Source organism: Dyella sp. 01N448, assembly GCF_056399225.1.
The window spans coordinates 1-57,506 of record NZ_JBFTQX010000010.1 but is presented as its reverse complement, the minus strand read 5'-3'; the positions used below and the strand labels follow the sequence as shown (position 1 = coordinate 57,506).

General features: G+C 64.6%; 48 protein-coding genes and 1 riboswitch. Of the genes, 31 read left to right on the top strand and 17 right to left on the bottom strand.

The features are described from left to right. Nucleotide 1: 1 nt before the first annotated feature. The 5 genes from groL to AC1DKY_RS16340 all read left to right on the top strand — a co-directional run bounded on the left by groL (nt 2) and on the right by AC1DKY_RS16340 (nt 6,992). Nucleotides 2–1,645, top strand: coding sequence for a chaperonin GroEL (groL, locus tag AC1DKY_RS16360; protein WP_441604811.1), 1,644 nt, complete (start codon nt 2–4; stop codon nt 1,643–1,645). A gap of 161 nt (nt 1,646–1,806) precedes the next feature. Continuing rightward, nucleotides 1,807–2,943, top strand: a complete 1,137-nt coding sequence (locus AC1DKY_RS16355) for a VirK/YbjX family protein (protein ID WP_441604810.1) — start codon at nt 1,807–1,809, stop codon at nt 2,941–2,943. Then, a complete protein-coding gene (locus AC1DKY_RS16350) occupies nt 2,943–3,497 on the top strand; it encodes an RNA polymerase sigma factor (RefSeq protein ID WP_441604809.1) in 555 nt (184 codons plus the stop codon). Before AC1DKY_RS16355 ends, AC1DKY_RS16350 begins: the two co-directional genes overlap by 1 nt. Then, the gene (locus tag AC1DKY_RS16345; protein ID WP_441604808.1) at nt 3,494–4,486 is read left to right on the top strand and encodes a FecR family protein; all 993 of its coding nucleotides are present in this window, start codon (nt 3,494–3,496) and stop codon (nt 4,484–4,486) included. The genes AC1DKY_RS16350 and AC1DKY_RS16345 overlap by 4 nt, the downstream gene beginning before the upstream one ends. 118 nt (nt 4,487–4,604) lie before the next feature. Next, a complete protein-coding gene (locus AC1DKY_RS16340) occupies nt 4,605–6,992 on the top strand; it encodes a TonB-dependent siderophore receptor (protein WP_441604807.1) in 2,388 nt (795 codons plus the stop codon). 65 nt (nt 6,993–7,057) lie between these two features. Here the strand turns inward: AC1DKY_RS16340 and AC1DKY_RS16335 are convergent, their stop codons facing one another. Beyond that, nucleotides 7,058–7,351: a hypothetical protein gene (locus AC1DKY_RS16335; RefSeq protein ID WP_441604806.1), complete on the bottom strand. Its 294-nt coding sequence runs from the start codon at nt 7,349–7,351 to the stop codon at nt 7,058–7,060. Between the two features lie 243 nt (nt 7,352–7,594). Then, complete coding sequence (locus AC1DKY_RS16330) at nt 7,595–9,496, bottom strand: LTA synthase family protein (RefSeq protein WP_441604805.1); 1,902 nt, start codon at nt 9,494–9,496, stop codon at nt 7,595–7,597. Between the two features lie 239 nt (nt 9,497–9,735). Here AC1DKY_RS16330 and glnE point away from each other — a divergent pair, with 239 nt between their 5' ends. Further along, nucleotides 9,736–12,588: a bifunctional [glutamate--ammonia ligase]-adenylyl-L-tyrosine phosphorylase/[glutamate--ammonia-ligase] adenylyltransferase gene (gene glnE / locus AC1DKY_RS16325; protein ID WP_441604804.1), complete on the top strand. Its 2,853-nt coding sequence runs from the start codon at nt 9,736–9,738 to the stop codon at nt 12,586–12,588. A 6-nt stretch (nt 12,589–12,594) separates the two neighbouring features. Here the strand turns inward: glnE and AC1DKY_RS16320 are convergent, their stop codons facing one another. Then, nucleotides 12,595–13,575, bottom strand: a complete 981-nt coding sequence (locus AC1DKY_RS16320) for a mitochondrial fission ELM1 family protein (protein WP_441604803.1) — start codon at nt 13,573–13,575, stop codon at nt 12,595–12,597. A gap of 131 nt (nt 13,576–13,706) precedes the next feature. Between AC1DKY_RS16320 and AC1DKY_RS16315 the strand changes: the two genes are divergently transcribed. Further along, the gene (locus tag AC1DKY_RS16315; RefSeq protein ID WP_441604802.1) at nt 13,707–14,300 is read left to right on the top strand and encodes a malonic semialdehyde reductase; all 594 of its coding nucleotides are present in this window, start codon (nt 13,707–13,709) and stop codon (nt 14,298–14,300) included. Nucleotides 14,301–14,352: 52 nt separating this feature from the next. Then, nucleotides 14,353–14,946 carry a YceI family protein gene (locus tag AC1DKY_RS16310; protein WP_441604801.1) on the top strand — a complete coding sequence of 198 codons (594 nt, stop codon included), beginning with the start codon at nt 14,353–14,355 and terminating at the stop codon, nt 14,944–14,946. A gap of 58 nt (nt 14,947–15,004) precedes the next feature. Here AC1DKY_RS16310 and AC1DKY_RS16305 read toward each other — a convergent pair whose 3' ends face one another. Further along, nucleotides 15,005–16,144 carry a Yip1 family protein gene (locus AC1DKY_RS16305; RefSeq protein WP_441604800.1) on the bottom strand — a complete coding sequence of 380 codons (1,140 nt, stop codon included), beginning with the start codon at nt 16,142–16,144 and terminating at the stop codon, nt 15,005–15,007. Between the two features lie 221 nt (nt 16,145–16,365). Between AC1DKY_RS16305 and AC1DKY_RS16300 the strand changes: the two genes are divergently transcribed. From AC1DKY_RS16300 to AC1DKY_RS16280, 5 genes are all read left to right on the top strand, one after another. Next, complete coding sequence (locus AC1DKY_RS16300; protein WP_046970205.1) at nt 16,366–16,572, top strand: zinc-finger domain-containing protein; 207 nt, start codon at nt 16,366–16,368, stop codon at nt 16,570–16,572. A gap of 97 nt (nt 16,573–16,669) precedes the next feature. Beyond that, nucleotides 16,670–17,797, top strand: a complete 1,128-nt coding sequence (locus tag AC1DKY_RS16295) for a glycosyltransferase (protein ID WP_441604799.1) — start codon at nt 16,670–16,672, stop codon at nt 17,795–17,797. Between the two features lie 68 nt (nt 17,798–17,865). Further along, nucleotides 17,866–19,137: an O-antigen ligase family protein gene (locus AC1DKY_RS16290; RefSeq protein ID WP_441604798.1), complete on the top strand. Its 1,272-nt coding sequence runs from the start codon at nt 17,866–17,868 to the stop codon at nt 19,135–19,137. Continuing rightward, entirely contained in the window at nt 19,134–19,913 is a 780-nt protein-coding gene (locus AC1DKY_RS16285) for a glycosyltransferase family 2 protein (protein WP_441604797.1), read from the top strand. The genes AC1DKY_RS16290 and AC1DKY_RS16285 overlap by 4 nt, the downstream gene beginning before the upstream one ends. Before the next feature lie 560 nt (nt 19,914–20,473). Then, nucleotides 20,474–22,762: a S53 family peptidase gene (locus AC1DKY_RS16280; protein ID WP_441604796.1), complete on the top strand. Its 2,289-nt coding sequence runs from the start codon at nt 20,474–20,476 to the stop codon at nt 22,760–22,762. 45 nt (nt 22,763–22,807) lie between these two features. Here the strand turns inward: AC1DKY_RS16280 and AC1DKY_RS16275 are convergent, their stop codons facing one another. Continuing rightward, entirely contained in the window at nt 22,808–23,722 is a 915-nt protein-coding gene (locus AC1DKY_RS16275; RefSeq protein ID WP_441604795.1) for a VirK/YbjX family protein, read from the bottom strand. Nucleotides 23,723–23,816: 94 nt separating this feature from the next. Next, nucleotides 23,817–24,734 carry an LpxL/LpxP family Kdo(2)-lipid IV(A) lauroyl/palmitoleoyl acyltransferase gene (lpxL, locus tag AC1DKY_RS16270; protein WP_441604794.1) on the bottom strand — a complete coding sequence of 306 codons (918 nt, stop codon included), beginning with the start codon at nt 24,732–24,734 and terminating at the stop codon, nt 23,817–23,819. A 115-nt stretch (nt 24,735–24,849) separates the two neighbouring features. Here lpxL and waaA point away from each other — a divergent pair, with 115 nt between their 5' ends. Further along, the gene (gene waaA / locus AC1DKY_RS16265) at nt 24,850–26,115 is read left to right on the top strand and encodes a lipid IV(A) 3-deoxy-D-manno-octulosonic acid transferase (RefSeq protein WP_441604793.1); all 1,266 of its coding nucleotides are present in this window, start codon (nt 24,850–24,852) and stop codon (nt 26,113–26,115) included. Between the two features lie 81 nt (nt 26,116–26,196). Here waaA and AC1DKY_RS16260 read toward each other — a convergent pair whose 3' ends face one another. Both AC1DKY_RS16260 and AC1DKY_RS16255 read right to left on the bottom strand, forming a co-directional pair. Continuing rightward, nucleotides 26,197–27,531, bottom strand: coding sequence for a TolC family outer membrane protein (locus AC1DKY_RS16260; protein ID WP_441604792.1), 1,335 nt, complete (start codon nt 27,529–27,531; stop codon nt 26,197–26,199). A 27-nt stretch (nt 27,532–27,558) separates the two neighbouring features. After that, nucleotides 27,559–28,218, bottom strand: coding sequence for a protein-L-isoaspartate O-methyltransferase family protein (locus AC1DKY_RS16255; RefSeq protein WP_441604791.1), 660 nt, complete (start codon nt 28,216–28,218; stop codon nt 27,559–27,561). A 615-nt stretch (nt 28,219–28,833) separates the two neighbouring features. Here AC1DKY_RS16255 and AC1DKY_RS16250 point away from each other — a divergent pair. The 4 genes from AC1DKY_RS16250 to AC1DKY_RS16235 all read left to right on the top strand — a co-directional run bounded on the left by AC1DKY_RS16250 (nt 28,834) and on the right by AC1DKY_RS16235 (nt 32,743). After that, a complete protein-coding gene (locus tag AC1DKY_RS16250; RefSeq protein WP_441604789.1) occupies nt 28,834–29,484 on the top strand; it encodes a TetR/AcrR family transcriptional regulator in 651 nt (216 codons plus the stop codon). A 67-nt stretch (nt 29,485–29,551) separates the two neighbouring features. Next, nucleotides 29,552–29,647, top strand: a riboswitch (TPP riboswitch). 143 nt (nt 29,648–29,790) lie between these two features. Then, entirely contained in the window at nt 29,791–31,668 is a 1,878-nt protein-coding gene (thiC, locus tag AC1DKY_RS16245) for a phosphomethylpyrimidine synthase ThiC (RefSeq protein WP_441604788.1), read from the top strand. A 229-nt stretch (nt 31,669–31,897) separates the two neighbouring features. After that, nucleotides 31,898–32,494 (top strand): ferritin-like domain-containing protein, encoded by a 597-nt coding sequence (locus AC1DKY_RS16240; protein ID WP_441604787.1) that lies wholly within the window; start codon nt 31,898–31,900, stop codon nt 32,492–32,494. Between the two features lie 63 nt (nt 32,495–32,557). Next, nucleotides 32,558–32,743 carry a hypothetical protein gene (locus AC1DKY_RS16235; RefSeq protein ID WP_441604786.1) on the top strand — a complete coding sequence of 62 codons (186 nt, stop codon included), beginning with the start codon at nt 32,558–32,560 and terminating at the stop codon, nt 32,741–32,743. Nucleotides 32,744–32,788: 45 nt separating this feature from the next. On the opposite strand, the gene ppa is transcribed toward AC1DKY_RS16235, so the two are convergent. The 4 genes from ppa to AC1DKY_RS16215 all read right to left on the bottom strand — a co-directional run bounded on the left by ppa (nt 32,789) and on the right by AC1DKY_RS16215 (nt 39,114). Beyond that, nucleotides 32,789–33,328, bottom strand: a complete 540-nt coding sequence (gene ppa / locus AC1DKY_RS16230; RefSeq protein ID WP_441604785.1) for an inorganic diphosphatase — start codon at nt 33,326–33,328, stop codon at nt 32,789–32,791. 124 nt (nt 33,329–33,452) lie between these two features. After that, nucleotides 33,453–34,289, bottom strand: a complete 837-nt coding sequence (locus AC1DKY_RS16225) for a 2OG-Fe(II) oxygenase (RefSeq protein ID WP_441604784.1) — start codon at nt 34,287–34,289, stop codon at nt 33,453–33,455. A gap of 58 nt (nt 34,290–34,347) precedes the next feature. After that, nucleotides 34,348–36,456, bottom strand: a complete 2,109-nt coding sequence (locus AC1DKY_RS16220; RefSeq protein WP_441604783.1) for a prolyl oligopeptidase family serine peptidase — start codon at nt 36,454–36,456, stop codon at nt 34,348–34,350. Nucleotides 36,457–37,065: 609 nt separating this feature from the next. Further along, on the bottom strand, nt 37,066–39,114 hold the full coding sequence (locus tag AC1DKY_RS16215) for a sodium-translocating pyrophosphatase (RefSeq protein ID WP_441604782.1): 2,049 nt from the start codon (nt 39,112–39,114) through the stop codon (nt 37,066–37,068). Nucleotides 39,115–39,575: 461 nt separating this feature from the next. Between AC1DKY_RS16215 and AC1DKY_RS16210 the strand changes: the two genes are divergently transcribed. Next, nucleotides 39,576–40,388 carry a class I SAM-dependent methyltransferase gene (locus AC1DKY_RS16210; RefSeq protein ID WP_441604781.1) on the top strand — a complete coding sequence of 271 codons (813 nt, stop codon included), beginning with the start codon at nt 39,576–39,578 and terminating at the stop codon, nt 40,386–40,388. Nucleotides 40,389–40,894: 506 nt separating this feature from the next. Further along, complete coding sequence (locus tag AC1DKY_RS16205; RefSeq protein ID WP_441604780.1) at nt 40,895–42,820, top strand: hypothetical protein; 1,926 nt, start codon at nt 40,895–40,897, stop codon at nt 42,818–42,820. Nucleotides 42,821–42,856: 36 nt separating this feature from the next. Here the strand turns inward: AC1DKY_RS16205 and AC1DKY_RS16200 are convergent, their stop codons facing one another. Continuing rightward, entirely contained in the window at nt 42,857–43,264 is a 408-nt protein-coding gene (locus AC1DKY_RS16200; protein ID WP_441604779.1) for an RcnB family protein, read from the bottom strand. 172 nt (nt 43,265–43,436) lie between these two features. On the opposite strand from AC1DKY_RS16200, the gene AC1DKY_RS16195 reads away from it, so the two are divergent. After that, nucleotides 43,437–44,204 carry an alpha/beta hydrolase gene (locus AC1DKY_RS16195; protein ID WP_441604778.1) on the top strand — a complete coding sequence of 256 codons (768 nt, stop codon included), beginning with the start codon at nt 43,437–43,439 and terminating at the stop codon, nt 44,202–44,204. 3 nt (nt 44,205–44,207) lie between these two features. Here the strand turns inward: AC1DKY_RS16195 and AC1DKY_RS16190 are convergent, their stop codons facing one another. Continuing rightward, nucleotides 44,208–45,476: a 6-phosphofructokinase gene (locus tag AC1DKY_RS16190; protein WP_441604777.1), complete on the bottom strand. Its 1,269-nt coding sequence runs from the start codon at nt 45,474–45,476 to the stop codon at nt 44,208–44,210. Nucleotides 45,477–45,482: 6 nt separating this feature from the next. Further along, nucleotides 45,483–45,911: a VOC family protein gene (locus AC1DKY_RS16185; RefSeq protein WP_441604776.1), complete on the bottom strand. Its 429-nt coding sequence runs from the start codon at nt 45,909–45,911 to the stop codon at nt 45,483–45,485. Nucleotides 45,912–46,132: 221 nt separating this feature from the next. On the opposite strand from AC1DKY_RS16185, the gene AC1DKY_RS16180 reads away from it, so the two are divergent. From AC1DKY_RS16180 to AC1DKY_RS16145, 8 genes are all read left to right on the top strand, one after another. Beyond that, on the top strand, nt 46,133–46,717 hold the full coding sequence (locus AC1DKY_RS16180; protein ID WP_046973153.1) for an adenylate kinase: 585 nt from the start codon (nt 46,133–46,135) through the stop codon (nt 46,715–46,717). 79 nt (nt 46,718–46,796) lie between these two features. Then, the gene (gene mpl / locus AC1DKY_RS16175) at nt 46,797–48,152 is read left to right on the top strand and encodes a UDP-N-acetylmuramate:L-alanyl-gamma-D-glutamyl-meso-diaminopimelate ligase (protein ID WP_441604775.1); all 1,356 of its coding nucleotides are present in this window, start codon (nt 46,797–46,799) and stop codon (nt 48,150–48,152) included. A gap of 134 nt (nt 48,153–48,286) precedes the next feature. Next, nucleotides 48,287–48,889 (top strand): LON peptidase substrate-binding domain-containing protein, encoded by a 603-nt coding sequence (locus AC1DKY_RS16170; protein ID WP_441604774.1) that lies wholly within the window; start codon nt 48,287–48,289, stop codon nt 48,887–48,889. Nucleotides 48,890–48,957: 68 nt separating this feature from the next. Further along, a complete protein-coding gene (locus AC1DKY_RS16165) occupies nt 48,958–49,776 on the top strand; it encodes an SDR family oxidoreductase (RefSeq protein ID WP_441604773.1) in 819 nt (272 codons plus the stop codon). A gap of 5 nt (nt 49,777–49,781) precedes the next feature. Continuing rightward, a complete protein-coding gene (locus tag AC1DKY_RS16160; protein ID WP_441604772.1) occupies nt 49,782–50,237 on the top strand; it encodes an HIT family protein in 456 nt (151 codons plus the stop codon). Next, complete coding sequence (locus AC1DKY_RS16155; protein WP_441604771.1) at nt 50,234–50,653, top strand: VOC family protein; 420 nt, start codon at nt 50,234–50,236, stop codon at nt 50,651–50,653. Before AC1DKY_RS16160 ends, AC1DKY_RS16155 begins: the two co-directional genes overlap by 4 nt. Nucleotides 50,654–50,949: 296 nt before the next feature. Next, the gene (locus AC1DKY_RS16150; protein WP_441604770.1) at nt 50,950–52,290 is read left to right on the top strand and encodes a sigma-54 dependent transcriptional regulator; all 1,341 of its coding nucleotides are present in this window, start codon (nt 50,950–50,952) and stop codon (nt 52,288–52,290) included. A gap of 851 nt (nt 52,291–53,141) precedes the next feature. After that, nucleotides 53,142–54,377 carry an acetylornithine transaminase gene (locus AC1DKY_RS16145; protein WP_441604769.1) on the top strand — a complete coding sequence of 412 codons (1,236 nt, stop codon included), beginning with the start codon at nt 53,142–53,144 and terminating at the stop codon, nt 54,375–54,377. Between the two features lie 51 nt (nt 54,378–54,428). Here AC1DKY_RS16145 and hemL read toward each other — a convergent pair whose 3' ends face one another. After that, nucleotides 54,429–55,715: a glutamate-1-semialdehyde 2,1-aminomutase gene (gene hemL / locus AC1DKY_RS16140; RefSeq protein ID WP_441604768.1), complete on the bottom strand. Its 1,287-nt coding sequence runs from the start codon at nt 55,713–55,715 to the stop codon at nt 54,429–54,431. Nucleotides 55,716–55,725: 10 nt separating this feature from the next. Continuing rightward, the gene (gene thiE / locus AC1DKY_RS16135) at nt 55,726–56,349 is read right to left on the bottom strand and encodes a thiamine phosphate synthase (RefSeq protein ID WP_441604767.1); all 624 of its coding nucleotides are present in this window, start codon (nt 56,347–56,349) and stop codon (nt 55,726–55,728) included. A gap of 94 nt (nt 56,350–56,443) precedes the next feature. Between thiE and AC1DKY_RS16130 the strand changes: the two genes are divergently transcribed. Together AC1DKY_RS16130 and AC1DKY_RS16125 are read left to right on the top strand one after the other, a co-directional pair. Further along, nucleotides 56,444–56,641 carry a rubredoxin gene (locus tag AC1DKY_RS16130; RefSeq protein ID WP_046973142.1) on the top strand — a complete coding sequence of 66 codons (198 nt, stop codon included), beginning with the start codon at nt 56,444–56,446 and terminating at the stop codon, nt 56,639–56,641. Between the two features lie 113 nt (nt 56,642–56,754). Next, a complete protein-coding gene (locus AC1DKY_RS16125) occupies nt 56,755–56,952 on the top strand; it encodes a hypothetical protein (RefSeq protein WP_441611473.1) in 198 nt (65 codons plus the stop codon). Nucleotides 56,953–57,506 lie beyond the last annotated feature (554 nt).

Below are 57,506 nucleotides of genomic sequence, written 5' to 3'. Positions count from 1 at the left end.
AATGGCAGCTAAAGAAGTCCGCTTCGGCGAAGACGTCCGCGCACGCATGCTCAAGGGTGTGAATACCCTGGCCAACGCTGTGAAGGTCACCCTGGGTCCGAAGGGCCGCAACGTGGTGATCGAGAAGAGCTTCGGCGCACCGACCGTGACCAAGGACGGCGTCTCCGTCGCCAAGGAAATCGAACTGGCCGACAAGTACGAGAACATCGGCGCGCAGATCGTCAAGGAAGCCGCTTCCAAGACCTCCGACGTCGCCGGCGACGGCACCACCACCGCCACCGTGCTGGCCCAGGCGTTCATCCAGGAAGGCCTCAAGGCCGTCGCTGCCGGCATGAACCCGATGGATCTCAAGCGCGGTATCGACCAGGCCGTCAACGCCGCGGTTGCCGAGCTGAAGAAGCTCTCCAACCCGACCGCTGACGACAAGGCGATTGCCCAGGTCGGCACGATTTCCGCCAACTCCGACGCCAACATCGGCGACATCATCGCCACCGCGATGAAGAAGGTCGGCAAGGAAGGCGTGATCACGGTCGAGGAAGGCTCGGGTCTCGAGAACGAACTCGACGTCGTCGAAGGCATGCAGTTCGACCGCGGCTACCTGTCGCCGTACTTCATCAACAACCAGCAGTCGCAGCAGGTTGAACTGGACGACCCGTTCATCCTGATCCACGACAAGAAGGTCTCCAACGTCCGTGAGCTGCTCCCGGTGCTGGAAGCCGTCGCCAAGGCCGGCAAGCCGCTGCTGATCGTGGCCGAGGAAGTGGAAGGCGAAGCCCTCGCAACCCTCGTGGTCAACACCATCCGTGGCATCGTCAAGGTTGCCGCCGTGAAGGCGCCGGGCTTCGGCGACCGTCGCAAGGCCATCCTGGAAGACATCGCCATCCTCACCAATGGCGTGGTGATCTCCGAGGAAGTGGGTCTGGCCCTCGAAAAGGCCACGATCACCGACCTGGGCCGCGCCAAGCGCGTGGTGATCACCAAGGAAAACACCACCATCATCGACGGCGCCGGCGAAGCTGAGCGCATCCAGTCGCGCATCGGCCAGATCAAGGCGCAGATCGAAGAGACCTCTTCGGACTACGACCGCGAGAAGCTGCAGGAGCGTGTGGCCAAGCTGGCTGGCGGCGTGGCCGTCATCAAGGTTGGCGCTGCGACCGAAGTCGAGATGAAGGAAAAGAAGGCCCGCGTCGAAGACGCCCTGCACGCCACGCGCGCAGCCGTTGAAGAAGGCGTGGTCCCGGGCGGCGGCGTCGCGCTGATCCGTTCGCTGAAGGCGCTGGAAGGCCTGAAGGGTCAGAACACCGACCAGGACCTGGGCATCGCCATCACCCGTCGTGCGCTGGAAGCGCCGCTGCGCGCCATCGTCTCCAACGCCGGTGACGAGCCGTCCGTCGTCCTGAACAAGGTGAAGGAAGGCAACGGCAACTTCGGTTACAACGCTGCCAACGGCGAGTTCGGCGACATGATCGCGTTCGGCATCCTGGACCCGACCAAGGTCACCCGTTCGGCCCTGCAGTTCGCCGCCTCGGTGGCCGGCTCGATCATCACGACCGAAGCGGCCGTGACCGAAGTGCCGAAGAAGGACGAAGGCCATTCGCACGGCTCGCCGGGCGGTATGGGCGGCATGGGCGGCATGGACTTCTAAGTCCTCGCCTCCAGGCATCGCAACAGAAGGAAAACCCCGCCTCGTGCGGGGTTTTTCTTTTTGGCGGAAAGAAAATTCAAAAAAGTGGCGCCGGCCATTTCCGTTTTGACTCGCCTGGCCGTCTTAGTCCTTGTCACAGTCACCATGCGGGTCGGCGAGCCTTGAACGAACGGAATCTTCAGCCAGGAGAGGAACCCCTGGACGCCGATCTGGTGTTCGCCGCTAGCGGCTGCGCTTACGCGGCGCAACGCTCCCTGGAGCGCGAACTCTGGTGGGCGGGCTTGCCCGACCCGCAGGTGACTGGACCCAAGGAGAGTGCGGCCAAGGAAGGCCACCCTGGGCTGTCCGTATGGTGGCGTTCGTTGTGGGGACGCACCGACTGGCGTGGGCATCTGGGGCAACGCGTGCTGGCAGCGGCGAAATACGTGGCACGCGCGCTATCGATGCCGGTGTTGCACCAGTGGTACCTCGCGTTCCTGCAGTCGGACCCGCTGTTGCAGGCCTGCGTGGACCGCGATCCGCGGCTGCAGGAGCGACACCTGCATCGTTTCGTCAATCGTCAGTGGCATCGCGTGGATCGCGTGCTGGCCGTGCAGGCGCACTACCGGCTGTTGCTGCAGCGCTGGTCGGCGGAGCTGTTCGAGGCGGTGTACGTGGGCGGCCGCGCCACGCTTGGTTCCCTGCGACTCAAGGACGGCAGCGAACTGCGCCTGCATCTGTGCCCGAGTGTGCTCAAGTCATGCGAGGGCGAGCTCACCGTCGAGTTGACCGATGCGTACGACCGAACGCTCTATTGCCTGGTGATGACGCTGATCGATGACGACACGCTGGCCCTCGGCTGCATCCAGGGGCCCGCCGGCGTGGATGCGCGCGAGGTCGTGCGCGAGCTCACGCGCCAGATGCACGGCATGCGCCCCAAGCAGCTCTTGCTGGTACTGGCGTATGCATTCGCGGGCCAGTGCGGCCTGCGCCGGATCCTGGCGGTCGGCAACGTGGCGCACCCGCTGCAGGGACGCACGCGGATGTTTTCCGATTACGATGCCTATTGGCTGGAGCAGGGTGGTGTCGCCGTGCAGGGCGGTTGGTTCCTGCTGCCGGCCAGGTTGCACCACCGCACGGAAGTGGAGACGGAAAGCAAGCGCCGCGCCATGTTCAGGCGCCGCGCGGAGCTGCGCTGGGAAGCGGTCAAACTATTGAATGACGCATTGCGCCCGGTACCGTGGTGGCGCGATGCAACGGAGGCAGCGGCCGATCCGGCATCGTTGCCGCCGCTCCCCGACGTAACCAGGGCAGCCTAGTGGATAGACCCTCCAACACGCCTGCCAACGCGGGCGTGAACCTTGATCCGGCGTTCGCGATGCGCATCGCGGACCTGTTTCGCGATCACAACCGCGCGCTCGTGGCGTTCCTGCAGTGCCGCCTCAACTCGATGTCGGATGCCCAGGAAGTCGCGCAGGAGGCCTACGTGCGCCTGGTGACCATGGACCGGCCGGAGCAAGTGGATTCGCTGCGCGCCTACCTGTTTCGCATCGCCTCCAACCTGGCGGTGGATCGCCTGCGCGCGCGCCAGGTGCGCACCGATCATCCGCTGCTTGCACCGGACGAGGACCTGCACCTCGCACCGATTCCCGAGCGCCACGTGCACGCCGCGGGGCAATTGCAGCAGCTGTACAAGGCGTTGCGCGAGCTGCCGATCAAGACCGCGCGCGCCTTCGTCATGCACGTCATCGATGGCCGCGAGATCAGTGCGATCGCGCGGGCCATGAAAATCAGCGAGCGCATGGTGCGCTATCACGTCGCCAACGCCCTGGCTCATTGCCGGGCACGGGTGGACGAACCGGAGATGCCATGATGGCCAATACTTCCAAAGAACAAACCTTGCGCGTCGCCGCCGACTGGTGGGTACGACTGCGCGATCCCGCTGCCACGGACCGGACGACCGAGCAGTGGCTGGCCTGGGCCGAAGAAGACCTCGAGCACCTGGCGGCCTTCGAACGCGTGACCGAGCTGGCGGCACGGCTGCATGCGCTGGGCGAGGTCTCGCGCGAGCAACTGATCGCCGAATTTTCGCAAGCGCGTGTAGCTACGCGTCGCTGGTGGTTGCCGGCCGCCGCCGCGGCTGCGCTGGTGCTGGCGGTTGGCGGCTACGTCGGCTGGGGCGCCTGGCAGGGCGGCGCCACGCCCCAAACGTATGTCAGCGCCCTTGCCGCGCAACGCAAGGTCACGCTTGAAGACGGTACCCTCGTGACGCTGGGCGGCGCCACTCAGCTGAGCACGCGCTTCAGTCGCGGGCGCCGCCTGGTGGAGCTGGCCGAGGGCGAGGCCTATTTCGAGGTGGTGCACGACGCCGCGCGGCCCTTTGAGGTGCGCGCCGGCGATGTGACCATCGAGGACATCGGCACGGCGTTCAATGTTCGCCGCACGGGCAAGTACGTCACCGTCGCCATGGCAGAAGGGCGCGTACGTGTAGCTGACGCCACCGGTGGCGCCCACAACAGCCTGGAGGCCGTGGCCGGACAGTCGGTGATCTACGATCCCTCGCGTGCGGCCATGAACCTGATTGCCAGCGACCCGGCCAATGCCGCGGCCTGGCGCCAGGAGCGACTGGAATTCGACAACGAACCGCTGGCGGTCGTCGTGGCCAATATCAATCGCTATCGCGCGCAGCCGCTGCAGATCGCCGATGCCGATCTGAAAGCGCTGACGTTTACCGGCACGGTCAAGACCGACGCCATCGACGACTGGTTGAACGCGCTGCCCCAGGTGTTGCCGCTGCAGGTGAATGACAGCGGCGGCCAAACGGTGCTGTCCGATGCACGACGAAAACCGGCCCAACGATGACGCCGGCGTGCTGATCGGACAGCCTCTCGAAAGTCTGCGTTCACGCCGGTGACGTGAGCGCACAAGGGCCGCTGCGCGTGTCAAACTCGCGGTTTTCGCTTGCCATGAAGCGGGGACTATGAGGAAGCGTGCGAAGCTGCTGCTGTCGGGCGGCCTGTGGATGTTTGCGTGCCTGGCCGTGCCGGGCGCTTGCATCGCGCGCGCGTCAGTCATGTCTGATGCTGCGCCCATCGATTTCTCGATACCCGCGCAACCACTCGCCACCGCGCTGATCGCCTTTGGCAAGCAGGCCAATGTGCAGGTGCTCACGGCAGGTTGCACCATTGCGCGTTTTCGTTCGCTCGGCGCCACCGGCAACCTCAGCGCACCGGCGGCGCTTTCGAAGCTCCTTGAAGGCACGGGGCTTGTCTACGAGTTCACTGATCAGGGCACCGTGGTGGTGACCTTGCCCACGCCTGCGGGCAACACGGCATCGTCGAAACCGCGACAGGACGCCAAGCAGCTGACGCCGGTCGAGGCCAATGCCTTGCTCGGCCGCGACGTGGGCTTCAAGGCCTCGCTCACCAGCGTGGGTTCGCGCAACGACGCGGACTTGATCGACGTGCCGCAATCGGTGAGCGTGGTGACGCGCGAGCTGATGGATTCGCAGCAGTCGCTCACCGTGGAAGATGCCGTGCGCAACGTAGCGGGCGTGGCCTTCGTCGAAGGCTCCGACGGCCTGCCGTTGTTTCAGATCCGCGGCTTCTATACCGGCAACGGCCTCATCGACGGCATGCCCAACAGCAATGCCGGTTCCGGCGACTTTCCGCCCTTGATCGGCCTGGAACGCGTGGAAGTGATCAAGGGGCCGCAGTCCATCCTGGGCGATTCCACCGGCAACAGCTTTGGCGGCCTGGTCAACGTCACCACCAAGCAGCCGCAAAGCGAACCGGTGCACGAGGTCAGCTACACGCTGGGCCAGCAGGGCATGGTGCAGGCCGGCCTGGACATGACTGGGCCGCTCGGCCACGTGTCGGGGCTTACCTATCGGCTGGTCATGTCGGGCGATTACGCCGACCGCACGCCGCAGGGCTATCGCAATCGTCGCAGCGGCTATCTCGCGCCGTCGATCGGATGGACCAGCGGTGGCACGCAGCTGGTGGTGGGCGCGCAGCGCATCGTCAACCGGCTGCCGATACCCGACCATGTGGTGATGCTTGGCGACACACTGTCCAGCGCCACGCCGTTCGGCTTGCTCACTGGCAATGAGTACGACTACGCCAACTACCAGACCAACCGCCTCTACTACCTGCTCGACCAGCAACTGGGCAACGCCTGGACGTGGCGCAGCCGCGGGCAGTACGTCCAACAGCAGAACGACCTGCAGAGCTGGACGCTCTACAACCCCACGCCGATCGGCAACGTCTCACCGTATGCCGAAGCCTATCGCTACAACGACACCTACTACTCGCTGCAGAACGATTTCATTCGAGTGTTCGGCATGGGTCCGGTGACGCATACGGTGACACTCGGCATGGACTATTCGCGTTCGCGCGTCGGCCACACCGACGACTTCTGGCATTCGTACAACGACGGTGCCTACAACCTGTTCACTGACGCCGCGCTGCCACGTGTCTCCGCGGTCGTGCAGCCGGAAGACAATGTCCCGCTCTCGGGCACGCCGTGGTCGGTGGACAACGGGCTGTTCCTGCAGGATCAGCTGGCGCTGGGCGAACGCTGGGACATGCTGGTGGGGTTGCGCCGGTCCGCCTACGAAGTGTCGACCACCGATGCGCAAGGCAATCCGTGGACGCCCAAGCGGATCAAGTGGGTACCCAATGCCGGGATTGTCTACAAGCTGACCCCCGATGTCGCCGTCTATGGTTTCACCAGCAATGGCTTCCAGCCGTTGTCCTATCTCGGGGAAAACGGTCGCCCGCTGGTGCCGGCACTGTCACGCCAGCTGGAGACGGGCGCCAAGTTCAACCTGTTCCACGAGCAGGCATGGCTGACGGTGTCGCTGTACCGCATCATGCTCGACCACAGCTATCTGTTTCTCGAAGCCATGCCGAACGTCGCCAGCTTCGGGCCGGGACAGACCAATCGCGGCGTGGAAATCGAATTCTCCGGCCGCCTGGCGCCCGGTCTGGATATCAGCAGCAGCTACACCAACGCCCAGATCACCAACCACGACGGCACGCGGCCGACCGGTGCGCCACGCCAGCGCTTCAACCTGTGGGCCAGCTACTGGTTCCAGGGGGGCGGGCTGCAGGGTTGGGGCATCGCCGGTGGCGTACAGGCGCGTGGCCGATCGTTGGGGCAGAGCGTCGACTACACCACTTACTACGATTCGCCGGGTCAGGCGGAAGTCGACGCCAATGTGTCCTATCGCACCGATCGCTGGCGCATGACGCTGGGCGTCAAGAACCTGTTCGCACGCGACTTGTATTCGGCCGACTTCAACGAAACCTATGTGCCGCTGCGCACGCATCGCAGCGTGATGCTGTCGGGCACGTACGACTTCTGATCGTTGCCCACGAAAAACCCCGGGAGTCGCCTCCCGGGGTTTGGGGTTACATCGTGCGTAGCGACTTACTGCTGGGCGGCGGCCGGCGCGGCTGCCTCGGTCTTGCCGGCGTCGGTCTTGGTGGCGTCCGTCGCCGCAGCCTTGGCCTTGTGGCCGCTGTGCTTGGCAGCCTTGTGCGCAGTGTCGGTGGTCTTGCTGGCGGCCTGATCGGTAGCCTTGGCCGTGTCCTTCGCTGCCGCGCCGGCGGTGGTCGCGCTGGCTTCGGTCTTCGTCGCTGCAGCGGCGTCCTGGGCAAACGCGGGAACGGTCAGGACGGAGGCGGCGGTGACGAGGAGAGCGGCGAGCATGGTCTTGCGCATGAGGTAAACCTCCAGTGTGGGAATGCCAGCGAAGGCGTTGCTTCGTGGCTGGAATCGAAGCTAGACGCACATCGCCATACCGAAGCTGAACCGAACAGGCTCCCTTTAGCGCGCAGACAGATCGCTGAATCGCGGTTATGAAGCAGCGGAGAAAGCGTTTTCGTACCGCTTGAAAAGCGTGGAAAACAGCCGCCACGCTCATTTCGTTTGGACGTCCATTCAATCGGCGACGTTAGATTGCCGTTATTGATGGGCGCCCGCCGACTCGACCTCGCCCGCCCGATTGAGTGGCGTCTCTTCGATCAAACCTGCCGTCTGCGCTTCCGCCTTGGGCCAGAGCGCGTCGAGCTTGCCCTTCATGCGCAGCAGGGCGACGTTGGCCATATCGTCGTCTTCCTGGTGCTCGGCGTTGTCTTCGGCTTCCGGCGGTGCGCCAGGTGCGTGCGTCAAGGCGGCCAGTTGCGGTGCGATCACCTGGGTCAGGGCAAAGTACGCATCGTCACGCACACCGGCCTGTTCAAGCAGACGGCCGGGCAGCATCCATGAGGCCAGCGCCTCGTGCTTTGGCGCCGCGGGATTGCGTGGATTGACCAGCAGCCAGGTGCCGGCCTGGCTGAGCATGTCCTTGCCGTCGACAAACCCGGTGGTGTTGTAGGTATCGGTCAGCGCGGGCAGATGGTCGCCATAGAACAGCAGCAGGGTGGGACGCTCGCGCTGCGCGAGCAGGTCCGCCAGTCGGCCCAGCTCCTGATCGGCATGTCGCATGTGGTAGAGGTAAGTCTGCAGCTCGAGCTTGTTCTGGCCGGTGACGCCTTCGGGCACGGCGATCGCGTCGCGCTCGGCGGCGTGCGCCGGGGGCACGTCATAGGGGCCGTGCGCTTCGATGCTGATGGCAAACAGGAACTGGGGCGGCCCCGCATTCTTGAGCTGCGCCATGATTTCATCAGTCATCGCGCTGTCGGCCATGTACTGCCCGTCCATCGCGGCATGGGTGGGGAAGGACGAGCGTGACACGAAGCGGTCGAAACCGAGCGCCTGGAACGCGGTGTTGCGATTCCAGAAGCGCGGGTCGTTGCCATGCACCGCGATGGTCTCGTAGCCGTGCGAACGCAGCACGCGCACCATGCTCGGCACCACCTTGTGATTCATCTGCAGATACGGGAACTGCATGTCGTCGAAGTAGCGCAACGACAAACCCGTCAGCACTTCGAACTCGGTGCGAATGGTGCCCCCGCCAAAAGTGGGCACGTGCAGCGGGCCGCTCTCGCCCTGTGCAGCAAGGCGGTGAAGATTCGGCGTGAGGTCGGCGTGCTCGAATCCCTTCAGGATCGACGGATCGAAGAACGACTCGCTTTGCACCACGACGATGTCCGGTTCCTCGCCGTTGTTGCGTATCGGCGCCTGCAGATAGGCGCGCAGAGCAAGATCGGAGCGCTCGATCAGCTGCAGCGCGGCCGCCGGGTCAGGCTTCTTGCGCGCATGGCCCTGATGCAGGTGAAACATCATCAGCGAGCTGACCAGGCCCGAATGCTCCGCGGTGGCCGTGGCGGACCACGGTTCCATCCACAGATGGTGACCCCCATAGAGCTTCATCCAGCCGGGCAGGCCCGCGAACAGCGTGCCTATCAGCAGCAGCAAAGCCACACCCGATACCAGACGCTTGCCGCGCGTGCGGCGAGCGAACATGGGCGGTTCGATCCGCCATGCGACGACGATGACGGCCATGGCAGCCAGCAGTGCCAGATACGGCCAGGGACTGGTCGGCAGATAGCTGCCGAGCAACTTCAGGCCGCCGCGTCGCAGCTGGCCCAGCATGCGGAAGTCGGCGGGCATCAATGGCGTATTGAGGTTGCTCACCTTCAGCGCATTGATCGCGTAGAGCACCGTCTGCAGCAGGAAGGCGAGGCCGAACGACAGACATGCCCGGCGGCTCAACACCAGCAGCAACGACGCCAGCAGCAGGCCGGGCAGGGCGTTGGCGACCAGGAACAGAGGTTGGCTGAGCGCCTGCATCGGGCCAACGCCGATGCCGCCGTCGACCACACCAGTCAACAGCGTGAAAACCATGGCCAGCGCGAACACCAACGCAAGCCGGGCGGGCAGGGAGCGCGCACGCAGCGCGGCTGGAGTCGTTGAGGTGGTCATGGCACCCTGTGGGTTGGCTGTCATGGCTCGGAAACGGGAATGTAATGTCCTGGATCTGAACCAGTTGTTGGTGGAGCAGGCGTGTGTCCGTAACTGCCTCTATGGCAACGCCCGATGCGTCGTCGGCGTGCACGCGGTCTGTAAACAGTGCGGTATCCGGTCATGCGCCGGTCATACTGCGGAACCCTGGCTTGAGTGCGCGCGCAGCAAGGCGCAGGACTCTGCGGCAGAATGATCGGATGACTGTGATCCATAGGCCCACCGAATCCCCGGCGCTGCGCGCGCTGATCGACGATCGCTACCGCGACCTGATCGCGCGATGCCGCCAGATGGGCGTGCCCTTGCACGACGACGCCGGCGTGGCCGAGCGCATTCGACGCACCTTGCTCGCCAGCGACTTCGCCTTCGATACCTGGCTGCGCCAACCGCAGCTGCTTGCGCCGCAAGGACTCGAGCGCCTGCGCTCGGGCAGCGATGCCAGCGCACGCATCGATGCGCTGAAGCTCGCCGAGGACGAGGCAGCGTGCCTGACGCAGTTGCGGCGCTTTCGTCACGCCGAGGCGCTGCGTCTGGTGTTTCGCGATGTCAACGGCCTCGATGAGTTGCCCGAGACCCTGTCCGCCACCAGCGTGCTCTACGAAGTCCTGCTGGCCTCCTCGCTGCAGTGGTCCGAACGCGCGCTGGCCGCGCGTTATGGCCATAGCCGCAGCCACGACGGCGAACTGCAGCGCATGGTGGTGGTGGGCTTTGGCAAGCTCGGTGGCAGCGAGCTGAATTTTTCCTCCGACATCGACCTGGTGCTGGCCTATCCGCACAGCGGGCAGAGCGATGGCGCGCGTACGCTCGACAACAGCGAGTACTTCGTGCGCCTGGCGCGCCAGCTGGTGCGCCTGCTCAACGAACCTACCGTCGATGGCATCTGCGCGCGCGTGGACTTGCGCCTGCGTCCATTCGGCAATGCCGGCCGGCTGGCTTTGCCGTTCTCGGCGATGGAGCAGTACTACCAGAGCGAAGGTCGCGACTGGGAGCGCTATGCGTGGATCAAGGCGCGTCCCGTGGCGGGCGATCGCCATGCGGGCAAGGAGCTGCAGGATTTGCTGCGTCCCTTTGTCTATCGCAAATATCTCGACTACACCGCCTTCGCGGGCCTGCGCGAGATGAAGTCGCTGATCGACGCCGAAGTGGCGCGCAAGGATCTGGCGGACAATCTCAAGCTCGGCCCTGGCGGCATCCGCGAAATCGAATTCATCGTGCAGCTGGTGCAGTTGATACGAGGCGGGCGCGAACCCAGCCTGCGCGTGCGCGGGCTGTTGCCTGCGCTCACCGCCTGCGAAGCGCGTGGCCATATCAGCGCCGCGCGTGCGCGCGAATTGCGCGAGGCCTATGTGTTCCTGCGTCGCGTGGAAAATCGCGTGCAGATGTTGCGCGATGCGCAGACGCACGATATTCCGGCAGACGCTCTCAGTCGTGAGCGCATCGCGCTGGGCCTTGGCCTTGGCAGCTGGGAGGAGCTGGAAGAACAGCTGGCCGCCCATCGCGCCAAGGTCAGCGAGGAGTTCGCCGAAGTGCTGATGCCGCAGGGAGGGCGAACGGCAGCCGCGCCGGTGGCTGATGTGGCCTTGTGGCAGCAGGCGTGCGCTGAATCACTGAATGCCGGCGTGATGGAAGCGTCCGGCTTCACGCCAGGCGGTGAGGCGGCGGAGGCTTTGCTGAAACTCAGTCAGGCCGCTTCCGTGCGCGCCATGTCGCAGCGTTCGCGCGAGCAGCTCGACCGCCTGATGCCGCAGCTGCTGGCCGTGGCACGCAACAGCGTGGCGCCCGTCGCCTGCCTGCTTCGCCTGTGCCGGCTGGTGCAGTCGGTGGCGCGACGTTCGTCCTATCTCGCCCTGCTCGAAGAGCAGCCCGCGGCGCGACTGCGCTTGGCGCGATTATTTGCGGAAAACGCCTTCCTCGCCGAACGCGTGATCGCGCAGCCCTTGCTGTTGGACGACGTGCTCGATCCGCGCATCGATCAGTTGCCGCTCAAGCGCGCCGACATCAGCGCAGAAATCACCCGCGTGCTGGCGACGCTGGACGAGCGCGAGGCGGAAGCGGAGCTCGAGCGCCTCAACGAGTTCAAGGCGAGCGTGGCGTTCCGTCTCGGCCTGGCTTTCAGCGACGGACGCGCCGATGCCGTCGCCACAGCGCGGCGCCTGGCGGTACTGGCCGAATCCATCGTCTTGGCCGTCACCGCGCTGGCCGAGCGCGAACTCGCTGCACAGCACGGCCGTCTACCGGGCGACGGCATCGGTTTTGCGGTGCTCGGCTACGGCAGCCTGGGTGGCGAGGAGCTGGGGTTCGCCTCCGACCTGGACCTGGTGTTTGTCTACGACAGCAAGCGCGCGCACGCGATGAGCGATGGTGCGCGTCCGCTGGAAGGCTCGCGCTGGTATCAGCGCCTCGCCCAGCGCGTGATGAATTGGCTGACCGTGCTCACCCGTGCGGGGCGCCTGTATGAAGTGGATACGCGGCTGCGGCCCGACGGCTCCAAAGGCTTGCTGGTGAGCAGCCTCGATGCATTTGAGGCCTACCAGAAGAGCCGCGCATGGACCTGGGAGCATCAGGCGCTGCTGCGCGCCCGCCCTATCGCGGGCGACGCAGGGCTGCACGCCGATCTCGCCACCGTTCGCCGCGACGTGCTGGCGGTGCCGCGCGAGCGCGCCCCGGTGCTGCAGGAAGTCAGCAGCATGCGCCAGCGCTGGCGGGCGGAGCGCGATCGCTCCGATGCGCAGCTGTTTGATCTCAAGCAGGGTCATGGCGGTCTGCTGGATATCGAGTTCGCACTTCAAGGCCTGGTGCTGGCGCACGCGTCAGAACGTTCCGCCCTGCTCAATATCACCGCCAACGCCGGCTTGATCGAAGCCTGCCGGAACGCCGGCCTGCTGGACGGGCGGCAGGCCGGCATATTCGCCGAAGCGCACGCCGAACTGCTGCATCGCGCACTGGCCTGTACGCTCGACCTGCGCTCGCGCATCGCACCGCGTGACGGCGAACTCGACCGCCTCAGCAGCAGTGTGCAGGAGGTGACGACGGAGCTGGGCTTGTGCTTCTGATGCAGCTCACGCCGCCTGGTTTTGCCGGCGCACGATGAGCTCGCGCAGCGTTGCGGCAATCGTGCCGGTGATGCGCAGCGGCGGCACCGGCGGTGTATTGCTGGCATCGAGCGAATGCAGCAGTCCCGCGTCGCGCAAGGCGTGATGGAAACGCTCGAGTTTGTCGGGCAGTGAGCCGAGCACAAAGGTGTGCACCGGGCAGCCCACGGCGCAGGCTTCGGACAGCATATTGACCGAGTCCGGCGTGACGACCAGGCGATCGGCCCAGCCCAGCACGCCGGGATAGGGATTGCCGCCGTCATCATTGCCAGCCCACACCAGCCCTGGCACGTCGCCCAGGCCCTGGCGCATGCGCTCCACCAGGTCCGCCGGTGTGCGTCGCGAGGCGAGCACCATCAGGCTGCCGCCGTCCTGGCGACGCCGCGCATGCAGGCCGCTGATCAACTGGTCGATATAAGCCTCGTTGAAGGTCACGCCCTTGCGCGGGCCGCCCAGCAAGACGCCTATCCGCGGGCGCGGCAATGCCGCAAAGGCAGGATCGGCCTCGCGGCCATCCTGCAGCCAGGCCTCGTCCACCGGATTGAGCGAGCCGAGCGGGCGGATCACGTTGCGGCCGGTCAGCCGATCGTGCTGAGGCGCGATTACCGTGTCCCAGTGTGCCGGATTGACCCGCGGATCAAGAATCTGCACGGTGTAGCAGGCGCCGCCGCTGAGCGAGCGCAGCAGGCGGGTATAGAGCGCGGCGGATCGGCCGCAACCGATCGCCACGGCCGGCCACGGTGGGGCGAACTGCTGGCGCTGGGTGGGGTCGAGCGCCAGCCGGGCGCCAAGCGTGAGATGAGGCGCCAGCCACGACCAGGGTGCGGCGGGCGCAAGCTGCAGGTGCCGCACAGGCATCTCCAGCAGCTCGGCCAGCGCCAGCGCCTGGCGCTGGTTGCCGGCCGCGCCATCGGTGATGACCCAGCAGTCGCCGCGCGGCTTCAGCATAGTCCTGGCCGCCGCATTGTTTCCCTGGACGGTACAGTTCGTTCCATTGGCCTGGGTCCTGTTTGCCTGCGACCCCGCTTACACTTGAGGTCGTTGCGCCGATGCCGGCGCGCCATGTCCACAGGATACCCATGAGCGAGAAGCTTTCCGAGGCGACCTTCGACCAATTGTTTCGCACGGCGCGCACGTATAACGCGTGGCTGCCGAAAGAAGTAACGGACGCGCAGCTTCACGCGATCTACGAGCTGGCCAAGTTCGGCCCCACCAGCGCCAACTCCTCGCCGATGCGTGTGGTCTTCGTGAAATCCAGGGAGGCCAAGGACAAGCTGGCGCCGTTCCTCTCCGATGGCAATCGCGCCAAGACCCTGGCCGCGCCGGTCACCGCCATCGTCGGTACCGACCACGAGTTCTACGAAAAGCTGCCCCATCTGTTTCCGCATGCCGATGCGCGCAGCTGGTTCGCCGGCAACCAGCCGCTGATCGATATCACCGCCTTCCGCAATGGTTCGCTGCAGGGCGCTTACCTGATGCTCGCCGCGCGCGCGGTCGGCCTCGATTGCGGCCCCATGTCCGGCTTCGACAATGCCGGCGTGGACAACGCCTTCTTTGCGGGCACCACGGTGAAGTCCAACTTCCTGGTCAACATCGGCTACGGCGATGCCAGCCGCGACCTGTTCCCGCGCAGCCCGCGCCTCTCGTTCGAAGAAGCTTGCCAGATCGCCTGACGCCTTCATCGGCCTCGATCCAGCAACCCCCAACCCAATGGAGATTCAACCCATGCGTGCACTTCGTTACCTCGTTCTTGCCGGCCTGATCAGCGCTGCCGTGTCCGTCCAGGCCGCTCCGGTCACCTACAAGATGGACCCGGGCCACACCATGGTCCTGTTCAGCTGGAACCACTTCGGCTTCTCCAACCCCACCGCCAACCTCGGCCTTGGCAACGGCACCATCGTGTTCGACGACAAGGACGCCGCCAAGTCGTCCGTCGACGTCACCCTGCCGCTGGCCAACCTCGACACGCACGTGAGCGCGCTCGACGAGCACCTGAAGAAGCCGGATTTCTTCGACGCCGACAAGTACCCGACCGTCACCTTCAAGAGCACCAAGGTGCAGGCCGCTGGCGGCAACAAGTACAAGGTCACGGGTGACCTGACCGTGCACGGCGTGACCAAGCCGGTGACGCTGGACGCCACGCTCAACAAGAGCGGCGAGCATCCGATGCTGAAGACGGCGACGGTGGGCTTCGACGCCACCGCCACGCTGAAGCGTTCCGACTTCGGCGTGGGCGCCTACGTGCCGAACGTCAGCGACGAGATCAAGATCCACATCACCACCGAGGCTTCGGTGCCGAAGGCCGACGCCGCCAAGTAAGCCCAACGCTGGGCATGAGCAGGCCTGCGCTCACGGCGCGGGCCTGTTCTTTTTGGGCTCAACGATTGCTGACGCCTTCGTCTTTCAGTGACGTCAGCTTGTCCAGGTCCATGTCGTTCACGGCCTGCTTCAGGTCATCCATGCTGGCGCCGCTGCCGCTCGCCTTGACCGAGAAACGGTTGGCGACGATCACGCCAAATTCGCCCGTCTTGGTCTGCGAATTCCACGCTTCGTGCATCAGCCGCTCGTGCTCGGTATAGGTCTTTTCGTAACCGTGGTCGGTCTGCTGTTCGGTGGAGTGCGCCACTGCGCTGGCCATCGCCATCATGCCCCGCATATTGCCGGTGTCGGCCAGCTCGATCTTGATGTTGCGATCCTTGCCGTCGCTGTAAGTGGCATAGGCAGTGGATATCTGCATGCCTACCGCGCCGGAGCGTTGCGCGTTGAAGTCACTGCGCTTCATGCCATCGAGCTCCTCGGGCAGGAAGCCACGCAAGGTTTCCGGTGATAGCGACACCGCCACGGTCTTGCCTGCCATGCTGTCTGGATCGACAGTCACCGTGGTTCGATCGCTGCTGGTCGCGTGGATGCCGGCCATCGACGCGCCGGTGAGCGCCGCCGTGCCGATGATGCCGGCCATGATCAAGCCCACGATCCAGCTCAGTACAATCCCGATGATCACGATGACGGCCGTGTACCCGCCGGCGCGCTCGGGTGGGCAGCGCATGGTGTGCGGCAGTCCGAGATAGAGCAGATAAATGCCGTAGATCACGCCGGCAATCGCCACCAGCCAACCGAGCCACGGAATGATCACGGCGATGCCGGCGATCCATCCTGCGGTCCAGGCATAGGCCACCGTCTTGAGCGCCTGCACGGGGTCCTTGCTGCCGCCAAAACTCGGCGCGAACGCATTGACGATGAGGGCGACTAGGTAGACCACCACCAGGGTCAGCAGGTAATGCAGGATCAGGCCGAGCAAGCCCAGGCCCAGCGGCGTGTGCACATGCATGCCCCAGCCGCCGTGACCGAACAGGCTGCCGCGAATGAAGTAGGCGATCACCGGTAGCGCGGCGACGATGCAGATGTAGTTGCGGAACAGGCCGCCGACGGTGGCGGGCTCGGCAGCGATCACCGGCCACTCGGTCTGTGGCGAACTGAGGATGGCCTTGATGCGACTGAAGATCTTTCCGAAGTCCATGACGGCTCCTGCTTCAGGATGTGCCTGTTCCCGCCATCCACCGACCGCTGGATCGCGGGCCGTTCGTTCCCCGTACGCGAGGGCATTCTCGGCCGCCGGGGAGGCCCCCGACATTGGTCGCCCGCACTATGCCCTAGGTCGCAGTCCGCTGCCCGCCGCGTCGCGATGTGGGGTTGGCCTGCTAACATGGTGGGTCTGGTGTCCTGATGGAGTTTGACCCCATGTCGCGTTCCCCTGCGGCTGCCCCGCTGATCCCGGCGAATGCCGAAAATCGTTACGAAGTGACGCGCTCGGACCTTCCGCTGTCCTGTCCGATGCCCGGCATGGCGCTGTGGAACTCCCATCCGAAGGTCTATTTGCCGATCGTGGAGGACGGTGGTGAATCCACATGTCCTTATTGCGGCGCGCATTACGTGCTTCGCGACTGATTTCGACCTCGAAAGTTACAACTGAAACCATATCGGCCGCGCATTTCGGCACGATTGCTGCTTGCCTCTAGGAATGAAGGCACCTTTCGAACAAATCATGTCAGCAATCGCTACACCAGCGCGGTCTCTGACCGTGGTCCAGCTGATCCCTGCCCTGCAATCGGGCGGGGCAGAGCGGTCTGCGCTGGAGATTGCCCGTGCCCTGGTGCAGGCCGGCCATCAGTCCATCGTGATTTCCGCCGGTGGCCGCATGGTGTCGCAGCTGGAAGCCGAAGGCAGCCGTCACATCACGCTGGATATCGGCCGCAAGTCGCTGGGCACCTTCATGAAGGTGGGCGCGCTGCGCAAGCTGCTGCGCGAGCTCAAGCCCGACATCGTGCACGCACGCTCGCGCCTGCCGGCCTGGCTGGGCTGGTGGGCCATCAAGGGCATGAAGCCGGCGCCGCATTTCGTGACCACCGTGCACGGCCTCAATTCGCCCGGCCGCTACAGCGCCATCCTGCTGCGTGGCGAGCGCGTCATTGCGGTATCGCAGACCCTGCGCGATTTCATGCTCAGCCATTACCCCTGGCTGGAACCGGCTCGCGTGCGGGTGATCCCGCGCGGCATCGATCCGGACGCCTTTCCCTACGGGCATCGACCGGACGACAACTGGGTCAAGGCGTTTTTCGCCGAGTTTCCGGCGCTTGCCGGCGGCCCGCTGCTGACCCTGCCGGGTCGCGGCACGCGCCTGAAGGGACACCATGACGCCATCGAACTGGTGGCTGAGCTCAAGCGCCGCGGCATCGATGTGCGCCTGTTGCTGCTGGGCGTGATCGAGCCTGGTCGCGAGGCCTACGTCGAGGAGCTGCGCCATCTCGTGCGCACGCGCGGGCTCGAAGCGCAGGTGGTGATGACGCCGCCGCGTTCCGATGTGCGTGACATCTACGCCGTCTCCTCGCTGGTGCTGCAGTTGTCGAACAAGCCCGAATCGTTCGGCCGCACGGTGATCGAGGCGCTGTCGCTGTGCCGCCCGGTGCTGGGCTATGCGCACGGTGGCGTGGGCGAGTTGCTGGCCGAGCTGTATCCGGCAGGCCGCGTGCCGCCCGCCGATCGCGAGCGCCTGGTGGAACGTGCTGCCGAGCTGCTGCGCGTGGCGCCGCCCATCCCGATGCTGCAGAACTACCGCCTCACCGACATGCAGCAGGCCACCCTGGCCTTGTACGACGAGCTCACTGCGGCCTGACGCAGCGTCGAGCGTCGCCCGTACGGTGACTCACCTACAATGCGCGGGTCACCCTTATTGATCCACGCATGAGCCCTATTGCTGCATTCCTGAAGGCCGCCCTGCGTTCCCCCTTGCTGCCGTTCTGGCTGGTGATCGCCCTGCTGCCGTTCGGGCGCAGCGCCGAGCTGGGGACCTTCCTTTGTCTGATCGGCGTGGTGTTGCTGTTCGTACGCCATCCGTCCGCCTTGCGCGAGCACGCCGGTGCACGGCTGTTGCTGTGGCTGCTGGCGGCTTATGTGGGCGCCGCGCTGATCTCCTCGGTGGACTCGCTGGCGCCTGGCAAGAGCTGGGGCACGGTGGCGTCACTGCTGCGCTACGCCCCGTTGGGCTTGTACGCCTGCTTTGCCATCCGTCGCGAAGACAAGCTCGACGCGCTTTACCTGGCCACGGCTGCGGTCGTGGCGTTCTGGGCGCTTGATGCCTGGGTGCAGGCCCTGACCGGCTGGAGCCTGGGTGGGCACGCCGAGCCCGAGCGCATTTCCGGCATCTTTGGCGCCGCCAATCTGAAACTCGGCCCGTCGCTGTCGGTGCTGTCGCCATTCGTGCTGTGGGCGGCGCTGCGGCGCTTTGGCCTCAAAGGGCTGCTGATCGCCTTCGTGCTGCTGCTGGGGCCGGTGCTGATGTCGGGATCGCGAGCGTCGTGGGTTTGCTACGCCGTGGTGGCACTGGGCTTTGCGTGGCGGGTGTCGGGCTCGCCCCTGCGATTCGTGGCTGCCGCCGGTGCCTTGGCCGCGGTGATCCTGCTCGCCGGCGGCGTCGCCTGGAAAACCTCCGAGCGCTTCCAGCTGCGCATGGATCGCACGCTGCAGGTGCTGCAAGGTTCGGACAAATCGCTCGATTGGGCGCTGAGCGGTCGCCTGGATATCTGGCGCACCAGCGTGGCGATGTTCGAGGGGCACCCGATCAACGGCGTCGGCGTGCGCGCGTACCGCTATGCGTATCCCGCGTATGCGCCAGCCAATGATCGTTTTGTCGTCACCGCCGACGGCTGTGGCGTTGGCGAAGGCGCCTGCCATGCCCATCAATGGCTGCTCGAGGTACTCACGGAAACCGGCGCGCTCGGCATGGCCTGCTGGCTGGCGGCGATCGGATGGGCGGTGATCGTGTGGCGCAGGGTGGGCGCCGCGGCACGTACGCGCGCCTTCCCGGCCACGCTCGCCCTGGGCACGATGCTGTTCCCGCTCAATACGCATCTGGCCTTCTATTCGGCCTGGTGGGGTTTGTTGTTCGCATGGCTGCTGGGCCTGTGGTGTGCGGCGCTCTACGTGCATCCATCGTCGCAGGGAGCTGCCGCATGACGCGCGAGCCGCTGTCGGTAGTCGTGATCACCTTCAACAACGCGGACACGCTCGACGCGTGCTTGAGTCGCGTCGACTGGGCCGACGAAATCGTCGTGCTCGATTCGGGTTCGACCGACGACACCGTCAACATTGCACGCCAACACGGCGCGCGTGTCGCTGTGCATCCGTTCGACGACTACGGCCCGCAGAAGCAGCGCGCCTATGACATGGCCAGCCACGACTGGATCTTGAACCTCGATGCGGACGAGATCCTCTCACCTGGCACGCGCGAGGAAATCGAACGTGCCTTGCAGCATCCCCGGCACGCCGGCTTTCGGCTGCCGCGGCGCGAACGGATGTTCTGGACCGTGCAGCATCGCTGGAGCTGGCGCAACGGCCACCTGCGCTTGTTCGATCGTCGTCGCGGCGGCATGAACGATGTCGAAGTGCACGCGGCGGTGGAAGTGCGCGGCCCGGTGAAAACGCTGCGACGTGCGGACTTCGTCAATGACGGCGATGGCGATATCGCCACGCGCGTGGAAAAGATCAATCGTTACACCACCGGCATGGTGGCCTACAAGCTGCGCACGCGGCAGCGCTTTACCGGCCTGCGCATGGTGTTCTATCCACCGGTGTTCTTCCTGCGGCAGTACATCGGCAAGCGCTACTTCCTCAACGGCTGGGCTGGTTTCATCGCCAGCGTCACTGGTGCGTTCTACGCCTTCCTCAAGTACGCGAAGTTGCATGAGGCGAGGGAGCAGGCATCGCGCAAATCGCGCGGCGAAGAACATTAGTCGCGCGACGCGAGCCTTTTGATGCGTTGGCCTGCCGGAAAAATTCAGCGCGGATTTAGCTAGCTGTACGAGCTGGCGCAAACTCTTGCATGCCGAAATTACTTGCATGCAAAGCCCGTTTTAGCAGTGCCACCATCGCGCCGTGAATCGTGCGTCAATTCCAGGATTTAGACGAACGAAATTGCGCGCACGGGGTCATGCTCGGCGTCGTGCTGATACAACGCGCGAGTACGCTGCAACGTGATGATTCTGATGGCGTGCATGAAGTCGTCACGATCTGGCGCACGTTTTCGCGTCGCGCTCGTTGTGGCGTCGCCGATCGCCTTCCACACTCGCCTGGTTTTCGTGGGGTGTCATCGCGAGCAGATTTTGTTGGCTCTCTCTCGCGCCGTTCTAGGGTGACTTTTACTGCAATGGCATCGCGTCGCCAACACGGTGACGCGACGGGCGACTTCGTCTTACGCACAGCGCGAATCTCAAAGGAGGTCATGCGGGGGAAAGCTGTGGCTGATCGAAAACGGGGGGCTTGTTCTCAATGGATCGCATCAGGGAGACATTGCATGAAACACGAGCACCTGAACCTGCTGGGGGTCATGACCCTGGTCCTCGCAGGCTTGCCGATGGTGGCATCGGCACAATCGAACACTGCGCAAAACGCAGCATTGGCTGGCATCAACACGGCCGAAGCGCCCAGGGTGACGCAGACGGTCGATAGCCGCGCGACATCGACTCTACAGCGCAGTCATCTGAGCCTGGTCGACCGTTCCACGCCGACCAAGGCGATGGACGATGCGGCCGCCATGAATCACATGAACCTGATCCTGCAGCGCAGCGCCAAGCGGCAGGCTGCGCTGGATGCACTGATTTCCGCCCAGCACGACCCGAGCTCGTCGAAGTTCCGCCAGTGGGTGACGCCCGATCAGTTCGGGCAGACCTTCGGCGTATCCGACGCCGATATTGCAGCAACGACCGCGTGGCTGAAATCGCAGGGCTTCACGGTCAACGGCGTCTATCCGAACAAGATGCAGATCGACTTCAGTGGCAACGCAGGGCAGGTGAAGCGCGCGTTCCACACGCAGATGAACCAGTACACCATCAACCAGGCAGCGCACGTGGCCAATGCCAGCGACATCAGCATTCCACAGGCTCTGCAAAGCGTGGTGGCGGGCGTGGCCGGCCTCAATGACATCCATCCCCAGGCACAGCACACGGCGCCGAAGCTGGGCCAGTTCGATGCGAGCTCGCAGCGCTTCAAGGTGCAGCAAGCGAAAACCGCAGCCGCTGGCATGACGCCACAGGCGGTCAACTTCACCAATGGCTCGCGCGGCCTGGTGCCGTACGACATGGCGAAGATCTATGGCACCGACAAGCTCTATGCGAGCGGCCTGACCGGTACGGGCATCACCATTGCGCTGGTCGAGGACAGCTCGATGGTGCCCGATGACTGGACCAACTTTGTCAGCCAGTTCGGGCTGACCAGTTACGGCGGCACGTTCCAGCAAATCCAGCCACAGGCGACCGGCTTCACCAACTGCATCGACCCGACCATCAACTTCCCCGGCGAAGACGACTTCGAGGCCTTGCTCGATGCCGAATGGTCGACCGCGATGGCACCTGGCGCCAACATCTGGCTGGCCAGCTGTGACGATTCCAACGCCACCAACTTCTTCGGCGGCGTGGTCACGGCGGCGACCAACCTGATCAATGGCAGCAACCGTCCCAACATCATCAGCGCCAGCTATGGATACGGCGAAGGCTTCGTCGATGCACCGAGCAAAGCGGCCATCGACCAGATGTGGGCGCAGGCAGATGCGGAAGGCATTTCCGTGTTCGTATCGAGCGGCGATTCGGGCTCCAATCCGAGCTTCAACGGCTTCTTCATCAATGGCGCGGGCATCGATGCCAATGCGTTTGGCACGTCGCCGAACGACACCGTGGTCGGCGGCACGGATACGGCCGACATCCTCGACGGCAGCACGAAGAAGTATTTCAGCTCGACCTTCAACGCGCAGTACGGCTCGGCACTGTCGTATGTGCCGGAGATTCCGTGGAACGAATCCTGCGGCAATGAAGTGGCAGCCAAGTCGCTGGGCTATGCGACGTCGCTGGCGTTCTGCAAGGCCTATCTGCAGTTCGATCCCTACGGCTACTACATCACTTCCGAATCGGGCAGCGGTGGTCCGTCGTCGGTGAATGCCAAGCCGGCATGGCAGCGTCTGGTCTACAACACTGCCAAGGACCAGTCGCGCGACGTGCCCGACGTGGCGTTGTTCGGTGGTTCGTACGGTGGTTCGACCTGGGTGATCGTGTGCTCTTACTACTATCCCTGCACACCGGGATTCACCGGTAGCACGGCGCTGATCGGTGGCACGTCGCTGTCGTCGCCGATGTTCGCCGGCATCCAGGCGCTGATCGATCAAGGGCTGGCAGCCAAGGGCTTGTCGCCTAACCAGGGCAATGCCGCACCGACGCTCTACACGCTGGCCGCCGATGAATACGGTGGTCCGAAAGGCGCCCCGCCGGCCACGCTGGCGACCTGCAATTCGGACAATGGCGCCAAGGGCACCGGCAAATGCGTGTTCCACAATGTCACGCGCGGCAGCATCGCCACGCAGTGCGTGCAGCAGCTGCCGGATGTGGTGACACCCGACTGCTACTACTACGGCACGCTGCCGAACTCCTACCTCGGTGCGATCCAGGTAGGCCTCACCTCGAGCAACGCCAACAAGTACAACGCCAATACGGAAGCGTTTGCGGCGCAGGCGGGCTGGAGTTTTGCGTCGGGCCTGGGTTCGGTCGACGCCAATAATTTGCTGAAGGCGTGGAAGGCCTTCGTCAATGTGAAGTAAGGGGAGTCCCTCGACATCCCCGGCGTTGCGCCGGGGATGTTGTTGTCAGGCTGCCTGCGACAGCGGCAGCGGCTGGTCGCGCAGCGCCGCCAGTAAGCGGGCACACGCTTCGCGACGCAGCATTTCGCGGCGACGGAAGGCGGAGCGATGCTTGCTCTCGACCTGCAGTTCGCTGCGCTCGGGCTCGCTGGTCGGCAAGGCGAAAAAACCATCGGGTTGCAGCACGCCCTGGCACTCTTCCCAGAAGCCGTCGTAGTCGGCCTTGATCTTGTCCGCTTCGCCCGCGAACGGATGCGCCAGGTTGCTGACGCCGCGGATCTGCGTGGCGCCGGCAAACGAACCAAAGGCGAGCAGCAGCGAATGCAGCAGGTTTTTCGGCCGCAATCCGTAGCACTGCTTGGTCAGTTCGCGCACGGCCTCGCGCCCCAATTCGGCGGCGGCGCCCTGCAGGCAGCCGATCAACAGCGTGCGGCCCCGGTCGGCGATGCTGAAGATGGCCGACGACAACACCTGGCCCTGCGTATTGCTAAGGCATAGCGCCAGCTCGCCTTCGCGGCTGCGACCGGTCGGTCGGCGCAATTCCAGCTGCAGCTCGCTGCCGTCCTTCAGGGCGAGCGTTCCCCATCGATGGTGGCCATGCAGATAAACCGCATCCACCATCGCCGCAGGCAGTTGACCAAACACAAAGCGATAGTGCTGGCTGACAATCGACATGCGCTCGGCACGCCCGATCCGACGATTGATGTAGTGATGGTGCCAACGCTCATGCAGGCGCGGATCGTGCGCCAGGATCGACGTGAGCCGTGGCGACCCGTACAGCTCGGCCAGCCACGCCGACTGGCGACGCGCCATGCGCACACTGCGGGCAATGTATTTCAGGCCGGCGGCGAGGCGCTTTGAGGGCGAGCCACTCCAATCGCGGCGTTGGCGCAGCGAGCGCAAAAACAGCCGGAATGTCATGTTGGGTGGGCGGATCGTGGGGATGGTCGGCCGTCTTTTTACCCGCACTGACTGTCATTTATCTGTCAGCGAACAGGACGGCTTCGTGCAAGGCTTAGTAGACCGACGGGCTGCCTTCCGGCCGCGTCTTGAAGCGCTTGTGTACCCACAGGTATTGCTCGGGCGCGGCGCGCACCATGTCTTCGATGCACACATTGACGCGCGCGGTGTCATCGAGCACATCCTTGCTCGGCAAGCCCTCGAGCGGAGCGCCCAGCTTCAGCGCATAGCCCGCGTTGCCGGGCAGGCGGCGGTGATAGAACGGAATCACCACGGCGCCGGACATGCGGGCCAGATGATGGGTCGCCGTGATGGTGGCGGCCGGCACGCCGAAGAACGGCACGAACACATTGTCCTTGCTGCGCATGTCCTGGTCGGGCGCATACCAGAGCGTGCCGCCGTTGCGCAGATGCTTGACGGTGCCGCGGATATCGTCTTTCTCGAACATCGCCTCGGCGTAATCGAGTCGTGCGCGCAGCACGACCCACTCGAACACTGCTGAATCCATGCGGCGATACATGCCGGAAATGCGGATGCGCTGCGAGACCAGCCGCGCGCACAGCTCCAGATGCGAGAAATGGCCGCCCACCAGCAACACGCCCTTGCCCTGCGCACGCGCCGCTTCGAGATGCTCCAGGCCTTCGATGGTCACCGGTACGTTGGCGATCGCGCGCTCGCTGCCCATCCAGCCCAGCGCGAACTCGGCCATCATCAGGCCGATATCGCGCAGATGCGCATCGACCAGCCTGGCTTGCTCTTGCTGGGACAGTTCGGGAAAGCACAGCGCGATATTCACCTCCGCCACGTGTCGCCGCGGCGAGGGTACGCGCTGCACCAGCCAGCCTAGTGCGCGACCAAAGGCCATCAGCCAGGGGCGTGGCAGGCGGGCGATCAGCCAGATCACGCCGGCACCCAGCCAGGCGGGCCAGTGCGTGGGCGAGAGCAGGGAGCGGGTGAAGCTGGGACGAGGCATGCCGGGCATCGCCCGCATTGTAGGGAACAAGCCAAAACGAGGCGAGCCGCGGCGTGGGGCAGGGCCCGTGCGTCCGAGCCGATATACTGGCGCACCGCGATCGAAAGGCTCTCCGTTGCGCTACATCTACACCCTCGCCATGTACCTGGTGACGCCGCTGATCGTGTTGCGGCTGATGGCGCGTGGCGTGCGCTACGGCGACTACCACAAGCGCTGGCGCGAACGCTTCGGCTTCTTCGAGGCCTCGGGCGTGACCGGCAGCCTGTGGGTGCACGCCGTGTCGGTGGGCGAGGTCAACGCGGCCGAGCCGCTGATCAAGGCCTTGCAGACGGACTATCCGAACGCGCCGCTGGTGGTGACCACGGTGACGCCCACCGGCTCCGAACGGGTGCGCCAGCTGTTCGGCGACAGCGTGTTCCACGTCTATCTGCCCTACGACCTGCCGTTCTCGGTATCGCGCTTCCTCAAGCGCGTGCGACCGCGCCTGGCGATCATCGTGGAAACCGAGATCTGGCCGAATCTCTACCTGGCCTGCCGGCGTCGCAGCATCCCGCTGATGATCGTCAACGCGCGCCTGTCCGAGCGCTCGCTGCGCGGCTATAAGCCACTGGGCAACCTTGTGGCGCAGGCCATGCGTTGCGTGTATCAGATCGCCGCCCAGTCGCGTACCGATGCCTCGCGTTATCGCGCGCTGGGCGCCGACCCGGACAAGATCGTGGTCACCGGCAATATGAAGTTCGACATGCCGGTGCCCTACGACGCTGAGCGCAAGGGTGAGGAGCTGCGCCAGCAGTGGGGCCATCTGCGTCCCGTCTGGATCGCGGGCAGCACGCACGAAGGCGAAGAACTGCCGGTGCTCGAAGCCCACCTGGAAGTGCTCACGCGCTGGCCCGACGCCTTGTTGCTGATCGCACCCCGACACCCCGAACGCTTCAAGCTGGTGGAAAACTCCGCGCGCAGCCTGGGTTTCACGGTGGGTACGCGCAGCGCCGACCGCGTGCCGTCGGCGGCTCATCAGGTCTTCGTGATCGATGCGATGGGCGAGCTGATGCCGTTCTACGCTGCCTCCGATCTGGCTTTCGTGGGCGGCAGCCTGGTGCCGATCGGCGGCCACAATGTGCTGGAACCCGCCGCACTTTCCACGCCGGTGCTGGTTGGCCCGAACACCTTCAATTTCGAAGAAATCACCCTCACCCTCATCCGCGAGGGCGGTGCGTCGCGCGTGAACAGCGCCGAGGAACTGGGTCCGGTGGTGCTGCAGCTGTTGCGCGATCCGCCGCAGCGCCAACGCATGGGCGACGCGGCGCGCATCGTGTTCGACAGCGAGCGCGGCGCCGTCAAGCGCGTGATGGGCATGATCGACGACCTGCTGCAGGAATAGACGTCCAGACGTCTGCAGGGCCAAGACGCAACAAGGCCGGGACTTGCCCGGCCTTGTCGGTTGCAGCTTATGCGATGCGCGTTACTGCAGCATCGAATTGACCATTTCCACGTCTTTCACGTCGATCGAGCCTGCCGACTGCTTGAGCTGCAGCTGGTCGAGCACCAGCTGGTGGCGCGACTGCGAGTAGCTGCTCTCGGCCTGGGTCAGGGTCTGAATCGCATTGAGCACGTTCAGCATGGTCTGCGTACCCACGTCGAAGCCGGCGCGGGTGGCTTCCAGTGCCTTCTGGCCGGAGTCGACCGAGGCCTTGTTCGCCTCCACCTGGCTGATGCCGGCGGCGACCGAGCGATAGAAGTTCAGCGTGTCGCGGACTACCTGGCGACGCGTCGACTCCAGCGAGTCCTGGGCTTCGTCGCGCTGGTAGATCGACTGACGAACGCGGGACTGCGTGGCGCCGCCGGAGAAGATCGGAATATTCATCGAGATGCCGACCGTGGTGCCATAGGCGCCATTGCCGGGCACGTTGTAGTTGCCGTGCTCGAGCCAGGTGGTGTCCTTGCCGCGCGACACCGAGGCGTTGATCGTCGGCAAGTGGCCGGCGCGAGCCGCGTCGATGTCGTGCTCGGCCGCCTGCACGGTGTACTGGCTGGCATGGATGCTGGCGTTGGACTGCAATGCAGCCTGCACCCAGGCGTTCGGGTCTGCCGGGTTCGGCGGCGTCAGCGGCAGATCCTCGCGCAGCTTCTTGAGCTCGCCCACCGGCTTGCCGGTGATCTGGGTGAGCGCTTCCTTGGCGTCGTTGAGGGTGTTCTGCGCGGCCACAGTCTGGGCCTTGGCCAGTTCGTATTCCGACTTGGCCTGGTAGACGTCGGTGATGGCCGACAGGCCCACCTTGAAGCGCTGATCGGCCTGGTCGTAGGCCTGCTTGAAGGAGTCCTCGCTGGCCTTGGCGAATATCAGCGCATCCTGGCTGGTCAATACGCCGAAGTAGGCCGTGGTGACACGGACATACAGGTTCTGCGCCGCGGCGTCGTAGGTGGCGTCCTGAGAATGCGCGGCGGATCGCGCTGCCGCGAGGTTGGCCCATTGGCTGAGGTCGACAATCGTCTGGGTCAGCGTGGCCGAAAGATCACGCGTGCGCGAATGGCCGAAAGAGGAGCCGGTGACCGTGCCGTTGGCAAGGTTGTTGCCCGCCGACTGCTGTTGCAGCCCGTAACTGCCATTGAGCTGCGGCAGCATCAACGCACGCGCCTGATCAACGCCTTCACCGGTAGCAAGGCGCGTGGCTTCCGCCTGCGACAGCACCGGGTCATTGGCGCGGGCTTCTCGGTATGCATCCAGCAAGTCCTCGCTGTGGCCGGCCAGCGGCAATGCCGACAGGGCCAGGGCGAGGGTCAGAAGCTTCAAGCGCATGGGTTGCCTCATGTATGGGGAAATAGGTCAGAAAACGAAGCGACGCGGCGGCTCGGCGTGCTTCAAATAGGGCAGGTCGGTCTCAAACAGCGATTCTTCGCGGTAGCGACCATTGCCCTCGTGGGTGAGCAGCAGCACGTGCTGCACCGGCGACTCGCCGCGCACCACCAGCAGGCGGCCACCGGGCTTGAGCCAGCCCAGGAAGCGCTGCGGGATCTGGTACACCGCGCCGGTGACAACCAGTGCGTCGAACAATCCGTTCGGCTGCCAGCCATTCACCGCTTCGCCGGCTTCCAGCGTCACGTTGGCGATGCCTGCGCCAGCCAGGCGCTGGCCCGCTGCAGTGACGAAATCGGCATGGATGTCCAGGCTGGTGACGTGACCAGCGAGCTTGGCCATGCAGGCCGTCAGGAAACCCGAACCCGTGCCGATTTCCAGCACCTGGTCGCTCGGGGTGAGTTCCAGCGCCTGCAGCACCCGGCCCTCGACCACCGGCTTCATCATCACTTCGCCGTGACCCAGCGGCAGGCACAGGTCGGCAAAGGCCAGCTTGCGGTGCTCAGGGGCAACGAAGTCCTCGCGGCGCACGCTGCCCAGCACGTCGAGCACGCGGGCATCCAGCACCTCCCAGGGGCGCACCTGGTTTTCCACCATGTTCACTCGCGCCTGTTCGAAGTTCATCGCCATGTTGCTTAGGTCCTAATGCGAATCGGGAAAAAGGCTAAAAAGGATAAGCGCTTAGCCATCTTCCGACAATGTGCAAAGCCTGCGGGTTCGTACCAACGACACGAAGTGCCGGAAGTCATCGCGCTTGGTTGACGGAAGTCATGCGTGGCGCGGTGTCCGCGGACACTTCGCCATGCCAAGGTTACGCACTACGTCGATGCTTCCCCGTACGCGCGACCACCGTCTGACCAGGGAGTCGCGTGAGTGCATCTTGCATGGCCTGATGCAAGGATGCGTCAAGGCGCTGAACACGGGCCCGGGGCGAGAGGCTGCCGCGGCTCTGTGCCGCGACCTCCAGCCAGGCCAGCCAGCGGGCGATACGGCTGCGTTCGGTGGGGTCAAGCCCGGACAGCGCGGCGCGCGCCGCGAACGCGGCCCGGCGGGCCTCCGCCTGGCCTGGTTCAAGCCAGCAGGCAAGCGAACGCTGGGCGAGTCGATACGCCGGGCTGAGGGAAAGTTCTGCGATAGTGGTGGACATAAGGGAAGCCGTGTATCTTGGCCATGGAAAATAACTAAACCGCCGCGTATACTAAACGGGCGTTATCCATTTGTGAAGCCATTTGTGAAGGTATAGCCATGAGCACGATCCCGCAGACCAAGCCTCAGGGGCCCGGCCGTCCCAAGGACATGGAAAAGCGCGCGGCGATCCTTGAGGCCGCCAAGGGCCTGTTCATCCGCAACGCCTTTGCCGGAACCAGCATGGATGCGGTAGCGGCAGAGGCCGGCGTGTCCAAACTCACCGTCTACAGCCACTTCGGCGACAAGGACAACCTGTTTCGCGAGGTGATCCGCGCGCGCATCCAGGACCTGATCCCCGAAGACACCTACCACTACGACCCCGCCGAAGACATCCGCGTCGCGCTGGAGCGTATCGCCCTGCATCACGTCCGGCTCGACTGCGACGTGCAGAACGTGGGCACCTTCCGCGCCATCCTCAGCGACTGCCGCCAGGGCAACCCGCGCTACGGCAAGTTGCTCTGGGAAGAAGGCCCGGATCGCACCAATGGTCTGATGAAACGCCTGCTGCAACAGGCGGTTGACGACCGCAGGCTGGATATCGCCAACGTGGCCCGCGCCGCCGGCCAGTTCATCTCCCTGATCAAGGGCGAAATGCTGTTGCGCCGCATGTTCGGTTGCGAAGAATGCGCCCAGTCCTACGCCGCTGAGCTCGAACAGACCGCCCGCGATGGCGTGGACATGTTCCTGCGCGCCTATCTGCCGCGCTGATCCCGCCTGATTCAGGCCCGCCAAGGCCGCCGCACTCGCGGCCTCCCTCGCTTCGTGCTCAAATAGCGGCTTGAGGCGGGGGTGCCGGCAACAAGTCGGCTGAGAGAGTCCCTTCGAACCTGATGCGGCTAGTACCGCTGTAGGGAGCTTCGCCGCAATGCCGTAAGGACATTGCGTCCGGTGCCGTCCGCTTCTGTTGCTGAATGCGCGTTTGCATGCGCATCACTCCACACGATCCAGTGTGGACTCCCCAACAAAAGCACGTCCCCTCGGGGACAGCGCCAACGCCCGGACGGACCAAAGCCGATGAATGCCCTGCCCAATGACCTTGCGCGCGCCGCGCAGGAACTCTCCGAAGCCGTGACGCGTCCGATTCCGGGCTCGCGCAAGATCCACGTGCAGGGCAGCCGCCCGGACATCCAGGTACCGTTGCGCGAAATCTGCCAGGCGCAGACGCCGACCCTGTTCGGCGGCGAAGAGAATCCGCCGATCACCGTGTACGACACTTCGGGCCCGTACACCGACCCCGACTACAAGGTGGACCTGGTCACCGGTCTGCCGGCGCTGCGCGCGGGCTGGATTGCCGAGCGCGGCGACACCGAGCAGTTGATCGGCCTGAGCTCCGCCTTTGGCCGCCAGCGCGCTGTCGATCCCAAGCTCGATGCCTTCCGCTTCACCGCGACGCGTGCGCCGCATCGCGCCAAAGCCGGCGCCAACGTCACCCAGATGCACTACGCCCGCCAGGGCATCGTGACGCCGGAGATGGAATACATCGCCATCCGCGAGAACCAGCGCATCGAAGCGCTGCAGGGCAGCGCGCTGCGCACCCAGCACCCGGGCGAATCGTTCGGTGCGGCCTTGCCCAAGCTGATCACCCCGGAATTCGTGCGCGACGAAGTGGCGCGCGGCCGCGCCATCATCCCGGCCAACATCAATCACCCGGAAGCGGAACCGATGATCATCGGCCGCAACTTCCTCACCAAGATCAACGCGAACATTGGCAACTCTGCCGTTTCTTCGGGCATCGCCGAGGAAGTGGAAAAGCTGGTGTGGTCGATCCGCTGGGGCGGCGACACCGTGATGGACCTGTCCACCGGCAAGCACATCCACGAAACGCGCGAGTGGATCATCCGCAACTCGCCGGTGCCGATCGGCACGGTGCCGATCTACCAGGCGCTGGAGAAGGTTAACGGCGTGGCCGAGGACCTTACCTGGGACATCTTCCGCGATACGCTGATCGAACAGGCGGAGCAGGGTGTCGACTACTTCACCATCCACGCCGGCGTGCTGCTGCGCTTCGTGCCGCTGACCGCCAAGCGCGTTACCGGCATCGTCTCGCGCGGCGGTTCGATCATGGCCAAGTGGTGCCTGGCGCATCACAAGGAAAACTTCCTCTACACGCATTTCGAAGACATCTGCGAGATCATGAAGGCGTACGACGTGTCCTTCAGCCTCGGCGATGGTCTGCGTCCGGGCTGCATTGCCGACGCCAACGATGCCGCCCAGTTCGGCGAGCTCGATACGCTGGGTGAACTCACCCAGATCGCCTGGAAGCACGACGTGCAGGTGATGATCGAGGGCCCCGGCCACGTGCCCATGCAGCTCATCAAGGAAAACATGGAGCGCCAGCTGGAGAAGTGCCACGAAGCGCCGTTCTACACGCTGGGGCCACTGACCACCGATATCGCGCCGGGCTACGACCACATCACCAGCGCGATTGGCGCGGCGATGATTGGCTGGTTCGGCACCGCCATGCTCTGCTATGTGACGCCGAAGGAGCATCTGGGCCTGCCGAACAAGCAGGACGTGCGCGACGGCATCATCGCGTACAAGATCGCCGCCCACGCAGCCGATCTGGCCAAGGGTCATCCGGGTGCGCAGGTGCGCGACAACGCGCTGTCGAAGGCGCGCTTCGAGTTCCGTTGGGAAGACCAGTTCAATCTTGGCCTCGATCCGGAAAAGGCGAAGGAATTCCACGACGAAACCATGCCCAAGGATGCACACAAGAGCGCGCATTTCTGCTCCATGTGCGGCCCGAAGTTCTGCTCGATGAAGATCACCCAGGACGTGCGCGACTACGCCGCCGAACACGGCACCGGCGAAGAGTCGGCGCTGGAAGAGGGCATGGCGGAGAAGTCGGCGGAATTCCGCCAGCAGGGCTCCGAGGTTTATCACAAGGCTTGATGTTTCACCTCGTGCCGGCGGTCGCCACCGCCTGCACGAGGTAGAGCACCTTGTGGGAGCGCACCCTGTGCGCGACGGCAACGCTGCGATGTTCCGCTCCGTTGGTTTGTCGCGCACAGGGTGCGCTCCCACACAACGGCCTCACATCCGCACCGCTTTTTTCACCTGCGTTTCGCGCGTCGCCACCTACGGTGCTGGTTCGCCCAGTCAGCCCGATGGAGCCACGCCCATGGCAGCCAAGCCGTTCCTCTCCGATATCGAAACCATCCGCAAGCGCGCCCGCGAACATATCGACAATGGCGCCATCACTTCCGGTTATTCCGCCGATCGCGCGACCGTGGTCAAGATACTCAACGAAGCGCTGGCCACCGAAATCGTCTGCGTGCTCCGCTACAAGTATCACTACTACATGGCCAAAGGCATCCACGCCAAGAGCGTGGCCGCCGAGTTTCTCGAGCATGCGAATGAGGAACAGGGGCACGCCGACCTCATCGCCGAGCGCATCACCCAGCTCGATGGCGCACCCAACTTTTCGCCCGAAGGCCTGCTGTCACGCAGCCACGCCGATTACGTGGAAGGCGACGACCTGGTCGACATGATCAAGGAAGACCTGGTCGCCGAACGCATCGCCATCGACAGCTATCGCGAGATCATCACCTACCTCGGTGCAGCCGATCCGACGTCGCGCCGCATGATGGAAGGCATTCTTGCGATGGAAGAAGAGCACGCCGAGGATCTGGCGACCTTGCTCGACAATCTCGGCAAGAAGGGCGAGCCGGCCAAGCCGGCCAAGGCGCGACCCGAGAAGAAAGCCACCAAGCACTGAGCACAAGTCATCCCGCAGGCGGGTACGTGCGTTGGACAGACTTATTGCACCGGGAGACGCGCCATGGCGACCACGGACAACAACGCCCGCCAGGGACATGGGCTACTAAGGGCTGTATTGACCACGCTCGCACTGGGCGTGCTGCTTGCCAGCGTCGTGATGGCCTGGTGGGTCCGCCGGGCCGATAACAGCGCCAGCATGACGGGGCAGGCGACGGTTTCGGCCGACGCCGGCAGCACGCAAAGCTGAAGCACCATGAAAAACGCCGCCCGAAGGCGGCGTTTTTGGCTTCGATCAGGCCTTCTTGTCGGCCTGGTAACGCTTGATGCCTTCTTCGATTTCGGCCTTCGCCTCATCGGCGCCGACCCAGCCTTCGATCTTGACCCACTTGCCCTTCTCCAGATCCTTGTAGTGCTCGAAGAAGTGGCCGATGCGCTCCAGCCAGTGGCCGGAGACGGACTTGATGTCCTTGATGTGGGAGTAGCCGGCAAAGATCTTTTCCACCGGCACCACCACCAGCTTTTCGTCGCTGCCGGCTTCGTCGGTCATCTTCAGCATGCCCACCGGATGGCAGCGGATCACCGAGCCCGGCACCAGCGGCAGCGGCAGGATCACCAGCGCGTCCAGCGGATCGCCGTCGCCGCCCAGGGTGCCCGGCACATAGCCGTAGTTGCAGGGGTAACGCATCGGGGTCGACAGGATGCGGTCCACGAAAATCGCGCCGCTTTCCTTGTCCACCTCGTACTTGACGGGCTCGGCATCCTTGGGGATTTCGATGATGACGTTGATTTCGTCCGGAACCTTGCGGCCGGCGGGTACGAGGTGCAGACCCATGAGCGTGTCCTTGGCTAGTCAGATGCAAAGACTTGAAAGGATACGTCAAAAGCTGCGCCATCGCAGCCGCGGGGCGGCTTTGCGCCCGGTTCCAGTTCAGCGTGAGACGGGTGCCGAAGCGTGCTCAGGCCTGATATGGCCGTTCGCGTAACCACTTGGTGGCGATCCACTTTTCACCTTTGAGCACGGGCAGGCCGGCATGCAGCGAGGCCTCGTCGCCGGTGTCGTAAGCGAAATAGACGGCTGAACCGCGCATCGCCGTTACCGTGAGGCCGATGCGCGGAAAGGCCGTGCCGCCGCCTTCGTCCGGCGTATTGAGGTACATCACCACGCTGGCAATGCGCTGGCCGCCGCGTGCGGTGACGGCCGAATAGCCCGGTTGGTCAGGATTGAACCAGTCGAAATGTGGCTCGTATTCCTGGCCCGGCTGGTAGTGCAGGATTTGCAGACCCTCGCCGTGACTGACCGGAATCGCGAGCAGGTCGGCAATGCGCTGTTCGATGCGCTGGACCAAGGGTGTCTCGCCGATGGCGAAGAACATGCCCTGGCTGGTGCGGCGTTCATCGGTCTGGTGGCGTCCTTCGACATCCACGGTAAGCGAGCGCGCCAGCCGCGGTTTCGCTTCAGCGACCAGCTCGTCGCATTCCTCCAGCGTGAGCAGGTTCTCCAGTACGCGCACGACCGGCGCTTCGGTGCTCACCGCAATGCGCACCGGATGTCCGTTGACGGTCTCCACCGGCGCCTGCGGATGACGCGTGCGCAGGCCCACGACCTTGGCCTTGGAGGCAGCCATGACCGTAGCCAGCGGCAGGTTCAGTACGCGCGCGACGATCTGGCGGCTCTGCTCGCCGCCGTAGCCGGCGTCCTTGAGCATCTTCAGCAGGTCGCTGAGACTGACGCCGGAGCGGCTGGTGGAAACAATCCATTCGCGCAGTTCGGGACGTATCGTGTGATGGTTCATGCGTCTAAAAAAGCGGCGCCGGCTCGGGCCGGCGCCCTATGTTACGCAGGACGCGCGCTTACTTCACGTGATCCCACAGGTAGGTATAGCCGAGGGCGTTCATGAAGGCCGACTGCTTGTTGTCCGCCGCCGCGCCGTGGCCACCCTCGATGTTCTCGTAGAAGCTGGTGTTGTAGCCGAGCGATTCGAGTTTGGCGGCCATCTTGCGTGCATGCACCGGACCCACGCGGTCGTCGCGGGTGGAGGTGGTGAACAGCACGGGCGGATATTTCTGGCCGGCCTTCGCGTTGAAGTACGGCGAGAACGTCTTGATCCACTCCCATTCCTGCGGCTTGTCCGGATCGCCGTATTCGGCAATCCATGAGGCGCCGGCGGAGAGGTGCGTATAGCGCTGCATGTCGAGCAAGGCCACCTGGCTCACGATCGCGCCATAGAACTGCGGATACAGCGTGAGCATATTGCCCATCAGTAGGCCGCCATTGCTGCCGCCCATGGCGCCCAGGTGTGCGGGCGAGGTGATCTTGCGCTGGATAAGGTCTTCCGAGACCGCCGCGAAGTCCTCGTAGGCACGCAGGCGATTCGCCTTGAGCGCGGCCTTATGCCAGCGTGGGCCGTATTCGCCGCCGCCACGGATGTTGGCAATCACGTAGACGCCGCCCTTCTCAAGCCATGCGCGTCCCACGCTGCCGCTATAGGCCGGCTGCAGCGAAACTTCGAAGCCGCCGTAGCCGTACTGGAGGGTGGGGTTGGTCCCGTCGGCCTTGAGGTTCTTCGGCGCAATCTCGAAGTAGGGCACGCGGGTGCCGTCCTTCGATTCGGCGAAGTGCTGGCTCACGTCGTACTTCGAGGCATCGAAGAAACTCGGGCTGTGTTTGATCGCCTGCGCCTCGCCCTGGCCCAGGCTGCCGTAGTAGAGCGTGGTGGGCTGCAGGAAGCCGGTGACAGTCAGGAAGTAATCGTCGCTGGTGTCGTCATCGACACCGCCGGCGGCGATGGTCGACAAGGCCGGCGCGCCACCCAGCGGCTCGCGCTTCCATGCGCCGTCGCCCGGCGTGAGCACCTCGAGCTTGTTCACCACGTTGTCCATCACGTTGAGGATCAAGTGATGGCGCGTCCACGAATACGCATCCAGCGCCGTGCTATCGGACGGTTCGAACAGCACCGTGATATCGCGCTTGCCGGCCATGTAGTCGTCGAATTTCGCCGCGAGCAGCGAACCGGACTTGTAGGTTTTGCCGGCGACCGTCCAGTCGTTGCGTGGCTCGATCAGCAGCCATTCGCGGTGCACGTCGGTATTGGCATCGTTGGGCACGTCGATCTTGGTGAGCTTGCCGTCCTTGCCGCGCAGATAGGTCTCGCTCTCGTAGAAGGCGATCTGGCGAACCACGAAATCACGTACGAAGCCCGGCGTATTGTCGCGTCCGGCGGACACCGACATATCGTCGTCCCTGGCTTCGTATACCGTGGTCGCGCTCGACAGCGGCGTGCCCCGCTTCCACGCCTTCACAATGCGTGGATAACTCGACTTGGTCATCGAGCCCGGGCCGAAATCGGTGGCGACGTAGAGGTGATCGTTGTCCATCCAGGACACGCGGCTTTTCGCTTCGGGCAGCTCGAAGCCACCCTTCACGAATTGCTTGTCGGTGAGGTCGAACTCGCGCACGACATCCGCGTCGGCACCGCCACGCGACAGCGAGACCAGGCAGCGCTTGTAGTCGGGCTTGAAGCATTCGGCTCCATGCCAGACCCAGTTTTCCTTTTCGCTGGCGGCGAGCGCATCGAGATCGATCACCGTCTCCCACGCAGGCTTGTCCTTGCGGTATTCATCCAGCGTCGTGCGGCGCCAGACGCCCTTGGGGTGATCTTTGTCGCGCCAGAGGTTGTAGTAGCGGTCGCCGATCTTGCTGACCATCGGGATGCGCTCGTTGGAATCGAGCACTTCCAGCAGGCGCGCATCGAGTTGCTTGAACTCGGCGCTGTCGGCGTAGCTCTTCACGGTCTGGGAGTTCTGCTGGCGAACCCAGTCGAGCTGCTTGCTGCCGTCGATGGTTTCGAGCCAGAGGTTGGGGTCTTGGGCGGTGGGGGTGATGTGGTCGGCTGCGTGGGTCATGGTGCCTAGTGTGAGGCCCAGCGCTAGTGCCAGCCAGAGTGTGCTCTTGGAGGTCATGCGGTTTCCTTGGGTGGATGCAGCCGAGGGTTTGAGTTTGGTGGGACTGGGGGCTCGGGGCGCGTGACTAAAGTCAGGGGCAGGGCACCTCAGCGATTCATCTGTGCCGTCATCCCGGCCTGGGCGCGGAGGCGCTTCTCAACAGCCGAATGGCTGGTCATCCAATAACGACGCGCCGCATTTGTCGCGTTACCGCCAGGGTGCCGCCTACGCGGCGGGCGTTTCGATCGGCTGCCGCCGCTCGAGTCACTTTTCTCTTGCTGGCCCAAGAGAAAAGTAACCCAAAGAGAATGGCCTGATAACGCCCGCAGCATCGTGCTGGGATAAGCCCGAATGCTCGAGGGGCGTGGTTGTGGGACAACCTCCGAGGGTACACAGCGGGTACTTCAATGCGCTGCGCAACGCGCCCGAATCCCTGAGGACTGAAAGCCGGGGCTCGCTTCGCATTGCCTCGAGTTTCGCGGTGCACGCCACTTCTCCCTCTCCCCTCCGGGGAGAGGGCCGGGGTGAGGGGCGGGTGCTCGCGAAAAGCTATCCAATCCCCTGCTTTTTTGCTTCGAGCTAAGCCCACCCCTCTTTCGAGGAGTGGGCCAGCAACACCATCGAGAGCTACAGCAGCGGAATCAACAACAGCGCAACGATGTTGATGATCTTGATCAGCGGATTCACTGCCGGGCCCGCCGTGTCTTTGTACGGGTCGCCCACCGTGTCGCCAGTGACGGCGGCCTTGTGCGCCTCGGAGCCCTTGCCGCCGAAGTGATTGTCTTCGATGTACTTCTTCGCGTTGTCCCAGGCGCCGCCGCCGGTGGTCATGGAGATGGCGACGAACAAGCCGGTGACGATGGTGCCGATCAGCACGCCGCCGAGGGCCTGTGCGCCGGCTTCGGGGCCGCCCAGCCACTTGAAGCCGAACACCACCACTACCGGCACCAGCACGGGCAGCAGTGAGGGCACCAGCATTTCCTTGATGGCCGAGCGGGTGAGCAGGTCCACGGCGCGCGAATAATCCGGGCGGGTGGTGCCTTCCATGATGCCCTTGATCTCGCGGAACTGGCGGCGCACTTCCTCCACTACCGCACCGGCCGAACGGCCCACCGCTTCCATCGCCATCGCGGCGAACAGATACGGAATCAGGCCGCCGATCAGCAGGCCGATGATCACGTAGGGATTGGACAGGTCGAAGCGGAAATCGGTGAGGTTGAGGTGCTGGTTGAGGTTGTGCGTGTAGTCGGCAAACAGCACCAGCGCGGCGAGGCCAGCCGAACCGATGGCATAACCCTTGGTCACCGCCTTGGTGGTATTGCCCACGGCGTCGAGCGGATCGGTGACGCCGCGTACTTCGGGCGGTAGTTCGGCCATTTCGGCGATGCCGCCGGCGTTGTCCGTGATCGGACCGTACGCGTCCAGCGCCACGATCATGCCGGTCATGCTTAGCATGGCCGTCGCGGCGATGGCGATCCCATACAACCCGGCCAACTGATATGCGCCCCAGATCGCTGCACACACCGCCAGCACCGGCAGTGCGGTGGACTTCATCGACACGCCGATGCCGGCGATGATGTTGGTCGCATGGCCCGTGGTGGATGCCTGCGCAATGTGCTGCACGGGTTTGTATTCGGTCGCCGTGTAGTACTCGGTGATCACCACCATCGCGCCGGTCAGTACCAGGCCGATCAAGGTGCAGCCATAGAGGCGACCCACGCCGTAAGACGAGTCGGCCATCAGCTGGCTGGTGATGGGCCAGAACGCAATCGCAGCCAACACCGCCGACACTGCCACGCCCGCATAGAGCGCACTCATGATCTTGGTGCTGCGCGCCTTCACGAAGAACGTGCCGATCACCGAAGCCACGATGGACGCACCTCCGAGCACCAGCGGAAACAGCACGCCGTTGCTGCCGGTCTGTTCGGCCATCACGCCGCCGAGCAGCATGGTGGCGATCAAGGTCACCGCATAGGTCTCGAACAAGTCGGCGGCCATGCCGGCGCAATCGCCCACGTTGTCGCCCACGTTGTCGGCGATCACGGCCGGATTGCGCGGATCGTCCTCGGGAATGCCGGCTTCCACCTTGCCCACCAGGTCGGCACCCACATCCGCACCTTTGGTGAAGATGCCGCCACCCAGGCGCGCGAAGATGGAAATCAGCGACGAGCCGAATGCCAGGCCGATCAGTGCATGCAGCGCGTGCATGGTCTCGTAGCCCATGCGGCTCAACACCACGTAGTAGCCGGTGACGCCCAGCAGGGCCAGCCCGACCACCAGCATGCCGGTGATGGCGCCGCCGCGAAACGCGACATTCAACGCGGCGGCCAGGCCATGGCGCGCGGCTTCTGCGGTGCGCACGTTGGCGCGCACCGATACGTTCATGCCGATGTAACCGGTGGCGCCGGACAACAATGCGCCGATGGCAAAGCCAATCGCCGTGCCCCAATCCAAGGCCAATCCAATGATGATGAACAACACGATGCCAACGGCGCCGATGGTGGCGTACTGGCGATTGAGATATGCCTTCGCGCCTTCCTGGATCGCGGCGGCGATCTCTTGCATGCGTGCGTTGCCCGGCGACTGCGCCAAGATCCAGCGCACCGACAGTGCGCCATAAAGAATCGCCAGAACCGCACATGCCAGCACGATCCACAAGCCATACTGCTGCAGCATCGGAGCCTCCCCATGAGTGGTAAACCCAACGTCGGGGACGCCACCGGCTCCCCGACACGGCGGCCGCCCTTGCGGGCGGTCCAGGGGAGTATAGGCAATTGGGATGACGTTCCGTGTTGTGCGGCGCAGCGCTAGGAACGTTCTGATGTGAGTGTGCGCAACATGAATTTCCGACGTGGATGACGGATTGGGCCCACAGATCGACCTGTCTCAGGCCTTCATGTCCCATCAGTACCTGTCGGTAAGGTGCGTGAATGTGATGGGCGCACGCCGTGGAGCACTTGTCGGGACGCATCCGCAGGTTCCGGGCGTTGCGCATCGCCGAAAGATCCAGGGGGAGTCGGCATCCGCCAAGCCCGCTCCTGGTTGCTGTACGACCGATGCAAGCTGGCCCGGACGCTATGTTCCGGCGCCACGCCATCTTTCAGGTCCATCTCGTATTCACCTCCTGAGAGATCCACATGAACCAAGAACAGACCGCCACCGACAGCACCGAAACGACGGCCACCGAAGCCGCACAGACTCACGCCGTCTCCCCTGAGAGCAAGCGCAACGGCAAGCCGTCGTTCTGGCAGACCCGTTATGGGCTGCTACTGGCGCAAGAGTCCAAGGCCACCATGGCTCGTTCGCTGGCCGAATACGGCGAGTGGATCGAACAGGAGCTGGACACGCTCGGTGCCTTGCTCGACGAGGGGCACGTGGCGCTCGAGTACGGCGCTGAATACGGCGCGCAGACGTTGTGGTTGTCGCAACTGGTGGGCGCGAACGGTCAGGTGCATGTGGTTGAACCCCGCCGCTTCGAGCACATTGCGCTGTGCTCGACGCTGGCGCTCAACCAGGTTCGCAACGTTTATCCCTTGCATGCCGCCCTCGGCGACAGCCGCCATGCCACCGTGTTCTTTGCCGCCGCCGATGACCAGCCGGAGGAGACCTCCCGCCAGATCGCGCTGGACACCCTGCGCATGAGCCAGCTCAATCTGATCAAGGTCAATCGCCCGGGCGGCCTGCTGCCGATGCTTGCCGGCGCCGAGGCCACGTTGCGCAGTCATCGACCAAGCATCTATTTCCGCTTGTCCAATACCGACTTGGCCACGGAAGAGATCAACACGCTGAAGTCCATGGGCTACCGCTGCTGGTCGCACCTGCCTTACCTCTACAGCGCGCGCAATTTCGCGGGCAGTACCGCCAACATCTTCCCGGGCTGGGTCAGTCAGAACGTGATTGCGACCCACAAGGAGGTCGCCGCCGAGTTCGTCCACCTCAACGAGCTCTGAGCCAGGTGAGCGCCGCGCGGCCAGCGAAGGGACGATCGCGGGGACGCTCAAGCTGGCGCGTGGTGGAGGCATGCAGCGCGGCTTTGCTGGGGTGCACCGCCCTGGTGGCCTGTTCGCTGGTCAGCCATGTGAACGTGAAGACGCCCCAGCCTGTGCATGAGCTGCCGGAGCCTGCGCCACTGCCCGTCCTGCCGCCGTTCCTGGCCGACGGCGACGGAGTGGCGGAGGTTCTCCCATCGGCACGTGCGGCGGCTTCGCCGGGCGTGCCTGGCGCGCGTGCAGCCGCGGCGCGTCGCACAACGCGGTTTCATTTGTCGCCGCGGGAATCTGCGCCAGAAGGCGCCTCCGTGGATGGGGGCGAGAAGTCGTCATCAGTGGAGCCCGTCGCAAGCATCGCCAGGGCGACACTCGTGCAGCCATCCATATCGGCGGGAAATCAGACGGCCGGCACGCCGCTGGCGTCGTGTTGTGGCGAGGCACATAACCGAACAGGGAAAGTTTCGACGATGTGGCTGCTGGAATGGCGTTATGGGTGGGTTGTGGCGCTGGCCCTGGCCCTGGTGTTGCTGGGTTGCCTGCTGCTTGTGCTGGCGCGTCGCCGCGCGAGGCAGCGGGCCAACAGACGGGCCTTGCCGCGGCTGACCGATGAGGACATCGCCTTCCTCGCACTCAGCTGGGAAGGCGCACCCGCGCCCGATATGGAAGTGGCTCCAGCGCCCGAGCACGCTGAAGTGCTCGAGGCAGCGTCGGCGAGCGCAAGCGATGACGCCATGCCCGCAGCCGTGGCCGAGATATCCTCGCCGCTGGACGCGGTCTTCAACCAGCTCTCCACGCCCGGGGGCGTCTGCGCCACGCGTTCGATCGGCCAGGCATTGCGCGAGCAAGAGCCGATCATTCGTGCCGCCGTCGATATGGGCGAAGGGCCGGGCGTCTCCTTCAAGATCGCAGGCGCCGTGGAATGGCCGCTTTGGGCTCGTCTGTATCACACCGTCCCCGAGGTGATGCCGACCCACACCACGTCGCCCTTGCAGGCGCTGGCTGTCGGCAACCATGAGACGACCTCGTCCATCGTCGAAGCACCCGTGCTGCCCACACTGGAAACCGTCGCTCCCGCTGAACTGCTGGACGCGCTCGAAGCGTTCCTGCGCCAACGTCCCGACGATCTGGAAACCAGGCGGGCCGTGGGACTCAGCTTGTTGGCCGATGCGCAGGATCAGCTTGATGAGCCGACGCGCGCAGGCATGCTCGACGCCAGCATCCGCATCCTGCGTGACGTGGCGCATGCCGATCACGATAGTCTGCCCGTCGTGAAGCTTGGCGAGGCTTGTTATCTGCGCGCGCTGATCGGGCCTGACATCGACGAGGAACTGTTGAACGAGGCCGAGCAAGTCCTTCGCACGGTCATGCAGCAGGATGTTCGGCCGCATTCGGAGGCTGCATGGCAACTGCAGCGCGTATTGCACGCGGCGCCGCGCGGTCTGCCTCGCGGGCGGGTGGCCGAGCGCCTCGAGGAGGCGTGCAGACTGCTGGCCAGAGGCGCGCAAACACCCTGCGGAAACGCGGCCTGGAAGGCAGCGCTGCTGACCACTGAATGGCGTTGGCTGATGACCTGTTGCCAGAACGCGACCGAGCGCCGCCTGCGCCTGCGAGAACTGCATGCGCGATGGTTGCCCGCGATGGAGGCTGAAACGACGGCCGAGGTGCTGGCGGCGTGGGTCGGGCTGCTCTGCGCGATGGCCGAATCGCTTAGCGCGCCACTGGCCCTGGAGCGATACACCGAGGCGCGGGGCGTGCTGCGCCGACTGCTGGCTGACGACGGCGAGAGTGCGCGTTACGCACGAGCCGTGGCGCAGGTGGCGCTGGGCCGGGCGCGTCTGGAGCGTGGTCCGGCGAGGGCTGCGCTGCTGGATCAGGCCGATACGGTCCTGCATCCGTTCATCGATCGCGACGACAGTCTGCGCCTGGAAGCGTGCCGGGTCGCGTTGACTCATGCCCAGGACAAGGACATGGTCGGCGCGCGCAGCTTCTACCTGCGTGCCATCGAACTCGCGCGCCCGCTGACGGCGGCGCCTGCGCTCACCGTCGATGCCCTGCGCTGCATGCTCACGGCCCTCCTCGCGCTCGGCGAGGAAAAGGATCGTCGGGTGTACGCCAAGTGCCTGGAGATCGTCACCGAAGACGACGATACCGACTCGCAGCTGCTTCTGGCGGAGTGTCACCTGCGCAGCGCGGACCACCGCGCGGGTTGCCTGTGCGCCGAAAGGGCATGGCGTGCAGGCGCCGCTTTGCCGTCGACGGTGCTGGCCTTATGGCAGGCCGCTTATCCGGCCTGGGCGGCGCGGGCCGGGCCGTCGGCCGAGCTCGCCAGCAATCGGCAATCGCTGCGCATGGCATCCAGCGCCGCCGGCATCAGTAACCGCGCGGCGCCATGACCACCGATTTCGTGCTGGCGGTTGAACCGATGCGCGTCAGCGAATGACCAGGTCCAGGATCATGCTGTCGCCGATGGAGACCAGCAGGAAGTTGCCGTCGTTGCGCACCCAGCGATAGCCGTAGGGCGGCGGGGCGAGCTGGTAGCCGCGATAGTCGTTGACGATGTACATCGGACCGTCGTAGCGGTAGCCGCGTTCCCAGCGATGCGGGCGGCCGTAATAGCCGCGGTCGCTGTAGTAGCGACGATTCCAGCCGTCGTGACGGTCGCGATCGTGCCAGCCGTCGCGATCATGGCGGCCGCCGTGGTTGTCGTAGCGATCGCCGCGATCATGTCGATCATCATGGCCATGTCCCCGATCGTGGTCGTGCCAGGGGTCGGCCAGCACCGCGCCGCTGCCGGCAAGCAGGGCCAGGGCCACTAGTGCACGGGAAAGGGTCTTCATCGCATCCTCCTGGGATGCCCGCCAACGCCACGGGCGCTGGATCGATCGGGCAGAATCATCGTAAAAATCTGCGTCTGAACGCCGAGCGTGCTTTTTTGAAAGCGTCGTGCAAGCTTTCAGCCTGCGCTTATCGATCTGAATCGCCGTACAGAATCCGCCCGGAGACACCTTGATGTTCCTGCGAGTAATGCTGGTGTTCGTGGCGCTGGCCGTCGTGTTGTACGGCGGCATCTGTCTGGCCATGTTCCTGGGGCAGCGGCAGCAGATCTATCACCCGGAGGCGAGCTGGCGCGTGCAGCAGCCACCGGATTTCGATTTGGCCAACGAGGGAGTCAGGCTGCGCGGGTGGGTGATGAACCCAGGGCGTGCAAAGGCCTTGATCTATTTCGGCGGCAACGGCGAGCGCATCGAGGATGCCCGCAATGAACTGGCTCTATGGTTTCCGGATCGCACGATCTATCTGCTGCCCTATCGCAGTTATGCGGCGAGCGCGGGAAAGCCCACCGAGCAGGCCCTGGTCAGCGATGCGCTGGCCTTGTTCGACCATGTGGCGCGCGAGCACGCGAGCCTTGCGGTGATCGGACGCAGTCTGGGCAGCGGCGTGGCCGTGCAACTTGCAGCGCGTCGGCCGGTGGAGCGCCTGGTGCTGGTCACGCCATTCGACAGTCTGGTGCGCGTGGCAGCGGGTTACTTCAGCTGGCTGCCGGTGAACGCGCTGATGCGTGATCGCTACGAATCCTGGCAGTACGTCAACGACATCCATTGTCCGGTACTGGTGATACGTGCCGAAGATGATGAAATCATTCCCGCCGAACGCACCCTGGCCTTGCTGAAGGCATTCAAGCAGGCGCCCATGGTGCAGGTGATCGCCGATGCCGGCCACAACACGGTCCAGGATCACGCGGACTATCGCGTGAGCCTGGAGCGCTTCCTGAAATAAGGCTCAGCGCCCGAACGGCTCGAGCTTGCGCGCCACCATGGTGTTCTTGAGCGTCGCGTACTGCGGTAATCCGTTCTTGCCATACGGGGGAGGCGCTTCGCCCTGGATCAGCGGGCCAAGGTAACGACGTGCGGCGGCCGTGATGCCAAAGCCGTCGCGCGTGATGAAACTCGCCGGCATTTTCTTTTCGCGATTGGCGATTTTCGACAGCGGCGCCGGTTCGATCTTCCAGCGATACGGCGCGTCGCTGCTGCGCACGATTACCGGCATCACGGCATTCATGCCGGCCAAGGCGTATTCGACTGCAGCCTTGCCCACCGCGTAAGCCTGATCGGCATCGGTTTTCGAGGCCAAATGACGCGCCGACCGCTGCAGGTAATCGGGCAGCGCCCAGTGGTATTTGTAGCCGAGTTTTTCCTTGACCAGCGCGGCGAGCACCGGCGCCACGCCGCCGAGCTGGCTGTGACCGAACGCGTCGCGCGTGCCTGCCTCAGCGAGGAACTGGCCTTCGGCGTTGAGCAAGCCCTCCGACGCAACGACCGTGCACCAGCCCACGCGTTCCACGGTGGCCTTCACCTTGGCGAGAAAGGCGGCTTCATCGAACGCGCGTTCCGGAAACAGGATGATGTGCGGCGGCGCATCCGTGCCTTCGCCTGCCAGGCCTGCGGCAGCGGCAATCCAGCCGGCGTGGCGGCCCATCACTTCGAGGATGAAGACCTTGGTCGAGGTGTCTGCCATCGAGGCCACGTCAAGGCTCGCCTCCAGCGTGGACACGGCGATGTATTTCGCCACCGAGCCAAAGCCGGGGCAGCAGTCGGTGACGGCCAGATCGTTATCCACCGTCTTGGGCACGCCGATGCAGCGAATGTCGTAATTCATTGCCTTGCCGAGTTGCGAGATCTTCAGCGCGGTATCGGCCGAGTCGTTGCCGCCGTTGTAAAGGAACCAGCGGATGTCGTGCGCGCGGAATACGTCGATGAGCCGCTCGTATTCGGCGCGATTCGTATCCAGCGATTTGAGCTTGTAGCGGCACGAACCGAACGCGCCACCGGGTGTATGACGCAGGGCTGCGATCGCGGCCTTGGTTTCCTTGGAGGTATCGATCAACTCCTCGCGCAAGGCGCCGAGGATGCCGTTATGCCCCGCGTACACGGGCACGCCTTTGGCACGCGCCGCCTCGATCACACCCGCGGCGGTGGCATTGATGACGGCGGTGACGCCGCCGGACTGGGCGTAGAGCAGGCGACCGCTGGGCTTGGCTTTTGTCGTCATGAGATCTCAATCCGGTAAGGCGAGGTTGCCCTGGCCATCAAACACGAAGTAGGGGTTGAACGCGAATTCCCATAAATGGCCATCGGGATCGGCGAGGTAGCCCGAGTAGCCGCCCCAGAATGCCTCCTGCGGTGTCTTCAATTCGCGTGCGCCGGCGGCCAGCGCCGTGGCGAACCAGGCGTCCACTTCGTCCTTGGAGCTCGCGTTGCGCGCCAGCGTGACGGCGGCAAAGCCCGTGGGCAGGTCTTCGGTAAGCGCGTCTTCGGCCAGCGCATCGCGCCCGTAAAGCGCCAGGACACCGGCGCCGCCCTTGAGGAAGACGATGTTGTCATTGCTCGCCGAGGAGGCCTTCCAGCCCCAGGCCTCGTAGAACTGACGCGAGCGCGCCAGGTCGCTGACGCCCAGCGTGACGATGTGGATACGGGGTGCAGACACGGCGTTTTCCTCCCAGTGGTCCCGGCGAGCTTAATCCGGCCCGCCCGCGGCGTCCCTGTGACAACAACGTGTCAGGGTTAACTCTTTTGGCAACAACTACTTGCCGTTTCCGAGCCGCTTTCTCGGTTTGACGTTGACGCTGCCAGAAGTTAAGTTGAACGCCATTTTCTTGCATCCCCGGGTCCCGCAGCGTGCGCGGCCTTCGGATACCTTGGAGCACTATGCGACTCGTCCTACTCGGTCCGCCCGGTTCGGGCAAAGGCACCCAGGCTGCGCGTCTGAAGGTGGAACTCGGCGTCCCGCACATCTCGACCGGCGACATGTTGCGCGCGGCGGTGGCCGCGGGTACGCCGACGGGCCTGAAAGCGAAGGCGGTGATGGACGCAGGCAAGCTCGTCTCTGACGACATCCTGCTGGCCATGCTCGAAGAACGCCTCTCGCAGGACGACGTCCGCGGTGGCTTCATCCTCGACGGCTACCCGCGCAACCTGGCCCAGGCCGACGCGCTCGATCATCTGCTGGCCAAGATCGGCCAGCCGCTGGACGCTGTGGTGAAGCTGGACGTGCCCAACGAAGTGATCATCGGCCGCTGCGAAATCCGTTTCGCCGCCGAGCACCGCAAGGACGACGATCCGGTGGTGGTGCGCGATCGCCTGAAGGTCTATGCCGAGCAGACCGCGCCCGTGGCCGATTTCTTCTCCCGCCGCGGCAAGCTGCAGGTGGTCGACGGCGTGGGCGAGCTCAACGAAGTCACCGCGCGCGTCAAGCGTGCGCTGGCTGACGAATCGGCCGCCGCCAACGGCTGACGCTCTGGGCCGCCGCAAGGCGGCCCGATGTTTTTGGGCTGGCGCATCGGCTGGCCGGGTTCTATCGAGCAGGTAACACATGCGTCTGCACATCCTGGGCATCTGCGGCACCTTCATGGGCGGCGTCGCCGCACTGGCGCGTGAGCTTGGACTCACCGTCGAGGGTTCCGACGCCAACGTCTATCCGCCCATGAGCACCCAGCTCGAAGCCTTGGGCATTGGCCTGATGAACGGCTACCGCGCCGACTACCTCAAGCCGGCGCCCGACCTGGTGGTGGTAGGCAACGCCATGACGCGCGGCAACCCGGCCGTGGAATACATGCTCGACGAGCAGCTGCGTTACATCTCGGGGCCGCAGTGGCTGGGCGAGACCCTGCTGCCGGGCCGTGAAGTGCTGGCCGTGGCCGGCACGCACGGCAAGACCACCACGACCAGCCTGCTGGCGCACCTGCTGGAGAGCGCAGGCCTGTCGCCCGGCTTCCTGATCGGCGGCGTGCCCGGCAACTTCGAGACATCGGCCCGCGTGGGTGGCGGCAAGCCGTTCGTGATCGAAGCGGACGAATACGACAGCGCCTTCTTCGACAAGCGCTCCAAGTTCGTGCACTACCGCCCGCGCATCGCCATCCTCAACAACCTCGAATACGACCACGCGGACATCTTCCCCGACGTCGCCGCGATCCAGCGCCAGTTTCATCATCTGGTGCGCACCGTGCCCGGCAATGGACGTCTGATCGTCAACGCGCACGATCAGCATCTCGCCGAAGTGCTGGCAATGGGCTGCTGGACCCCGGTGGAAACCTTTGGCATCGGGCAGGGCGACTGGCAGGCCGAGCTGATCGAGGCCGACGGCTCGGCCTTTCGCGTGCGCCACGGCGCCGATTTGATCGGCGAAATCCATTGGCCGCTGCTCGGCAACCACAGCGTGATGAATGCGCTGGCTGCCTTGGCGGCTGCCGCGGCCGCGGGCGCCGATCCGCGTGCATTGCTGCCGGCTTTTGCGAGTTTCCAGAGCGTGAAGCGCCGCATGGAAGTCGTGGGCGAGGCGCACGGCGTGCGCGTCTACGACGATTTCGCGCATCACCCTACGGCCATCGCGACCACGCTTGCCGGCTTGCGCGCCAAAGTGGGCAAGGCGCGCATCGTCGTGGCGCTGGAGCCGCGTTCCAATTCCATGCGGCTGGGTGCGCATGCCGAGGCACTGGCGCCGTCGCTGGCCGATGCCGATGCGGTGGTCTTCCTGCATCGCCCGGAGCTTGCGTGGGATGCCGGCCGCGTGACCGCCGCCTTGAACGGCCGCGGCAGCGCCGTGCCGACCGTGGATGCGTTGATCGACACCTTGCGCAACCAAGTGCGCGCAGGCGATCACGTGGTCTTCATGTCCAACGGCGGCTTCGAAGGCGCACCGCGCCGTTTCGCCGAATCGCTCACCTCGTAACGCGCCCCGGGCTGCCGCTCCCTTCCCTGGTGGGAGCGCACCCTGTGCGCGACTGGCCTCGCGATAGGAAACCGATTTTTCGGTCGCGCACAAGGTGCGCTCCTACAACGCAAGCCCGCGGTTAAACTCATCGCATGGCTGCCAAGACTCCATCGATCGACCTCCCGCTATTCCCGCTGAGCACCGTGCTGTATCCCGGTGGACAGCTGTCACTGCGCATTTTCGAGCCCCGCTATCTGGACATGATTCGCGAGTGCGCACGCACCGGCAGCTCGTTCGGCGTGTGTCTGATTCTTGATGGACGGGAGGCCGGCGCCCCTGCCTTGCCCGCCGCCGTCGGCACACTTGCTCGCATAGTTGATTTCCATAATCGCGAAGATGGGCTGCTGGGCATCCTGGCCGAAGGCGGCGAGCGATTCCGCGTGCTGCGTACGCGGGTGCGTTCGGATGGACTGGTCCGCGGCGACGTCGAACCATGGGCCGCGGAGCCTGCACAAGAAGTACCGGTGGAATTGACGTTGCTGCAATCGATCCTCGAGCGCTTGATCGAGAACCTGGCGCCGCAGTGGCGCCACGCGCCCAAGCATCTCTACGAGGACGCCAGCTGGCTTGGCTTTCGCCTGGCGGAACTGCTGCCGTTGCAGACCGACGAACAGCAGCGCCTGCTTGAACTGACTGATCCCGTACGACGACTGGGCGAATTGCGCGACATCCTCCCGCGTTTCCAGCGAGCGTGAACGCGTTGCACTTTGCGCCTGCATGAGGCGCTTCTACACTCGTCCATTCACAAATGAGGTGACCCTCCATGAGCAGCCTGGCCGGTAAGACCCTCTTCATCACCGGCGCCTCGCGCGGCATCGGACTGGCCATTGCGCTGCGCGCCGCGCGCGACGGCGCCAACATCGCCATTGCCGCCAAGAGCAACGTGCCCAATCCGCGATTGCCCGGCACCATCTTCAGCGCAGCCGAAGAGATTGAAGCGGCCGGCGGCAAGGCCCTGCCAATCAAGTGCGATATCCGCGAAGAAGACGAAGTGAAGGCCGCCGTGGCCGCCACCGTCGAGCGCTTCGGCGGCATCGATATCCTGGTCAACAACGCCAGCGCGATCTGGCTGGCCGGCGTGGCAGATACGCCTATGAAACGCTTCGACCTGATGCAGCAGGTGAATGCGCGCGGCAGTTTCCTTTGCGCGCAGGTGTGCCTCCCGCATCTGCTCAAGTCCGACAATCCACACATCCTCACGCTGGCGCCACCGCCGTCGCTCGATCCAAAGTGGTGGGCGCCGCACACCGGTTACACGCTCGCCAAGATGGGCATGAGCTTCGTGACGCTGGGGCTGGCCGGCGAGCTTGGCAGCAAGGGCGTGGCAGTGAATGCACTGTGGCCGCGCACCATCATTGCCACCGATGCGCTCAACATGATTCCGGGTGTGCCGCTGGAACGCTGCCGCAAGCCAACCATCGTGGCGGACGCGGCGCATGCCGTGCTCACGCGACCGGCCAAGGGATTCGCAGGCAAATTTCTTATCGATGAAGAGGTGCTGCGCGAGGCGGGCGTCACCGACTTCGCGCAGTACGCGGTCGATCCCTCGCAGTCGCTGCTGCCCGATCTGTTTCTGGATTGAGCGTCGTGTCCTGCCCGTTCTGCGAGATCGTCGCTGGTCGAGGCGCCGCCAGCGTAGTGGCGCAGACGGACAACGCGCTGGCCTTTCTCGATCTTCGGCAAGCGATGCCCGGTCATGTGTTGGTGGTGCCCAAGGCGCATGTGCAGGACATCTACGCCATCGATGCCGCGCTCGCCGGCGAAGTGATGCAGCTGGGTGTGCGCGTGGCGCATGCCTTGCGCGAAGTGTTTCACTCGCCCGGGCTCAATCTGTGGCAATCCAATGGCGCGGCCGGCGGGCAGGAAGTGCCGCACTTCCATCTGCACGTGCATCCGCGTCGCGTGGCCGATGGCTTGTTTCGCGTCTATCCGCACGGCGTGCCGACACCGTCGACACGCGACGTGCTGGATGATCTGGCGCAGCGGATTCGACTGGTGCTTCCCCACGATGGCGGCGTCCCCACGCCACGGAGTTCTGCATGAAATATCTGCACACCATGATTCGCGTGCGCGACATCGACGCAAGCCTGCGTTTCTTCTGCGATGGACTCGGGCTGAAGGAAACACGTCGCAGCGAAAACATCGCGGGTAAGTTCACCCTGGTCTTTCTGGCCGCTGCCGATTCGCCGGAGGCGGAAATCGAGCTGACCTACAACTGGGGCTCGAGCGAGGACTATGGCAGCGCGCGCAATTTTGGCCATCTGGCGTTTCGCGTGGACGACATCTACCAGACCTGCGCGCACCTGCAATCGATGGGCTACACCATTCATCGCCCGCCACGCGATGGACACATGGCTTTCGTACGCTCGCCGGACCTGATTTCGGTGGAACTGCTGCAGGACGGGCATCTGCCGCCGCAGGAGCCGTGGGCATCGATGCCCAATACGGGTGTCTGGTAGGGCGCTGGCTGTCGCGTGGCTTGCTGGAGGCCCTGGCGGGCCTTCGGCGTGGGTCCAAGGACTCTAGGCCATAGGTGCTAGCCCAACTGCCTGCCTCCGGCTTACGTCCGACGGTTTTGCGCCATTGGTAGGGTGACTGTGAGGCGCAGAGTTGTATATTGTGTGACCCATATCACATTTTTGTAGCGGTCGCGGGTTAGCTTGGCGCGACGGGCGTGGTAACCGGGGGGTAGCCATAGGACATGGCAACGACCGGCCGAAACCTGTGACCCCTAGAGGGGTTGGGGGAGGGAACCATGGCTGTAATGAGGGAGGAGGCCAGGCGATGCGTCGTCTGGTTTGGTCAACCGGCCGGCGAAGAGCGGGCAGGGTTGGCCAATGCGGGATGGATTATCCGCGTCGCCGATGCCGGTACTCAGGGCGGCGTCGGCATGCGAAACAACGATACGGTGGTGGCGCTGGCCGACCTTAGGCACGGCGATCCTGCTTCCGCCCAGGCCATGGCTCAGCTCATGGCTGATCACCCCTGGCTGCCGTGGGTGGCGCTCATACCACCGGCCATGTCGGTGCACGAGCCGCTTATCGATCGCGTGCTGGAAGCGAGCATCGAATACTTCGCCACACCGGTGGATGTCGACCGCCTGGTCGAGGCGCTTGCCCGCGTGGGCGGCGACCAGCCGCGCGCGGCTGAGCCGGGCGACGTCGGCGTGACTGGCCGCAGTGCCGCCATCGGTGCCGTGGTGGCCAGCGTGCGCAAGTACGCACCGGTTGAACTGCCGGTATTGATCACCGGCGAAACGGGCACGGGCAAGGAGGTTGCGGCGCGGGCCCTGCATAGTCTTTCGGCGCGTGCCGATCGGCCGTTCGCCGCGATCAATTGCGGCGCGCTGCCGCCCAACCTGGTGCAGTCCGAACTGTTTGGTCATGAGCGTGGTGCATTCACCGGCGCCAACGCCCGCCGCATCGGCCATTTCGAAACAGCCGCGGGCGGCACCGTGTTTCTCGACGAAGTGGGCGATCTACCACTCGACGCACAAACCAGCCTGTTGCGCTTCCTGCAGGAAGGCACGCTGGAGCGCGTGGGCAGCAGCCAGTTGATCAAACTGGACGTGCGCGTGCTCGCCGCCACCCACGTGGATCTGGAAAAAGCAGTCGAGCAAGGCCGCTTCCGCGAAGATCTCTATTACCGCCTCAACGTGCTGCGCCTGCGCATGCCGCCGCTGCGTGAGCGCGAGGACGACGTGGTGCTGTTGGCGCAGAAATTCCTCGACGCCTTCCGCGAACAGCATGCCAGCCGCGGGCGCGCCTTCAGCGCCAGCGCGCGGCGAGCCATGCTCGACTTCAGCTGGCCGGGCAACGTGCGAGAGTTGCTCAATCGCGTGCAGCGTGCAGCGGTGGTGGCGGAAGACGCCCTCATCAGCGTCAACGACCTGGATCTGGCCGACGTGCTCACCAAGCAGGCGGCGCGCTCCAGCCTGGGCAGCACGCGCGTGGCAGCCGAGCGCGATGCCGTGATCGCGTGCCTGCGCGAGAGTCGTTTCAATGTGAGCGAATGCGCGCGTCGACTGAAGGTGTCGCGCGTGACCATCTACCGCCTGTGCAAGAAGCATCAGCTCGCGCTCGACGAGCTGCGCTAAGCGTACGTCCGAGCCTCGCAAGGGCGCCCCACGGAAAGAATCATGCTGGCCACCCCTTGGGGTGGGCGGCGCGTGCGCATTCCTTCTAGCGAATGCGGCGATGTGCCGCCCGATGGGCGAGTGCACCCACGACAAAAAGGAAGGCCCCCGACCCGCAGGGGTCGGGTCGGGGGCTTCCATTGGTGCCCCGGCCACAGGGGTTGCCGGGTTACCGCCCTCATCACCGCCATGCGGCGGAATGCTTTGACGACCTCTCAGCAAGCTGAGAGGCGCGGAAAGGGTGCTTCCAATGCCAGCTGCGAAGTCCGTGCCGACTTGCCCCGGGCCACCCAGAAGCGTCGCCATCCTGTCGTCGCGAGATCCTTATCGCGGCGTCCGGCGCGTTTATCGCAGCTGGCCCTTCCCCCTTCCCGCCTGTACGGGGTTAAGAGAGCAATCGCCGTGCCAACGATCGCCAATGGCTGAAAAACGGGGGTTTTAGCGCCTTTGCAGCACAGTGGACGATTTTGAACCGTGCTAAAGGCGTTACAGCCCCAGCCTGAAATGTGGCCTTCGGAAGGCGCTTAACGCGTGCAGTTAAGCGGTTTCGCGCAGGTGTAACAGGCGCTTTACGGCGGACAGGCGAAATGTCACACCTTTTGCCGGCGCAGCCGTGGTCCGGGCAAGTTGGCTGCGTCTCAGTTGCCGCGTCCTCGTTTCTTCCCGTTCAAAGCGCGTCCACCGGGTCCGGAGCCGTGCAAAGGCGCTACTCAGGGCTTAGGATGCAGGCGCGCCGCTGCTTGCGACGCATCCCCATCCCCGATCCCCTTTGAGCATGGTGTCGTCGCCCTCGACGATGCCCGGAGTACGACATGCACGCGCAAGACCCGTCCGCCCAGTCCCTGATCGATCTCGGCAAGCGCTACTGGTTGCCGGTGTATCGACCGCGCGATGTGGTGCTGGATCACGGCAAGGGCGCGCGGGTGTGGGATACGCAGGGCCGCGACTACCTCGACTTCGGCGCCGGCATCGCTGTAAACGCGCTCGGCCATCAGGATCCCGATCTGCTCGAGGCCTTGACCACCCAGGCCCACAAGCTCTGGCATACCAGCAACGTCTTCTACACCGAGCCGCCGCTGCGCCTGGCCGAGGAACTGGTGTCGGCGTCAGGCTTTGCCGAGCGCGTGTTCCTGTGCAATTCCGGTACCGAAGCCAATGAAGCGGCTATCAAGCTGGTGCGCAAATGGGCTGCCGCGCAGGGCCGTGCGGCCGATAAGCGGGTGATCATCACCTTCCGCGGCTCCTTCCATGGACGCACCCTGGCGGCCGTCACGGCCACCGCCCAGCCGAAGTACCAGGAAGGCTACGAACCGCTGCCCGGCGGCTTCCGCTATCTCGATTTCAACGATGTGCCGGCCCTGGAAGCGGCATTTGCCCACGGCGACGTAGCCGCCGTGATGCTCGAGCCGGTGCAGGGCGAGGGCGGCGTGCTGCCGGCCGCGCCCGGCTTCGTCCAGCGCGTGCGTGAGTTGTGCGATCAGCACCTGGCGCTGCTGGTGCTGGACGAGATCCAGAGCGGCATGGGCCGCACCGGCACCTTGTTCGCCTACGTGCAGGACGGTGCCAAGCCCGACATCGTCACCATGGCCAAGGCCCTGGGTTGCGGCTTCCCCATCGGCGCCATGCTGGCCGGCCCCAAGGTGGCCGAGGTGATGCAGTTTGGCGCCCACGGCACCACCTTTGGCGGCAATCCGCTGGCGGCCGCCGTGGCGCGCGTAGCGCTGCGCAAGCTGTCGTCGCCTGAGTTGCTGGCCAACGTGGCGCGCCAGTCGCAGGCCTTGCGTGATGGCCTGACGCGCATCAATGCGTCATTGCAGCTGTTTGATGAGGTTCGCGGCCGCGGCCTGATGCTTGGCGCCGTGCTCAACGAGGCGAACAAGGGCAAGGCTGGCGCCATCCTCGATCACGCTGCAGCCCACGGCTTGCTCGTGTTGCAGGCGGGTCCGGATGTGCTGCGTTTCGTGCCCGCCCTCAATATCAGCGATGAGAATCTGGCTGAAGGCCTTGCGCGCCTCGAAGCGGCGCTACGCAGTTTCGTGGCGAGCTAAGCGACGTCACCCAACAAGCGCTCCTGGCTTCAGGAGCGCTTGCCGAGGGCCTCAGCCTGCTCGCGCCGCGCGCAGCGCACCACGTGCCGCTTCCAGCGTCTCGGCGATGTCCTGCTCGCTGTGCGCACTGGACACAAAGCCCGCCTCGAACGCCGAGGGTGCGAGATAGACGCCACGCTCCAGCATGCCGTGGAAGAAGCGGTTGAACATCGCCGTGTCTGCCGCCGTCGCCTGCGCGTAGCTATCCACCTTCTGCCGGGTGAAGAACAGGCCGAACATGCCGCCCACGCGATTCGTGCTGAAGGCCACCCCTTCGCCATCCGCCACGGCCTGCAGGCCATCCGTGAGAAGGCGCGTGCGCGCGGCGAGCTGATCGTAAAAGCCCGGCGCCTGGATCAATTCCAGCATGGCCAGACCCGCTGCCATCGCCACCGGATTACCCGATAGCGTGCCCGCCTGGTAGATCGGTCCAGAGGGCGCGATCTGCTGCATCAGGTCACGACGACCGCCATAGGCTCCCACCGGCATGCCGCCGCCGATGATCTTGCCGAAGGTGGTGAGATCCGGCGTCACGCCGTAAAAGGCCTGCGCGCCACCCAGGGCCACGCGGAAACCCGTCATCACCTCGTCGAAGATCAGCAGCGCGCCGTGCTTCGTGCACAGCTCGCGCAGGCCCTGCAGATAGCCGTCCCTGGGCGGAATGCAGTTCATGTTGCCGGCGACCGGCTCGATGATCAGGCCGGCGATATCGTGGCCGTGCTCGTCGAACAGGCGCACGGCAGCATCGAGATCGTTATAGGCCAGGGTGAGCGTGAGGTCCGCATTGGCCTTGGGCACGCCGGGCGAGGTCGGCACGCCAAAGGTGAGTGCGCCCGAACCGGCCTTTACCAGGAAGCTGTCGCCATGGCCGTGGTAGCAGCCTTCGAACTTCACGATCAGGTTGCGACCGGTGGCGCCACGCGCCAGGCGGATCGCCGACATGGTCGCTTCCGTGCCGGAATTGACCATGCGCACCATGTCGATCGACGGAATCAGGCGCGTGATGGTCTCCGCCATGGTGACTTCGGCGGGGCAGGGCGTGCCGTACGACAGGCCGTTCTTCACCGCGCGTTCCACCGCCTCACGCACATGCGGGTGGTTATGGCCCACGATCATCGGGCCCCACGAGCCCACGTAGTCGATATAGCGCTTGCCTTCGACGTCCCACAGATACGGGCCATCCGCACGCGCCGTGAAGAACGGCTCGCCGCCCACCGACTTGAAAGCGCGCACCGGCGAGTTCACGCCGCCAGGCATCAGCTGCTGCGCGCGTTGGAAGAGTTCGTGGTTGGTGGTCATCGTGGGTGTCTCAAGGCGTAGTGAAGAGTTGGGCGAATCGTGCAGCGGCGCCGCGCACGTCGGGATCGCCGAAAACCGCGGAAATCACGGCGAGATAGTCGGCGCCGGCGTCAATCAGCGACTGCGCATTGTCTGGCGTGATGCCGCCGATCGCCACTCGCGGCACACCGAGCGCGGCGCTCTGTCGCAGCAGGTCGAAGGAAGCACGGCGTGCATGCGGCTTTGTGGGCGAAGGAAAAAAGGCGCCAAAGGCGATGTAGTCGGCGCCCGCGGCGGCGAGCTCGCGCGCTCGTGCCAGCGAGTCGTAGCAGGACACGCCGATGATGGCGTCTTCACCCAGCACCGCGCGAGCCGCGGCCACATCGCCGTCCTCCTCACCCAGGTGCACCCCCGCGGCGCCTGCTGCGTGGGCTAAGGCCACGTCATCGTTGATGATCAGGGGTACCTGACGGGCGGCGCACAGGGCGCGGATGGCGCGGGCTTCGGTGAGCCGGCGCGCGTCATCGCGCGTCTTGTCGCGGTATTGCAGCAGCCGGGCGCCGCCGGCCAGGGCCTGCGCCACCGCCTGGAACAAGTCGGGGCGCGGGCCATCGGTAATCACATAAAGGCCACGGCCCTGGAGTTTTTCACGCATGCCAATCGATCCTGGAGAGCTGCGCCATACGCTTTCGCATCGGCGGGGGAGTTGCGAGAATGACCTACTTATTCTCCATAGCAAGCCATTGACGATGAATCAGAGCACCAACGAAACCGGCACCCTGCGCAAATGGATGTGTGTCGTTTGCGGCTTCATCTATGACGAGGCGCTGGGCGTGCCCGACGAGGGCATCGAGCCCGGTACGCGTTGGGCCGACGTTCCCGATACCTGGACCTGCCCGGATTGCGGCGCGACCAAGGAAGACTTCGAGATGATCGAAATCGACTGAATCCCACCGCATTGCCCTCAAACGGCCCGAATCCGTCATCGTACGGACCGGGCCGTTTGCTTTAATGCTCCTGCGCGCCGGAAAAACCGCGCAACCCCGGCAGGAGCAGGACCATGCAGCAATTCATTCCGTTCGAAGACGAGTGGGACATCCTGGAAAGGCTGAGTCTGGAGTCCCTCATCCCCTATCACGTCGGCGTGCCCTGCCGGCATGACCTGGCGGCCAACGGAGACGGCGCCACGCCCGTGGCGGCCAATGCACCCGTGGCAAACACGCCGATCTCATCCGCAGCCAAGGGCAGCGAGGCGTAAATAGCCCTTCCAGTTCTCCGCGGGCACGGAATCACTGCCAGAGCGCCATGAAATAGCGCCGGTCTTGCCACTGCAAGGCCGGCGTATCCGCGCGTCGTGCGTCGCGTCCTGTCACGAACATGAAAAAAATTCGTATAGACCCCTTCCCAACCCTGTGGAGGGACGCTATAGTTTCGCTCCTCCCCGGACGACTCGCTCTTCAACGGGGTTCCACTGAAAACCCACAGCAAAAAAGATTCACGCTGAGGTGTTGACGGACCGGAAAGATGATGTAAGATGAGCGGCTCACTCGGAACGAAATGTTCCAACGCAGAAACGGCAACGTGCTGCAAGTGATTGAGATCTTTGACAGTGTGCGCAGGTGACTTGTGTGGGCGTCTTGCGACGGACGATTGAATGTCCAATATATGCAAGCGTCTAACCTAAGAGTCAATTCAAAAGCTTGACGTTTATGGTTAGGAACAACRCTTCAGAAAGATAGATCGAGTGACTGCCTTCGGGTGGACATGAGGTCGAAAACTTAAGTGAAGAGTTTGATCCTGGCTCAGATTGAA

Bases quoted from the DNA above. Each gene is read 5' to 3' on its own strand.
- groL (WP_441604811.1), top strand. From the start codon at position 2: ATGGCAGCTAAAGAAGTCCGCTTCGGCGAAGACGTCCGCGCACGCATG.
- AC1DKY_RS16345 (WP_441604808.1), top strand. From the start codon at position 3,494: ATGATGGCCAATACTTCCAAAGAACAAACCTTGCGCGTCGCCGCCGAC.
- AC1DKY_RS16340 (WP_441604807.1), top strand. From the start codon at position 4,605: ATGAGGAAGCGTGCGAAGCTGCTGCTGTCGGGCGGCCTGTGGATGTTT.
- AC1DKY_RS16335 (WP_441604806.1), bottom strand. From the start codon at position 7,351: ATGCGCAAGACCATGCTCGCCGCTCTCCTCGTCACCGCCGCCTCCGTC.
- AC1DKY_RS16330 (WP_441604805.1), bottom strand. From the start codon at position 9,496: ATGACCACCTCAACGACTCCAGCCGCGCTGCGTGCGCGCTCCCTGCCC.
- glnE (WP_441604804.1), top strand. From the start codon at position 9,736: ATGACTGTGATCCATAGGCCCACCGAATCCCCGGCGCTGCGCGCGCTG.
- AC1DKY_RS16320 (WP_441604803.1), bottom strand. From the start codon at position 13,575: ATGCTGAAGCCGCGCGGCGACTGCTGGGTCATCACCGATGGCGCGGCC.
- AC1DKY_RS16315 (WP_441604802.1), top strand. From the start codon at position 13,707: ATGAGCGAGAAGCTTTCCGAGGCGACCTTCGACCAATTGTTTCGCACG.
- AC1DKY_RS16310 (WP_441604801.1), top strand. From the start codon at position 14,353: ATGCGTGCACTTCGTTACCTCGTTCTTGCCGGCCTGATCAGCGCTGCC.
- AC1DKY_RS16305 (WP_441604800.1), bottom strand. From the start codon at position 16,144: ATGGACTTCGGAAAGATCTTCAGTCGCATCAAGGCCATCCTCAGTTCG.
- AC1DKY_RS16300 (WP_046970205.1), top strand. From the start codon at position 16,366: ATGTCGCGTTCCCCTGCGGCTGCCCCGCTGATCCCGGCGAATGCCGAA.
- AC1DKY_RS16295 (WP_441604799.1), top strand. From the start codon at position 16,670: ATGTCAGCAATCGCTACACCAGCGCGGTCTCTGACCGTGGTCCAGCTG.
- AC1DKY_RS16290 (WP_441604798.1), top strand. From the start codon at position 17,866: ATGAGCCCTATTGCTGCATTCCTGAAGGCCGCCCTGCGTTCCCCCTTG.
- AC1DKY_RS16285 (WP_441604797.1), top strand. From the start codon at position 19,134: ATGACGCGCGAGCCGCTGTCGGTAGTCGTGATCACCTTCAACAACGCG.
- AC1DKY_RS16280 (WP_441604796.1), top strand. From the start codon at position 20,474: ATGAAACACGAGCACCTGAACCTGCTGGGGGTCATGACCCTGGTCCTC.
- AC1DKY_RS16275 (WP_441604795.1), bottom strand. From the start codon at position 23,722: ATGACATTCCGGCTGTTTTTGCGCTCGCTGCGCCAACGCCGCGATTGG.
- lpxL (WP_441604794.1), bottom strand. From the start codon at position 24,734: ATGCCTCGTCCCAGCTTCACCCGCTCCCTGCTCTCGCCCACGCACTGG.
- AC1DKY_RS16260 (WP_441604792.1), bottom strand. From the start codon at position 27,531: ATGCGCTTGAAGCTTCTGACCCTCGCCCTGGCCCTGTCGGCATTGCCG.
- AC1DKY_RS16255 (WP_441604791.1), bottom strand. From the start codon at position 28,218: ATGGCGATGAACTTCGAACAGGCGCGAGTGAACATGGTGGAAAACCAG.
- AC1DKY_RS16250 (WP_441604789.1), top strand. From the start codon at position 28,834: ATGAGCACGATCCCGCAGACCAAGCCTCAGGGGCCCGGCCGTCCCAAG.
- thiC (WP_441604788.1), top strand. From the start codon at position 29,791: ATGAATGCCCTGCCCAATGACCTTGCGCGCGCCGCGCAGGAACTCTCC.
- AC1DKY_RS16240 (WP_441604787.1), top strand. From the start codon at position 31,898: ATGGCAGCCAAGCCGTTCCTCTCCGATATCGAAACCATCCGCAAGCGC.
- AC1DKY_RS16235 (WP_441604786.1), top strand. From the start codon at position 32,558: ATGGCGACCACGGACAACAACGCCCGCCAGGGACATGGGCTACTAAGG.
- ppa (WP_441604785.1), bottom strand. From the start codon at position 33,328: ATGGGTCTGCACCTCGTACCCGCCGGCCGCAAGGTTCCGGACGAAATC.
- AC1DKY_RS16225 (WP_441604784.1), bottom strand. From the start codon at position 34,289: ATGAACCATCACACGATACGTCCCGAACTGCGCGAATGGATTGTTTCC.
- AC1DKY_RS16220 (WP_441604783.1), bottom strand. From the start codon at position 36,456: ATGACCTCCAAGAGCACACTCTGGCTGGCACTAGCGCTGGGCCTCACA.
- AC1DKY_RS16215 (WP_441604782.1), bottom strand. From the start codon at position 39,114: ATGCTGCAGCAGTATGGCTTGTGGATCGTGCTGGCATGTGCGGTTCTG.
- AC1DKY_RS16210 (WP_441604781.1), top strand. From the start codon at position 39,576: ATGAACCAAGAACAGACCGCCACCGACAGCACCGAAACGACGGCCACC.
- AC1DKY_RS16205 (WP_441604780.1), top strand. From the start codon at position 40,895: ATGTGGCTGCTGGAATGGCGTTATGGGTGGGTTGTGGCGCTGGCCCTG.
- AC1DKY_RS16200 (WP_441604779.1), bottom strand. From the start codon at position 43,264: ATGAAGACCCTTTCCCGTGCACTAGTGGCCCTGGCCCTGCTTGCCGGC.
- AC1DKY_RS16195 (WP_441604778.1), top strand. From the start codon at position 43,437: ATGTTCCTGCGAGTAATGCTGGTGTTCGTGGCGCTGGCCGTCGTGTTG.
- AC1DKY_RS16190 (WP_441604777.1), bottom strand. From the start codon at position 45,476: ATGACGACAAAAGCCAAGCCCAGCGGTCGCCTGCTCTACGCCCAGTCC.
- AC1DKY_RS16180 (WP_046973153.1), top strand. From the start codon at position 46,133: ATGCGACTCGTCCTACTCGGTCCGCCCGGTTCGGGCAAAGGCACCCAG.
- mpl (WP_441604775.1), top strand. From the start codon at position 46,797: ATGCGTCTGCACATCCTGGGCATCTGCGGCACCTTCATGGGCGGCGTC.
- AC1DKY_RS16170 (WP_441604774.1), top strand. From the start codon at position 48,287: ATGGCTGCCAAGACTCCATCGATCGACCTCCCGCTATTCCCGCTGAGC.
- AC1DKY_RS16165 (WP_441604773.1), top strand. From the start codon at position 48,958: ATGAGCAGCCTGGCCGGTAAGACCCTCTTCATCACCGGCGCCTCGCGC.
- AC1DKY_RS16155 (WP_441604771.1), top strand. From the start codon at position 50,234: ATGAAATATCTGCACACCATGATTCGCGTGCGCGACATCGACGCAAGC.
- AC1DKY_RS16150 (WP_441604770.1), top strand. From the start codon at position 50,950: ATGGCTGTAATGAGGGAGGAGGCCAGGCGATGCGTCGTCTGGTTTGGT.
- AC1DKY_RS16145 (WP_441604769.1), top strand. From the start codon at position 53,142: ATGCACGCGCAAGACCCGTCCGCCCAGTCCCTGATCGATCTCGGCAAG.
- hemL (WP_441604768.1), bottom strand. From the start codon at position 55,715: ATGACCACCAACCACGAACTCTTCCAACGCGCGCAGCAGCTGATGCCT.
- thiE (WP_441604767.1), bottom strand. From the start codon at position 56,349: ATGCGTGAAAAACTCCAGGGCCGTGGCCTTTATGTGATTACCGATGGC.
- AC1DKY_RS16130 (WP_046973142.1), top strand. From the start codon at position 56,444: ATGAATCAGAGCACCAACGAAACCGGCACCCTGCGCAAATGGATGTGT.
- AC1DKY_RS16125 (WP_441611473.1), top strand. From the start codon at position 56,755: ATGCAGCAATTCATTCCGTTCGAAGACGAGTGGGACATCCTGGAAAGG.